This window comes from Paenibacillus radicis (ex Xue et al. 2023), from assembly GCF_024722015.1.
Lineage (GTDB): Bacteria > Bacillota > Bacilli > Paenibacillales > NBRC-103111 > Paenibacillus_S.
Map to the genome: position 1 here is coordinate 1 of NZ_JANQBD010000041.1, position 57671 is coordinate 57671.

The 57671-nt window shown below is 45.5% G+C and carries 57 protein-coding genes (1 of these 57 running past the window's edge); 17 read left to right on the forward strand and 40 right to left on the reverse strand.

Annotated features, from left to right (window positions below):
* Nucleotides 1–526 precede the first annotated feature (526 nt).
* A complete protein-coding gene (locus NV381_RS34700; protein ID WP_258217843.1) occupies nt 527–1270 on the reverse strand; it encodes an IclR family transcriptional regulator in 744 nt (247 codons plus the stop codon).
* A 366-nt stretch (nt 1271–1636) separates the two neighbouring features.
* Here NV381_RS34700 and NV381_RS34705 point away from each other — a divergent pair, with 366 nt between their 5' ends.
* Nucleotides 1637–2662, forward strand: coding sequence for an alpha/beta hydrolase (locus NV381_RS34705; RefSeq protein WP_258217844.1), 1026 nt, complete (start codon nt 1637–1639; stop codon nt 2660–2662).
* Between the two features lie 82 nt (nt 2663–2744).
* Here the strand turns inward: NV381_RS34705 and NV381_RS34710 are convergent, their stop codons facing one another.
* From NV381_RS34710 to NV381_RS34780, 15 genes are all read right to left on the reverse strand, one after another.
* Nucleotides 2745–3752, reverse strand: a complete 1008-nt coding sequence (locus NV381_RS34710) for a tripartite tricarboxylate transporter substrate binding protein (RefSeq protein WP_258217845.1) — start codon at nt 3750–3752, stop codon at nt 2745–2747.
* A 45-nt stretch (nt 3753–3797) separates the two neighbouring features.
* Nucleotides 3798–5303, reverse strand: coding sequence for a tripartite tricarboxylate transporter permease (locus NV381_RS34715; protein WP_258217846.1), 1506 nt, complete (start codon nt 5301–5303; stop codon nt 3798–3800).
* Nucleotides 5304–5313: 10 nt separating this feature from the next.
* On the reverse strand, nt 5314–5769 hold the full coding sequence (locus NV381_RS34720) for a tripartite tricarboxylate transporter TctB family protein (RefSeq protein WP_258217847.1): 456 nt from the start codon (nt 5767–5769) through the stop codon (nt 5314–5316).
* Nucleotides 5770–5791: 22 nt separating this feature from the next.
* Nucleotides 5792–6700, reverse strand: a complete 909-nt coding sequence (locus NV381_RS34725; protein ID WP_258217848.1) for a dihydrodipicolinate synthase family protein — start codon at nt 6698–6700, stop codon at nt 5792–5794.
* A 313-nt stretch (nt 6701–7013) separates the two neighbouring features.
* A complete protein-coding gene (locus NV381_RS34730) occupies nt 7014–8027 on the reverse strand; it encodes a LacI family DNA-binding transcriptional regulator (protein WP_258217849.1) in 1014 nt (337 codons plus the stop codon).
* A gap of 126 nt (nt 8028–8153) precedes the next feature.
* On the reverse strand, nt 8154–8789 hold the full coding sequence (dhaL, locus tag NV381_RS34735) for a dihydroxyacetone kinase subunit DhaL (protein WP_258217850.1): 636 nt from the start codon (nt 8787–8789) through the stop codon (nt 8154–8156).
* Nucleotides 8790–8816: 27 nt separating this feature from the next.
* Nucleotides 8817–9818 (reverse strand): dihydroxyacetone kinase subunit DhaK, encoded by a 1002-nt coding sequence (locus NV381_RS34740; protein ID WP_258217898.1) that lies wholly within the window; start codon nt 9816–9818, stop codon nt 8817–8819.
* A 582-nt stretch (nt 9819–10400) separates the two neighbouring features.
* Nucleotides 10401–10994 (reverse strand): GTP cyclohydrolase I FolE, encoded by a 594-nt coding sequence (gene folE / locus NV381_RS34745; RefSeq protein WP_258217851.1) that lies wholly within the window; start codon nt 10992–10994, stop codon nt 10401–10403.
* 94 nt (nt 10995–11088) lie between these two features.
* Nucleotides 11089–11298, reverse strand: a complete 210-nt coding sequence (locus NV381_RS34750; RefSeq protein ID WP_171651726.1) for a YneF family protein — start codon at nt 11296–11298, stop codon at nt 11089–11091.
* A gap of 88 nt (nt 11299–11386) precedes the next feature.
* The gene (locus NV381_RS34755; RefSeq protein WP_258217852.1) at nt 11387–12418 is read right to left on the reverse strand and encodes an HD-GYP domain-containing protein; all 1032 of its coding nucleotides are present in this window, start codon (nt 12416–12418) and stop codon (nt 11387–11389) included.
* A gap of 28 nt (nt 12419–12446) precedes the next feature.
* Nucleotides 12447–12959: a methylated-DNA--[protein]-cysteine S-methyltransferase gene (locus tag NV381_RS34760; protein ID WP_258217853.1), complete on the reverse strand. Its 513-nt coding sequence runs from the start codon at nt 12957–12959 to the stop codon at nt 12447–12449.
* Complete coding sequence (gene queG, locus NV381_RS34765; protein ID WP_419182329.1) at nt 12937–14049, reverse strand: tRNA epoxyqueuosine(34) reductase QueG; 1113 nt, start codon at nt 14047–14049, stop codon at nt 12937–12939. Before queG ends, NV381_RS34760 begins: the two co-directional genes overlap by 23 nt.
* Before the next feature lie 78 nt (nt 14050–14127).
* The gene (gene lepB / locus NV381_RS34770; protein ID WP_258217855.1) at nt 14128–14724 is read right to left on the reverse strand and encodes a signal peptidase I; all 597 of its coding nucleotides are present in this window, start codon (nt 14722–14724) and stop codon (nt 14128–14130) included.
* 1 nt (nt 14725) lies between these two features.
* Nucleotides 14726–15286: a DUF402 domain-containing protein gene (locus tag NV381_RS34775; RefSeq protein ID WP_258217856.1), complete on the reverse strand. Its 561-nt coding sequence runs from the start codon at nt 15284–15286 to the stop codon at nt 14726–14728.
* 322 nt (nt 15287–15608) lie between these two features.
* Nucleotides 15609–16031: a GNAT family N-acetyltransferase gene (locus NV381_RS34780; RefSeq protein WP_258217857.1), complete on the reverse strand. Its 423-nt coding sequence runs from the start codon at nt 16029–16031 to the stop codon at nt 15609–15611.
* Between the two features lie 342 nt (nt 16032–16373).
* Between NV381_RS34780 and NV381_RS34785 the strand changes: the two genes are divergently transcribed.
* From NV381_RS34785 to NV381_RS34800, 4 genes are all read left to right on the forward strand, one after another.
* Nucleotides 16374–16562, forward strand: a complete 189-nt coding sequence (locus tag NV381_RS34785; protein ID WP_258217858.1) for a hypothetical protein — start codon at nt 16374–16376, stop codon at nt 16560–16562.
* 121 nt (nt 16563–16683) lie between these two features.
* Entirely contained in the window at nt 16684–17301 is a 618-nt protein-coding gene (locus tag NV381_RS34790) for a superoxide dismutase (protein WP_258217859.1), read from the forward strand.
* 241 nt (nt 17302–17542) lie between these two features.
* Nucleotides 17543–18661 (forward strand): HD-GYP domain-containing protein, encoded by a 1119-nt coding sequence (locus NV381_RS34795; protein ID WP_258217860.1) that lies wholly within the window; start codon nt 17543–17545, stop codon nt 18659–18661.
* 23 nt (nt 18662–18684) lie between these two features.
* Nucleotides 18685–19380 carry a Crp/Fnr family transcriptional regulator gene (locus tag NV381_RS34800; RefSeq protein WP_258217861.1) on the forward strand — a complete coding sequence of 232 codons (696 nt, stop codon included), beginning with the start codon at nt 18685–18687 and terminating at the stop codon, nt 19378–19380.
* Here the strand turns inward: NV381_RS34800 and mutY are convergent.
* Nucleotides 19375–20520: an A/G-specific adenine glycosylase gene (gene mutY, locus NV381_RS34805; protein ID WP_258217862.1), complete on the reverse strand. Its 1146-nt coding sequence runs from the start codon at nt 20518–20520 to the stop codon at nt 19375–19377. The two genes, NV381_RS34800 and mutY, sit on opposite strands and share 6 nt — an antisense overlap.
* A gap of 56 nt (nt 20521–20576) precedes the next feature.
* Between mutY and NV381_RS34810 the strand changes: the two genes are divergently transcribed.
* The 3 genes from NV381_RS34810 to NV381_RS34820 all read left to right on the forward strand — a co-directional run bounded on the left by NV381_RS34810 (nt 20577) and on the right by NV381_RS34820 (nt 22495).
* Complete coding sequence (locus tag NV381_RS34810) at nt 20577–21440, forward strand: AraC family transcriptional regulator (protein ID WP_258217863.1); 864 nt, start codon at nt 20577–20579, stop codon at nt 21438–21440.
* A gap of 99 nt (nt 21441–21539) precedes the next feature.
* Entirely contained in the window at nt 21540–22112 is a 573-nt protein-coding gene (locus NV381_RS34815; protein WP_258217864.1) for a hypothetical protein, read from the forward strand.
* Complete coding sequence (locus tag NV381_RS34820; protein ID WP_258217865.1) at nt 22109–22495, forward strand: c-type cytochrome; 387 nt, start codon at nt 22109–22111, stop codon at nt 22493–22495. The genes NV381_RS34815 and NV381_RS34820 overlap by 4 nt, the downstream gene beginning before the upstream one ends.
* A 215-nt stretch (nt 22496–22710) precedes the next feature.
* Here the strand turns inward: NV381_RS34820 and NV381_RS34825 are convergent, their stop codons facing one another.
* The 5 genes from NV381_RS34825 to NV381_RS34845 all read right to left on the reverse strand — a co-directional run bounded on the left by NV381_RS34825 (nt 22711) and on the right by NV381_RS34845 (nt 30804).
* Nucleotides 22711–22956, reverse strand: a complete 246-nt coding sequence (locus NV381_RS34825; RefSeq protein ID WP_258217866.1) for a hypothetical protein — start codon at nt 22954–22956, stop codon at nt 22711–22713.
* 427 nt (nt 22957–23383) lie between these two features.
* Nucleotides 23384–23791 carry a holo-ACP synthase gene (gene acpS, locus NV381_RS34830; protein ID WP_258217867.1) on the reverse strand — a complete coding sequence of 136 codons (408 nt, stop codon included), beginning with the start codon at nt 23789–23791 and terminating at the stop codon, nt 23384–23386.
* 147 nt (nt 23792–23938) lie between these two features.
* The gene (locus tag NV381_RS34835; RefSeq protein WP_258217868.1) at nt 23939–28996 is read right to left on the reverse strand and encodes an S-layer homology domain-containing protein; all 5058 of its coding nucleotides are present in this window, start codon (nt 28994–28996) and stop codon (nt 23939–23941) included.
* Nucleotides 28997–29102: 106 nt separating this feature from the next.
* On the reverse strand, nt 29103–29723 hold the full coding sequence (locus NV381_RS34840) for a GGDEF domain-containing protein (protein WP_258217869.1): 621 nt from the start codon (nt 29721–29723) through the stop codon (nt 29103–29105).
* A 67-nt stretch (nt 29724–29790) separates the two neighbouring features.
* Nucleotides 29791–30804: an HD-GYP domain-containing protein gene (locus NV381_RS34845; RefSeq protein WP_258217870.1), complete on the reverse strand. Its 1014-nt coding sequence runs from the start codon at nt 30802–30804 to the stop codon at nt 29791–29793.
* A gap of 428 nt (nt 30805–31232) precedes the next feature.
* On the opposite strand from NV381_RS34845, the gene NV381_RS34850 reads away from it, so the two are divergent.
* Entirely contained in the window at nt 31233–32366 is a 1134-nt protein-coding gene (locus tag NV381_RS34850) for a response regulator (RefSeq protein ID WP_258217871.1), read from the forward strand.
* Between the two features lie 102 nt (nt 32367–32468).
* Here NV381_RS34850 and nadE read toward each other — a convergent pair whose 3' ends face one another.
* The 5 genes from nadE to NV381_RS34875 form a co-directional block, all read right to left on the reverse strand.
* Entirely contained in the window at nt 32469–33278 is an 810-nt protein-coding gene (nadE, locus tag NV381_RS34855; RefSeq protein WP_258217872.1) for an ammonia-dependent NAD(+) synthetase, read from the reverse strand.
* 163 nt (nt 33279–33441) lie between these two features.
* On the reverse strand, nt 33442–33876 hold the full coding sequence (locus tag NV381_RS34860) for a BrxA/BrxB family bacilliredoxin (protein ID WP_258217873.1): 435 nt from the start codon (nt 33874–33876) through the stop codon (nt 33442–33444).
* A gap of 107 nt (nt 33877–33983) precedes the next feature.
* Nucleotides 33984–34430 (reverse strand): DUF3905 domain-containing protein, encoded by a 447-nt coding sequence (locus tag NV381_RS34865; protein ID WP_258217874.1) that lies wholly within the window; start codon nt 34428–34430, stop codon nt 33984–33986.
* A gap of 49 nt (nt 34431–34479) precedes the next feature.
* A complete protein-coding gene (locus NV381_RS34870; protein WP_258217875.1) occupies nt 34480–34611 on the reverse strand; it encodes a hypothetical protein in 132 nt (43 codons plus the stop codon).
* Nucleotides 34612–34685: 74 nt separating this feature from the next.
* Nucleotides 34686–35663: a polysaccharide deacetylase family protein gene (locus tag NV381_RS34875; RefSeq protein ID WP_258217876.1), complete on the reverse strand. Its 978-nt coding sequence runs from the start codon at nt 35661–35663 to the stop codon at nt 34686–34688.
* 224 nt (nt 35664–35887) lie between these two features.
* On the opposite strand from NV381_RS34875, the gene NV381_RS34880 reads away from it, so the two are divergent.
* Nucleotides 35888–37150 carry an NAD(P)/FAD-dependent oxidoreductase gene (locus NV381_RS34880; protein ID WP_258217877.1) on the forward strand — a complete coding sequence of 421 codons (1263 nt, stop codon included), beginning with the start codon at nt 35888–35890 and terminating at the stop codon, nt 37148–37150.
* A 3-nt stretch (nt 37151–37153) separates the two neighbouring features.
* Here NV381_RS34880 and NV381_RS34885 read toward each other — a convergent pair whose 3' ends face one another.
* The 6 genes from NV381_RS34885 to NV381_RS34910 form a co-directional block, all read right to left on the reverse strand.
* Nucleotides 37154–38191: an ABC transporter ATP-binding protein gene (locus NV381_RS34885; protein WP_258217878.1), complete on the reverse strand. Its 1038-nt coding sequence runs from the start codon at nt 38189–38191 to the stop codon at nt 37154–37156.
* Nucleotides 38188–39942, reverse strand: coding sequence for an ABC transporter permease (locus NV381_RS34890; protein ID WP_258217879.1), 1755 nt, complete (start codon nt 39940–39942; stop codon nt 38188–38190). Before NV381_RS34890 ends, NV381_RS34885 begins: the two co-directional genes overlap by 4 nt.
* Before the next feature lie 19 nt (nt 39943–39961).
* Nucleotides 39962–41002, reverse strand: a complete 1041-nt coding sequence (locus NV381_RS34895; protein WP_258217899.1) for an ABC transporter substrate-binding protein — start codon at nt 41000–41002, stop codon at nt 39962–39964.
* 1073 nt (nt 41003–42075) lie between these two features.
* The gene (locus tag NV381_RS34900; RefSeq protein ID WP_258217880.1) at nt 42076–43152 is read right to left on the reverse strand and encodes a hypothetical protein; all 1077 of its coding nucleotides are present in this window, start codon (nt 43150–43152) and stop codon (nt 42076–42078) included.
* A gap of 417 nt (nt 43153–43569) precedes the next feature.
* Nucleotides 43570–44439, reverse strand: coding sequence for a cation diffusion facilitator family transporter (locus NV381_RS34905; protein WP_258217881.1), 870 nt, complete (start codon nt 44437–44439; stop codon nt 43570–43572).
* A 231-nt stretch (nt 44440–44670) separates the two neighbouring features.
* Nucleotides 44671–45105: a hypothetical protein gene (locus NV381_RS34910; RefSeq protein WP_258217882.1), complete on the reverse strand. Its 435-nt coding sequence runs from the start codon at nt 45103–45105 to the stop codon at nt 44671–44673.
* Between the two features lie 141 nt (nt 45106–45246).
* Between NV381_RS34910 and NV381_RS34915 the strand changes: the two genes are divergently transcribed.
* The 3 genes from NV381_RS34915 to NV381_RS34925 all read left to right on the forward strand — a co-directional run bounded on the left by NV381_RS34915 (nt 45247) and on the right by NV381_RS34925 (nt 47306).
* Nucleotides 45247–45681 (forward strand): DUF4870 domain-containing protein, encoded by a 435-nt coding sequence (locus NV381_RS34915; protein ID WP_308862417.1) that lies wholly within the window; start codon nt 45247–45249, stop codon nt 45679–45681.
* 291 nt (nt 45682–45972) lie between these two features.
* Nucleotides 45973–46941, forward strand: a complete 969-nt coding sequence (locus NV381_RS34920; protein WP_258217883.1) for an aldolase catalytic domain-containing protein — start codon at nt 45973–45975, stop codon at nt 46939–46941.
* A gap of 152 nt (nt 46942–47093) precedes the next feature.
* Nucleotides 47094–47306: a CDGSH iron-sulfur domain-containing protein gene (locus tag NV381_RS34925; protein ID WP_258217884.1), complete on the forward strand. Its 213-nt coding sequence runs from the start codon at nt 47094–47096 to the stop codon at nt 47304–47306.
* A gap of 58 nt (nt 47307–47364) precedes the next feature.
* Here NV381_RS34925 and NV381_RS34930 read toward each other — a convergent pair whose 3' ends face one another.
* Nucleotides 47365–47877, reverse strand: a complete 513-nt coding sequence (locus tag NV381_RS34930; RefSeq protein ID WP_258217885.1) for a GNAT family N-acetyltransferase — start codon at nt 47875–47877, stop codon at nt 47365–47367.
* 125 nt (nt 47878–48002) lie between these two features.
* On the opposite strand from NV381_RS34930, the gene NV381_RS34935 reads away from it, so the two are divergent.
* A complete protein-coding gene (locus NV381_RS34935; RefSeq protein ID WP_258217886.1) occupies nt 48003–48185 on the forward strand; it encodes a hypothetical protein in 183 nt (60 codons plus the stop codon).
* 50 nt (nt 48186–48235) lie between these two features.
* Nucleotides 48236–48496, forward strand: coding sequence for a hypothetical protein (locus tag NV381_RS34940; protein WP_258217887.1), 261 nt, complete (start codon nt 48236–48238; stop codon nt 48494–48496).
* An 18-nt stretch (nt 48497–48514) separates the two neighbouring features.
* Here NV381_RS34940 and NV381_RS34945 read toward each other — a convergent pair whose 3' ends face one another.
* The 3 genes from NV381_RS34945 to NV381_RS34955 form a co-directional block, all read right to left on the reverse strand.
* A complete protein-coding gene (locus tag NV381_RS34945) occupies nt 48515–50737 on the reverse strand; it encodes a heavy metal translocating P-type ATPase (RefSeq protein WP_258217888.1) in 2223 nt (740 codons plus the stop codon).
* A gap of 106 nt (nt 50738–50843) precedes the next feature.
* Nucleotides 50844–51044, reverse strand: a complete 201-nt coding sequence (locus tag NV381_RS34950; RefSeq protein ID WP_258217889.1) for a cation transporter — start codon at nt 51042–51044, stop codon at nt 50844–50846.
* A 25-nt stretch (nt 51045–51069) separates the two neighbouring features.
* Nucleotides 51070–51405 (reverse strand): metal-sensitive transcriptional regulator, encoded by a 336-nt coding sequence (locus tag NV381_RS34955; RefSeq protein WP_258217890.1) that lies wholly within the window; start codon nt 51403–51405, stop codon nt 51070–51072.
* A gap of 315 nt (nt 51406–51720) precedes the next feature.
* On the opposite strand from NV381_RS34955, the gene NV381_RS34960 reads away from it, so the two are divergent.
* Nucleotides 51721–52539: an SPL family radical SAM protein gene (locus tag NV381_RS34960; protein WP_258217891.1), complete on the forward strand. Its 819-nt coding sequence runs from the start codon at nt 51721–51723 to the stop codon at nt 52537–52539.
* Between the two features lie 292 nt (nt 52540–52831).
* On the opposite strand, the gene NV381_RS34965 is transcribed toward NV381_RS34960, so the two are convergent.
* The gene (locus tag NV381_RS34965) at nt 52832–53728 is read right to left on the reverse strand and encodes an AraC family transcriptional regulator (protein ID WP_258217892.1); all 897 of its coding nucleotides are present in this window, start codon (nt 53726–53728) and stop codon (nt 52832–52834) included.
* A 136-nt stretch (nt 53729–53864) separates the two neighbouring features.
* Between NV381_RS34965 and NV381_RS34970 the strand changes: the two genes are divergently transcribed.
* Nucleotides 53865–55247: an alpha-glucosidase/alpha-galactosidase gene (locus NV381_RS34970; protein ID WP_258217893.1), complete on the forward strand. Its 1383-nt coding sequence runs from the start codon at nt 53865–53867 to the stop codon at nt 55245–55247.
* A gap of 258 nt (nt 55248–55505) precedes the next feature.
* On the opposite strand, the gene NV381_RS34975 is transcribed toward NV381_RS34970, so the two are convergent.
* Entirely contained in the window at nt 55506–56909 is a 1404-nt protein-coding gene (locus tag NV381_RS34975; RefSeq protein ID WP_258217894.1) for an NAD-dependent malic enzyme, read from the reverse strand.
* Between the two features lie 56 nt (nt 56910–56965).
* Nucleotides 56966–57671 carry the 3' portion of a redoxin domain-containing protein gene (locus NV381_RS34980; RefSeq protein ID WP_258217895.1) on the reverse strand. The gene runs 335 nt beyond the window's last position, so 706 of the gene's 1041 nt are visible here — the last part of the coding sequence; its start codon lies beyond the right edge, outside the window; the stop codon is at nt 56966–56968.

A 57671-nucleotide genomic window follows, 5' to 3' on the forward strand; every position in this document is an offset into this window, starting at 1 on the left:
TTTTACAACCGTAAGAGAATTCATGGTTCTTTGGGCTATGTTTCACCGGATCAATACGAGGCCATGTATTACAAAAAGGTTGTGTGATATCTCTTATTTGAGTGTCTACTTTCTTGACAGAGATCCAAAACTCAAGTTAATCTAACTGAATATCCTGTATGAAGACTAAATGCGCCGAAATAACAGGACTAATTCCAGATAAAACCCATACAAGGCTCAAAATAACTTAAATAGATGGAGCATTTCCTGTTATTTAATACCTGATAGACAGATACAGATAGAAATACAAATACAGATCAAATACAAATAAGGTCCCAAACTTTATTTTCAGTTTATAGCTTGTTTCTACACCAATTACTTGATAGTAGACGAAATCCGCTAAAAACACTGTCGTATTTTGGTGCAGCAGAGAAAATGATAGAACTAGTCCCAAATACCTGCGCAATTTAAATAGAATTTTGCCTTCGCCTAGGGCAAAAGCAAAAATAAAGCCGGCTTACATCCCTTATCGGGATGAAAACCGGCTTTATTTCAACATCTTACCCATGCGCCGCGCCGCTTCCATCAGCACTGGCGCATGCGCCTTCATCTTCTCCAACGTTAATCGGTTGGAGGGACCGCTCACTGCAAGCGCGGCTACCAGCCGATGCGAGCCGTTCAAGATCGGCACCGCCACGGCAGCGGCGCCAGGCTCACGCTCCTCGACGCTCGTCGCGTAGCCCAGCGTCTTCGCCTCAGCGAGCTGCTGCATAAAGGAGCTGCGCTCCAGCCCCTGCGGCCAAGCAGGGCCTTCCGTCAGCACCTCCTGCACCTCCTCCTCGGCGAAGGCTACAAGGATCTTGCTCGATGCGCCAACGTACAACGGCATCCTCGCCCCAATAGGCGCAACACGTCGGATAGCCTGGTTGCTCTGTACGGCTTGTACACGGACACGCTCCAAGCCGTCTCGCACGTATAAGCTAATCGTCTCATCAAGCTGATCGCGCAGCCCCTCCATGTCCGGCAGTAAAATCTGCGCAGGATCATCACTATGGGTCAAATTAGCCGATAGCTCCCAAATACGGAAGCCCAGCCGATATTTATCCGATGAAAGATCCCTCAGAACGAAGCCTTTACCCTCCAACGAAGCAAGCAGCCTATGCACTGTACTTTTATGAAGCGATACCCTTGCCGAAATTTCAGTTAAGCTTATATCTGAAGAATCGGTAAAACAAAGTAAAATATCTAAAGCGCGTTCTACCGCGCGAACCGTCAGCTTACCATCTTCCATCGACATTTCCTCCAGCAATCAGTTTCACTTGATGAAACTCAGTTACATATAGTATAACTCATGCCAATAACACCGTAAAGGAATATTATTTAAAACTATCCGGCCTCTTTTGATTCTTCAACAATCATTATGTTCAGGTAGAAAATAATGGCCCAGCTGCTCCATTTATCCTTTTCTGAAACACTCTCTGTTACAGTTAGATTACAGCCAGTTTACATTTTTCGCGGAGGATTGACGCACCTGCCGCCCACATCTTACTATAGAAATAAGAACATGGTTTTTATCCTTAACTAAGTCCCTCATTTTATTCATTACCCACTACCTATATATATTTTTAGACATCTAAGATCATGAGGAGGGATCCCGATGGAACCGGAAACACTTACTTCTATCCCGCTCCATACAGCACAAACCCAGATTGAAAACGTTATCATTAAACCCTCCATTGCCCGTCGCAGAATCAAACAGCTGCTTATTGCAATGATCTCATTTATGCTGCTCTGCTTCAGTCTAATCCTGGGATTTCATGCTTACATTGCCTGGACCTTAGCACGGCCGCATATTGACCCGCTTCGTTCCAACCCAGCCTTATCATTTGGAGCAGCGTATGAAAATATTCAGTTCCCAAGCTTGAATGGCAGCTCGAATCTATCCGGCTGGTTCATCCCTTCTGAAACCTTGGCTGAGAAAAGTAAAACGATTGTATTCTCACATGGCTACGGCGGAAATCGCGAAGAAATATGGGTTCCCCTGTACAGTCTGGCCAAGGAATTGCATAAGCAAAACTACAATGTCCTCATGTTCGATTATGGTTATGTTCAGCCGAAGGAGAGCGTAACCGGCGGTATTCGCGAATCTCAAGAACTACTTGGCGCTATCAAATATGCGAAAGAACATGGATCAGGGGAAGTTTATGTTTGGGGTTTCTCTATGGGAGCAGGAACAGCGCTGCAAGCCGCCCTTCAAACTGAAGATATTGACGGTATGATATTAGACAGCACATTCATTCTTGAACCGGATACTCTCTACCATAACATGATTCAGGTGGCGAATTTACCTAAGTTTCCTTCCCAACCACTTGTCCATTTGTTCTTCCCGCTCCTCAATGGGGTCAGCTTGAACCAGATTCCTTATGATAAAGTAAAAGAAGCCAAATACAGCATGCCAATCTTTTTCATTCACAGTAAAAACGATGAACGGGCCCCCTTCGAAATGGCACAGGAGGTATTCCGCAATCAGCCTGACAATTCCGGTTCACAGCTATGGCTGCTGACTAAAGAAAGACATGAACTGATTTTTAAAGGCAATAAAAAAGACTACTTATCCTTAACGATGGGATTTTTGAATGGATTATCTGCCACACCATCCAGCAGCATGGCACAAGCCAATTAAGCAGCCATTCTCTCTAATGTAAACCAAGCAAAAAAAGATCACCCTTCCAAGTGGAGAGTGATCTTTTTGCTGTTTCCAACACTTACTTCAACTTCATCGTAGGGATTAGCTCCGAGAAAAATTTGAATTGATCCTCGGCATACTTCGTATACTCGGCAGGTGCTTTGTAGGATAGTGTAAATCCACGCTCGGCTGCGAATTTTTTGAAGGCTTCCGAATTAACCGCTTCCTTCAAAGCGTCAGCTAATACAGCTTTAACGTCTTCCGGTGTACCCTTTGGTAGCACAAATCCACCCCAGCCCGCTATCTGTACATCAATTCCTTTTTCTTTCAACGTTGGAACGTCCGGAAAGTTTTTATCGCGTTGGTTGTCCATAATTGCAAGCACTTTCACTTTTTTGGACTCAATTGCACTTTTCACTTCCCCCGTGCTAACCGTTACCGCATCCAAGTGGCCACCCATCAAAGCCGTTACCGCAGGAGCCGCTCCGTCAAAAGGGATATCACTAAAAGTTACACCTGCTTTAGTTGCAAATGCTGTTGATGCCACATGCCAAATTGAACCAGCTCCGGAATTTCCTACTTTAATTTTGCCCGGATTCTTTTTGGCGAATTCGATAAACTCTTCCACCGTATTGTAAGGAGCGTTAGCTGTAACCGTTAATGCTGCCGGAATTACGGTTGCTTGTGCCAGCATGTCAAACTTGCTTGGTTCCAGATCAGAAAGCCCCAAAGCTTTATGCATTACGAGCTCAACAGGAGCATAACTGAGTGTATAACCGTCTTTTGGACTTGCTTGTACATAGGATAAGCCTACACCGCCGGTACCGCCTGATTTATTTATAACCACAACGGGTTTCTTTAATTTTTCTTCCATACCTTTAGCAATAATACGAGCTGTGCTGTCCGATGCGCCTCCAGGAGCAAATGGAACTACTAACGTAATTTCCTTCTCAGGAAATGCCGCCTTTTTCGGTTGATCTTTTGCTTGCCCGCCTGCCGCTCCTCCTGTAGCCGCTCCCCCTTGTGCGCCGCATCCTCCCAATAATAATGCCAATGATAAGCTTGCACCCAAAATTGCTTTTTTCATATTGAATTTCCCCCATCGTGAATTAAATTTAATTTAAGATTTATCTTACATTTCGACATCTCCGGCAAACTTGGACTTCCTGTTCTTTATTTCCGCTGTAACACTAAAAATTAACACAATGAAAGCCAGTATCAGCAAGGTTGCAGAAATGGGGCGGGTGAAAAATTGAAGAAGATCTCCCTCAAATAGCTTGTACGATTGGAGCAAGGAGCTTTCCATCAGCTTGCTTAACACAAACGTCAACACGATTGGAGCCATCGGAATATCCAGCTTTTTCATCACATAACCTACAATACCGAATACAAACATAACTCCGACATCCCATAGATCATTATTGACGGTATAGGCACCTAACACCGATATAATAAGAATAACCGGATATAGAAGCTTGGGCGGTACCATTGCGATTTTGGCCCACATGCCCGCCATTGGCAGATTCATAAATAGGAGAAATAAATTGCCTATAAACATACTGGCGATAATAGCCCAAACGAAATTCGGGTTAGTCTGGAACAGTACAGGCCCTGGAGTCAAACCATGCATAATGAATGCACCTAATAAAATGGCAATGGTCGGCGAGCTCGGAATGCCCAAGGTGAACAACGGTATAAGGGCTGAGCCACAATAAGCGTTATTAGCCGTTTCTGGCCCAGCTACCCCCTCGATAGCACCTTTACCGAATCTCGATGGATCCTTGGCAATTTTCTTCTCCAATGAATAGGAAAGCATAGTAGGTATAACCGAATTTGTCCCCGGTATCAATCCTGTTATAAACCCAAGCACTGTTCCTCGACCGATGGAGTTGGCCGTCCCTTTCCACTCACTACGCTCGGGCAGCAGTCCCTTCACTTTGGCCGGTCTCTCCGAGGTCGCCAGGTTCTCCATACCGATCAAAATTTCTGAAAGACCGAACAGTCCCATAGCAACGGTTACTAAATCCAAGCCATTCAATAGAAACGGTTGATCAAAAGTAAACCGGATGGCTCCTGAAACCGGGTCCATCCCGATCAGGGATAATGTTAATCCGAGGAATGCCGCAATCATGCCTCGCACTAGCGATTTCCCCATCAAACCAATGACCATGATCAATCCAAAGGACATAAGAGAGAAAAATTCCGGTGGCCCAAACCGAAGGGCAAATTCCGCAAGCGCAGGGCCAATTAACGCCAAGCCGATAATAGAAACGGTTCCCCCGATAAATGAACCAATTCCCGCCACACCGAGAGCAACACCGGCTCTCCCTTGTTTAGCCAACGGATGTCCATCCAGGCAGGTAATAACAGAAGCCGCCTCGCCCGGAGTATTAATCAGCACCGATGTAATAGTGCCTCCGTACATACCGCCATAATAAATACCTGCAAGCATGATGATTGCGGATACAGGCTCCATCCCAAACGTGATGGGTATCAAGAGTGCGGTAGCCGTTGTAGGACCCAGCCCAGGCAGCACACCTACAAACATCCCTACGGTGACGCCAATTAAGCAATAGAGAAGATTCCAAAGTGTAAGCGCTGTCTCAAATCCCGCTATTAGTTGTGAAAAAGCATCCATCGTTTACACCTCACCATCCCCACACATTTACTGGAAGCGGAATACTGAACGCTGACTTAAATATCACAAACAAGAGGATGGATACTAAAAGAGAAATGCCTAGCGCTGAATACCACTTGTACTCACGAGCAAACAACATAAACAGCAATACAGTGCCTGCAGTAATAAAGCCGACATAATTGACAATAAGCATAAATACTACGACCGAAGCCAGGACGGAGAGAACATTCCCAAGTTCTCTCCCCTTTGGAAACACATCGGCAAAACGTATAACAACCTTTTTAATCGACTGCCATATGTAGATCAAGGAAAACAGCATAAGAATGGCAATCAACCATCTTGGAAACATTCCCGGCCCAGGTCCGAAATTTGTCTGATACTTCAGAGACAATGACTGCCAAAAAAGGACTGCAGCGAAAAGGAATACCGTAACACCTACCCACACTCCCGCATTTTGCTTACCCATTCCGATTCACTTCCTTTGACGATTATGCGAATAACTCGCTTGCCTCTTCATTTAACTCTTGCAACGCTGCTCCGAGGGCTTCTACTTCTTCGGGGGTCAGATCCAATTGCGGCGCCCTCATGAATCCGGCCTCAATTCCTCTTAATTTGAGAGCTTCTTTATAATAGGACATATTGCTTCCATTTTTCAGCAGTTCACAATATTTAATCGCAATACGCTGCATTTTTCTCGCTTTGATGATGTCATTTTCTATAAATGCGTTATAAACAGCTACAAAAGGCTCCGGATATGCACATGAAACACCTGACACCACACCATCACAACCCATGGCTAATCCCGGAAGAAATAATTTATCTGCACCAGGCACAACCGAAAACTTGCCTTCATTTACTGCTAGATACTCGTTAACACGCAAATAATCAGGATAGCTGTATTTAAAGCCAATTACGTTCTTGCAACGATCTGCGACACGCTGTGCCACTTCCGGTTTAATATCATTTCCAGCTAATTGGGGGATTCCATACAAGTACATCGGAAAGTTATCCGGCACACTCGAAGCTACATTGACAAAATAAGTTTCCAGCTCCTTATCATTTGCAAGGAAGAACACAGGGGAAACTACGCCGATACCGTCTGCGCCAATCTCATAAGCATGTTTCGAGAGGGCGATTGTATCTTCCTCATTCATAGCTCCTGTATGTATGTATACGGTTACACGTTTGTTCGCTTTTTTTACAACCGCTTCAGCAACTGCTTTTCTTTCTTCCACAGACATTCTCAGCATTTCGCCCGTTGTTCCAAGCGGATATAAACAGTGGACTCCTTTTGAAATCAGAAACTCGGCGATTTGTTCAACCTTCCCCAAATCCACCTTTCCATTCTCATCGAATGGAGTCACCATAGCTGTAGTCACACCGTATAAATGTTTCATTTTCTTCATCTCCTAGTTTTAGTGAGTCTCTCTTGCGACAGCATTGTGTTGCCTATTCAAATCCATTTTTTTCTTGACTTATTGAAAATCAATGACTCTTTTAGTATAACGTTTCATTAATTAAATAAGATTATTAAATTAATAAACAACCGTAATGGGGTATATCACTACCATTCCATGCCAGATAGGAATAACCTCCATCTAATTTAGTATAACGTTTCACTACATTTGTATTATAATTTGTTTCCCCTTACATTTCAATACTCAAAATACTAAAATAGTTCAGGGGAGGTTAACGCCAGCAGTAACCAATCTACTGTTGAGGTCTTGAACATGATCCTCGAATTAGCAGCTCTGGTCTTATAACAATTTGTTTGGGTTCAAATGATTCTGTCATGATGAGCCTATTTTTAAGAATAGCCGCCGCCTCGACTCCAATTCTTAATAAAGATTGAGTGATTAAGGTTAATGGAGGCTGCACAAGCTCCCATTGCGTGCTATCACCAAATGCAATGACAGAAATTTCCTCAGGTATTTTGAGTCCTTGTTCTTGTATAGCTTTAAGCATACCTACGGTCATTGTATTGTTACAGCAATAGATGGCTGTCGGTCTCTCAGGCAGCAGCAGCAATTCAATAGTTGCCTTATACGCCTCGTCGGCTTTAAATTTTCCAGCTACTATCAAAGACTTGTCTTTGGAGCATTCCAGCTTGTCTATGGCCGCGAGCGCACCTTCCAGTCTCTCTTTTCCGATTGAAATATTTTCTGTACCGTGTATGACGCCAATCCTTCTGTGACCCAAAGAATGCAAATAAGAAACAGCTTCGTATGATCCGTAATAATTATCATCAACAATAATATCACTCGTTATGCCGTCTACCTTCCTATCAACAATAACTACAGGTATCTTGTTGTTAATAACGGATTGGATCATATCGACGTTGCCGCCTGTGGGAACAAGAATCAATGCATCTACTCTCTGCTCCAATATTAGTTGAAGCACCTCACGTTCGGTAGTCACATCTTCATTATGGCTCATAATCAACATGTGATAATTCATGGATCGAACTCTATCCTCGATAACTTTGGCCAAAGACATCATATAAATATTAGAAATATCCGAAACAATAACTCCGATTTTGTTCGTCTTCAAAGCTTTTAAGCTTCTTGCGTTAGCATTTACCTGATAGTTTAGCCGTTCTATCGTATCCTGCACCTTTTTCTTAACTTCAACACTGACGTAGTCTTTATTATTTAAAACTTTCGAGACTGTCCCAATGGATACTCCCGCGCTTTTAGCAACATCTACTATTGTAGTTTTTTTCATAAAAAATCCTCCTGGCAATAACAAACACAATGACTAAGATTATGTTTTATTATAGTATATAGTCTTAGCATAGTTTTAGCCAAGGTTGCATCATAAAATAATAGACATACTTATTAAAGCATGCTTTTAGTCTAGATAATTAACAAAACCCTTTAAAAATAACGCTCCCACAGTAGCCCCCGGATCTTGAAGACCGATAGATCGCTCCATATATCTGCCCGCCCTACCGTGCTTGGATTGCATGGCAATTGTCTTTGTAACACCACCCTCAGCAGCCTCGTAGCCTTTGCAAATGATTTCTTTTAACGAAGCCTGTTCCCGATTGGCTAAGCTCATCGCTTCTGCAGCTGGTACTAATGCATCCAGTATCGTTTTATCGCCCACCTGCGCTTTACCTCTATCGCTTATTCCTTTAATCATAGCCTCGATAAACAGGATTAAATCCTCGCCCGATAATTCCGTCTTACCCGATAGCGCTTTGCCGCCTCTCAATAAAGCTGTTGAGAATAGAGTGCCCATCGTTGAGGCTACCGTTTCTCCCATAACAAGTGCACTTTTAATAAACAACCCGCTAATATCCTCATCTGCAATAGCTGGAATATTGGAGACGATTGCCTTAAACCCCTTGGACATCGTCAATCCGATATCGCCATCTCCCAATGCTCCATCAAGCCTGCATAATTCGTCTTTATTGTCATCCATGATCTTGCTTATTGTTTCTAAAATTTGAATCAAATCCGCTTTCTCAAGAAGCTCTTTCATCCTTATTCTCCTTTCAGCTTACTATTGCTAAATTTGCACGCGAAATGGGGTATTGAATGGAACATCAATCAGTTCTTGAAGCTCATCATCCAGATGCAGAATTGAAACGGAAAGTCCTGCCATCTCTAAAGATGTGGCAAATTCGCCAATATATCGGCTGTAAATCTCGATTCCATATCCTTCAAGCAAGGTATGAACAGCTTTGTAAACAATGTATAATTCCTCCAGTGGAGTCGCACCCAAACCATTGATCAGTACGGATACCTTCTGTCCTTTCTCAATCGGCATGTCCTGAAGAATCGAGGAAACCAGCGTTTGAGCGATTTCGTCGGCAGATTGAATGGTTCCGTGTTGGATGCCCGGCTCACCATGAATCCCCATCCCCACTTCCATCTCGCCTTCACCTATGTGGAACGTCGGATGTCCCACTGCAGGCAATATGCACGGACTTAGCGCCACGCCCATGGTACGAACTCTCGCATTAGCCTTTTCTGCAATTCTTTTAACCTCATCCAAATCAGCACCTGTCTCAGCTTTGGCTGCGGCAAGCTTATACAGATAGAACATCCCGGCGACACCACGCCGCTGCTGTTCATGATTCTTAGGCATAGAGGCAACGTCATCTGTTGCGACTACGCTCTCTACACGGATATTTTCCAAGTCAGCCAGTTCGGAAGCGGTATCAAAATTCATAACATCGCCGCCGTAATTACCGTAGATATACAGAACTCCCTTGCCCCCATGGATAGCACGAGTCGCATCCAGCATCTGGTTGGGGTTGGGCGATGCAAAAATATCACCTACAGCCACTCCGTCTAACATTCCTTTTCCTACGTAGCCCAAGAACAACGGAAGGTGTCCGGATCCGCCCCCGGTAGCAATAGCAACCTTACCTTGCACGGGCGCATCCGCTCTAACAAGAGCGCGATTATCTTTTCTAACGCTTTTTAATTGATCCGAATGAGCGAGCAGCAATCCTTCCAGCATTTCATCAACTACATTCTCGGGATCATTAATAAATTTCCTCATACTACTCATTCCTTTTCCTCCTATACATTTCTTGGTTAGTATAACGTTTCACTATTTTGGTGAAATCCATGACTACTCCACAGTTGTCTTAAAGCCGTACGAATTGTCTCACTTGTTGAACTACTATAAGAATAACCGTTCAACCCAGCTATTCCTCAAGGAATATCAGGTCGACCAGATTATCCTACACGAGTGTACAGAAACTCATACTTCCTATCAACAAACAAATATGGCAGTAGGTTTAGGATAACGTTTTACTACTTGATTATAAATTGCCGCTGTTTTTTTATCAACTTCTATTTCTGTTCAAAGTATAATTTACTGCTGCCACGAACCTTTTCTGTAATCGAGCATTAAAAAAAGGAAGAGGAAACAGGGCTGCAGCCGCCATATCGAAAACATGCTTTCAATGAATGGATCATTCAATAAAAACACGTCTTTCATGGCGGCCCTCTACATACCCCATATCCTTTTCCTCTGAGCACACTTCCCTGTATGCTGGATTGCCGATTAAATCTTACAAAGCCAGCTTCAATCCAGTCTGATCACCAACCTCAGCCTCGGTCATTAACACATCCTTGGCTAGTTGTGCCGGATCAACGATAAAAACTCGGATCTTGATGCAGAGTCCGTACGGAATAAACCGCGAACAGCGGATGTAACCGTCTTGCTGCCAGGCTTTTTAACTCCCCGAGCGCACATGCACAAATGTTCACCCTCTACAACGACCATGCAGCCGTGAGGAGACAGCTCTTGATCCAGGATGTCGGCAAGCTCCGAAGTGATTCGCTCTTGCACTTGCAGCCTGCGTGTGACCGCCTCAACGAGGCGAGCAAACTTGCTAAGTCCTGCAATTTTCCCGCTCGGTATATATCCAATATGAATTTTACCGAAAAAAGGAGCCATATGATGCTCACATTGACTGTAGTAGACGATGTCTTTGACAATAACCAGTTCCTCATGCTTTTCGTCAAACGCTACACCCAAAATATCCTTGTAGTCTGCTTCATAGCCAGCAAAAATTTCTTCGTACATCCGGGTAACTCTGGCCGGTGTATCCAATAAGCCTTCCCGGTCAACATCCTCACCGATCAGCCGCAATATCTCACGCACATGTCCTTCAATTAATGCGCGGTTTGCCTCAACGCTAGTGTTCTTATATTCTTTTGCCGGCATAACTTTACCTCCTAAGAGCCTCGCTCTGGCGAAACTCACTTCGTAAGCATTTTCTTAGTTTTGGCATAAGCTAAAAGCTGTAAACTCGCATCTATTAACGGAATTTTTGTTTTTTCATCATTTGTTGAGCTTTGTTTAACTGCTGCTTGTTCATGTTGTAGCCCATTTTTTTGGCCATCTCCTGAAGCATTGCCGGGTCGCTTTGCATTTTCTCAAGCTGTTTACGCAAATAGTACACTCCTGCAAAAAAACCGCCTACTGCACCAACAATCAAAGTTATAGCCGAAGTAATATATATCCACATGTTTGGATTCCACCCCATTCAATATTTATCATTGTATCATCATAGCAAATCAACGGTCCGCATTCAAACAGGTCTTTATTCCATTTCACTACGTTAAAACGTTATCAATGAATACGGTTGTCGACTTGGCAAGATCGACTTCCTTGACCTCCAGGTCAGTACCTGACTCCGCCTTTACAATTCGAACTACCGGACGACCCGGAAGTCCTCTGTGCTGTCCAACCACCACGCCGGTTTCCTTAGTGGACAACCGAACCGAAGCACCCGTTGGATAAACAGATACGGTTCTCAAGAAGTGAATTACAATCTCCCGATCCAATTGTGTGCCGGCCAGAGCCGTCATATGCTCGCAAGCTTCATGAGGAAGCATGCGCCGGCCAAGCGATAAATCGAACAGCAGGTTATCGTAAGTATTGGCAACCGCTGTGATCTTGGCATACAGGTGGATCTGATCCCCCTGCATCCCCCTTGGAAGCCCGGTGCCATCCACACACTCATGATGCTGAAAAGCTACGTGAGCGATCAGCAAGCTGAGCTCGCGTTTATTTTTCAGTACCTCAAATCCGCGCCAAGTATGATGCAGCTTAATATCATCTGCTTCGTCATCTGTGATTTTCTCAACCTTGCCTATATCGTGCAGCATAGCCCCTATCGCCAGCTCGCGCAATTGGGTAGCGGGGAGTTCCATCTGAATACCAATCATCACCGACATCATGCTTACATTAAGAGCATGGACATACATTTCGTTATCCTTGGTTCTAATGTCGGATAGCTGAACCAATACATCCTTGTTTCTCATAACTTCTTCCAGCAGACTGTCTATGCTGACATTCAGATTCTTGGTGTTAAAGTCCTTGCCAGAGCGAATAGAATCGAAAGTATCGCCCATCCGCTGTATTACAGCGCGCTTCGTCTCTTCAGAAATGATATCGACAATTTCAATATCCTCAAAAAGCGGGTCCTTAATATAAACCATTGTAACCCCGATGCGTTTTAATGTTGTGATCATATAAACCGTTAGCTGAACCCCTTCCGACAACAATATGGCGCCGTTACCGGAAAAAATCGTTCTTCCCAAATGCTGCCCCTGCTCGACATTATCAACGTGTACGTACCTCATCGGGTCCTCTCCTTAGAGCTTCTTTAGTCTAGATCTTGTAGCCTTCATGCTGCAGTAAAAAAGTTTTGACATTCAGTCCCCCGCCATACCCTACCAAGGACCCGTTTGCCCCTATAACACGATGACAGGGCACGATAATCGGGACAGGATTTTGGTTGTTAGCACCGCCAACAGCTCGAACAGCCTTAACGGAATCAACCGCTTGTCCAATATCCTTATAAGAACATACGACACCATAAGGGATACGACTCAACGCCTGCCACACCTTTACCTGAAAAGGAGTCCCTCTTAAATCCAGCTCCAGCTCAAACTGTGTTCGATCCCCAGCAAAATATTGCTGCAGCTGCTCTATTGCTTCCCTAAGCAACGGCATGTCCAACTGCCACTCATACGTTTGGAACCAACGCCCAGACCACTTTTGAAGCTTGGTCTCCACATCGGCAAATCGTCCAAACTCAACATGGCAAAGCCCTTTCTCGGTGGCACCAAGCACAAGCGGGCCAATGGGTGATTCCATTTCAATGTAGCTCATATGTGCCATAGGCCTTCTCCATCTCCTTACGCACGACCGCGTCCTGCTCTACCGCTAACCGCTCATTAAGCGCAGCCATCGCCAGTTCGCCTCCGATTCTTCCTAACGCCCATGAAGCTGCCGCACGAATCTCCGGCCGTTCATCCCGTTCCAAAAGCCTGATCAACGCGGATACTGCACTCTCATCGCGAAAATGTCCCAGAGCCAATATAGCATTGCGCTGAATCGGCTTTCTCCCCCGCCAAGCCGCAGAGCTTGAGCCGAACCGCTCCTTAAACTCACGATTGCTCATCTCAAGAAGGGGAAGGAGCAGAGGCTTGGCCTGCTCAGGATCAGGCTGCAGCTCAGGCTGATGCGTCCAGTTCTTCCCTTTATTCTTTGGACATACGATTTGGCATGTATCACAGCCATATAGCCGATTGCCAATCTTCTCTTTCATTATATCATCTTCGATATGACCTTTGGTTTGCGTAATGAATGAAATACAGTGCTGGGCATTAAGCTGTCCGGGACCTACCAGAGCTCCCGTCGGACAAGCGTCAATACATAATGTACAATCGCCGCAGCTTTCCGTTACTGGCGTATCGGGCTTTAGAGGGAGATTGGTAACCATTTCCCCCAAATAAACCCACGAGCCGTACTCCGGTGTAATGATGGAGCAATTCTTGCCGCTCCAGCCAATGCCCGCTCTCTCAGCAACAGCCCTGTCTACTAAGGCGCCGGTATCTACCATGCTTTCCATGCGAGCATCGGGAAGCCGCTCGCGTATCCAAGCCTCCAGCCGCTGCAATCTGCTTCTAAGCACATGGTGGTAGTCCATCCCCCAGGCCGACCGCGATAGAATGCCGCGGTAAGCCCCCTTCTCCGAACGCGGCGCGTCCTTAAGCTTGGACGGATAGGCTATAGCGATCGAGATGATAGACCTAGGTTCAGGCAAACTAAGCGCAGGGTCCGTCCTTTTGTCCAGATCGGGCTCCTCGAAGCCCGATTCAAAGCCCCGCTCACGGTGGCGAAGCAGTATATGCTTCAGTTCACCGAAAGGGTCAGCACTGGAGATCCCAATCTTATCGATGCCTAAATCTGCGGCGGCCTTCTGCATATCAACCTTCAACTGATCCCAATCTATGCTGCGCCATTCTGCTGCAGTCTCCGGCATTGCAAGTATCACCTCGCCTGTTTATAGCTCTCTAAAGTTTTTCAGCGGCCAGACGATCAAGTCAGCCCGCCCTTCCACCTGCTCCACCGACACAGCGCCGAAACTACGGCTGTCATAGCTAGCCTGGCGATGTCTGTTATCCCCCATAACAAACAAGCACCCCTGCTGAACGGTATAAGGATCGAAGCGCCCGTCCTCAATCAGAGAATCCGTGTAGGCCTCCTGTATTTCATCGCCGTTGATGAACAATTTTCCCTGCCGTATCGTCACTTCATCCCCTGCAATTGCAACGACACGCTTCACCAGATAAGGGTGGTCCGTCTCAATTCCTTCAGGCTCCTTTACAACAATAACATCCCCCCGCTGGGGAGGTCCTGTAAAACGTGCAGCTTTATTAATAAACAGCCATTCCCCTTCCTCCAGGGTAGGCTTCATGGAAGACCCCTTCACGGTAGAAAGATGGAAACCGTATTGATGAATGAGGATAACAATGAAAAGGGCTATCACTATCGATTTCATCCAATCCCATACCTCCGCTAAAAATCCGGTAGAGCTATCATCCATCACTTTTTCCTTGGCCAGCTCGTCATTCGATTTCCTCGGAGCAAAAAAATTCATGCTACGCCTCCGTCCCTCGACCTTTCCACTTTTCCCATTCACGAAAGTAGTAATGGATCCATTCCTCATGAAAGGGCGCACTGTTCTTCTCAATTCGTTTCAACAAGTCCCTTAAACCCTGCTTCACCTTGCTATCAACGATGCCCGGGTAGTGGTAACTTTGCTTGTGCCTCTCGTATTCCTCTTGATCAACGATGTGCACATCCCCGCTTGGCATCCGAATCACGTCCAAATCATAATCGATATAGGTCAGGACATTGCCTGTAACATAAGGCGGAGAAGCAATATTGCAATAATAACGCACACCGGATTCCTCCAGAAGAGCAACAACATTAAACCATTGCTTTGGAATGAAAAAAGAAATCCCCGGGATTCGGCTAACCCATTCTTTTCCATCCGCTTCTACAATTTTAGTCTGACAGTTGATGAAAACCTTCATCGCTTCAAATTTATGCTTTTCATGCAGCAGCGTATCGGGAACAAGTGCATTTTCGAGCCACATTCTATGCAGATGTCCATCATGCTTGAAGCTTTTTATTATATAGGAAGAAAAAGTCGACATAGAGGTCCAAACCCTTCTATTTTAACATGCCCACGTACTGCAATCACTGATTGGCAGTCTTTACCGATAGCAGCAAACGACAGACGCGTCTTCATTAAAAGGCCTGGATAAAGAAGCCCGTTCTTACTAGCATAAACTTATGCAGGACGGCTTTCAAGAGCCAAGACAATTCGATAAAACAAAAATTCCATGGATACTAAAAACAAGGGCCACTCTCTACACAAATTAATATTCACTGAACAACAAAAAAGCACAGCCTCTGCATGTGCGAGTTGGCTATGCTAGTCTAAGCACCTTATTCCGTATAGTCTTGATGCAGCTGTTAGCCGTTTACGATACTCAGGCGATGAGCCGTACGTGAAAAATCGGTAGCTTGATACCCAGCCGACTCATACACCGGTAAAATCATTTCGTTATGTACATCTACTGTAATCATAATCCGGCGTACTTTTCTTTGCACAAAACGTTGTCTCATGGACTCAATTAATGCTTTGCCGATCCCTCGGCGTTGAAATTGCTCGCTTACCGCAATGCGATAATAATAACCTTCGTGGTTGTCGATCGTTCCTACGATAACACCTACGATTTGTTCGTTTTCGATAGCGATAAGTACAAGCTCACTATCCCAGGAAAGTTGTCTTGCAAAAGCTTCCATAGTTTCCTCATAACAGGCCTCAGTCAACACATTGTTGAATAGCTCTGTAACGGAAACATAATCGGACAATTGGAAGGAACGAACAAGCATCTTCTGCATTCTCCCCGCAACTATAATTTTTATGCATTAAAATAAAATACGACAAATATCGCTATATTCCTGCTCAATTGTCTAAAAAAGTGTGAAAAACTTAACAATAATTTAAAATGCTCATGAAAGCGCTCTATATTAAGCGTTTACATTCATTTGTAGAAGGCTTTTTTGCTGTATTTCTTATATTTTTAGTATCAGCCGAGTAATTCCTAGGTATTTATACTTATTTTCATTTAGAAGGAACTGTTTTGCATAAAAATATCCAAGTAGTGATATTTTACTATAGGAGGTTGTCCACAAAGTCCCTTGTAATGCTGACACTTAAGGAGGTATATTCAAATGGCCAATGCAACAATCGACTCCGACATTCGGCGTATTCACGAGCTAAATGATGTAGAGTCCTCTGCCTGGACGAACGAGGAGCTTCACTATCACCAACGCGTAATGAGCGATCTGTCCCCTTGGCTTAATGCACAGGGAACAGCTATGCTGAGCCAGATCATTCAAGAAATTGTAAAAAGAGATTGAGCATTAAAGTTGCTTTGAAACATGATCAATCGGACACTTTATATACATACATGTTGCTTTTATATCAAAAATAAGGGATAATATGTATTGCAATTACATATCCATTAGGAGGGATTTACGAATGGCACATCAATTACCAGCTCTGCCTTATGCAAACAACGCTTTGGAACCTCACATCGACGAAACAACGATGATGATCCACCACGATCGTCACCACAACGCATATGTTACAAACCTGAATGCAGCTTTGGAGGCTTATCCTGAGCTTCAAGCTAAAAGCATCGAAGATTTGATCGCAGATCTTAACAGTATACCGGAAGGTATTCGTGCAGCTGTTCGTAACAATGGTGGCGGTCATGCTAACCACTCCTTGTTCTGGGAAATTATCGGACCTAACGGCGGCGGAGCACCAACAGGCGCTTTAGCTGATGCTATTGCTAGCGAGCTTGGCGGTTTTGACAAATTTAAAGAAGATTTGGCTAAAGCAGGCGCTACTCGTTTCGGAAGCGGCTGGGCTTGGCTTTCTGTAACTCCAGAAGGCAAACTTGTTGTAAGCAGCACTCCAAACCAAGACAGCCCGATTTCGGAAGGCAACACACCGATCCTCGGCTTGGACGTTTGGGAGCATGCCTACTACTTGAAATATCAAAACAAACGCCCTGACTACATTTCAGCGTTCTGGAACGTTGTAAATTGGTCTGAAGTTGGCAAACGTTACGATGCAGCTGTAAGCAAATAAGTTAAGAATTAGTAAAAATCAAAAACCCGGGATCCTTTGATCCCGGGTTTTTTTTGCCCAAAAATTAATTTACTTGCCCAAAATTTAACTAAAATGACGAAAATGGTCTTTTTTTATCCAAAATTGTTTCGAAAATCACAGAAATAAGTCCTATACTATGAAACAATGGGAAGTATGCTCACATGACTTATGACTCATAGCTTGTGACATAATAACTAGAGTATAAAGGCGGTTTGGTTCGATGAGACTAATTCCAATTTCGATGATACGTCCTGGCATGCGGCTCGGCAAGCCAATTATGTCAGAGGAAGGGCAAACATTGCTCGGCTATCAGGTAGAGCTTTCTCAGGGCCTGATTAATAAATTAAAGCAGATGGGCTACCAGCAGCTATATATTGAAGACAACCGGACCGATGATATTTATATCGAGGATGCTATCCGCGAAGAAACAAGAGCTGTTGTAAGAAGCCAATTGATCCGTACTTTCCAAATGCTGCAAAGCTCCAGAGCACTGACGGCAGGCGACAGAAATGCGCTTTCCAAAACTGCGCTGCAATGCATCGGGCAGGTTAATGATGACCTGCGGCTGCATACTCGCCCATCGGATGACACCATTATGCTCATGCTGATGAATCGGAGCAGCTTCTCTATCTTCGAGCACTTTTTCCAGAATGCACTCAATGTGTGCGTCTATGCCTCGAGAATCGGAATGATCGAAGGGTATAACCGGGAAGATTTGGAAGCGCTAAGTTTGGGTGCTATGCTTCACGATATCGGCAACACTCAAGTGCCTCAAAATCTTCTGCTCAAAGCATCCGCACTCACAACTGTGGAGTTCGAAGAAGTAAAAAAACATACCGAGCACGGCTTCAATCTACTGAAGGAAACCCCTGGCGTTCCGCTGCTTTCGGCTCATTGCGCCTTACAGCATCATGAGAAAATCAACGGTACAGGTTACCCTTTCGGACTGTCTGGAACCGGCGTACATCCCTTTGCCCAATGGGTGGGATTATTGGATGCGTATGATGCCATGACGAATCCTCGGCCTTATCGTGCATCATTACCTCCAGATCAAGCTATTGAAGTCCTTTTCACAGGAGCCGGTACGTTGTATGATATGAGTAAGGTGGAATTTTTCCGAAATAAGGTGGCTATTTATCCGGTCGGCCTCAGCGTTCGCTTAAGTACCGGCCAGTTGGGCATTGTGTCCAAAATCAACCCGACGTTCAAACAACGGCCTGTGGTTCGGATTTTGACAAATGAGCATGGCATGGACTTACGGCATCCGGAAGAGATTGATCTCTCGAAACACCTTCACATCATGATTTTTCGCATTGGGGAAGATGCACTGGTTCAATAAGTCCGGAAAAGAGATGAAGCTTTATGCGTAACCTTGTACCTTTATTACAGAATGTCCCGATTTTTCAAGATTTAACGACTGGTGAGTTGGAAGCCATTGCCCCATTGTTCGTAGAACGCACTTTCAAGAAAGGCACGATCTTATTTTTTGAAGCCGACTTGGGGGATGAGTTTTTTCTGATTGAATCAGGTGTCGTCAAAATTTATCGAATCGATTATGCAAAAGAAATTATTCTTGCTTTGTTCCGTGATGGTGATTTTTTCGGTGAGATGTCCCTGATCCAAAAAGGATTAACTCGCTCAGCCACTGCTGAAACTCTTGAGACAAGCACAATCTACACCTTGGTCCGCTCAGAATTTTACCAATTTCTAGAACGAACACCCAAGCTTAGCCTGAGACTACTCGAAGCAACTATGGAACGACTGCGCAAAGCCAATGAGCAAATCTACGACCTAACCTTTCTCGATGTCAGGATGCGTATCATTAAAGTCGTTCACCGATTGGCTGAGGAGCACGGTGTTATCAAGCAGGGCAATTTGATGATCAACATGAAGCTGACCCACCAACAGTTGGCTAACCTGGCCGGAACCGTTAGAGAATCAGTTACCAAGGTACTGCAGGAGCTGCAGGAGGATCAGATCATTACGATTCAGAAAAAGATGATTTACATTAATAATCTGGAAGCAATGAGAAAGCTGTTCCCCCCTCCTACCTCATGACATTTGCTTTTCTTGAAAATAGCGGTTCAACAGCTTTAAGAACACGTTAGGAAAAGCAAACTGCTCCATCATCGACGAATCCACCCATTGATAACGAGAAGGCATAAGCATGCCTGAGCTTGTAGACAGCACGGACGGCTCCAGGCTGCAAACAACGACCTGCATATCCCAATGTATGTGACTAAATGTGTGCTCGGCCTTCATAAACCAGCGTTCCGGGCACACACCTATCGTTTCTTCTGCCAGCTGATCCGTCAACAAGCTTATGGATGCCGGTATGGCTTGCAGAACGGTCTGCTCCTGGGCTTCATAAGTAAAAGGCACCTCTGCATGAGGCAGTTCCCACATTCGTGCAAGAAGTCCTTCCTGCGGCCGCTGCCGGATTAACACTTTACCGGCATTGTCACCGCTGCCTTCAATAATAGCTGCTATCCGGTATTCCGGACGAGGGGGCTTGGCCTTTTTCTTCACAGGCAGTTCTTCTTCCATACCTGCGTCTCTAGCCGAGCAATGCTCCATTACCGGACAGGTCAGGCAGTGAGGCGAACGGGGTGTACAGACCATTGCGCCCAGCTCCATCAGGGCCTGGTTGAAATCACCCGCTGCCCCTTCAGGAATAAGCTCCTTGGCCAGCTTTTCCATAATACTCCGCGTCTTGGGCTTCATAATATCTTCTTCGATGAGAAAGTAGCGCGACAGTACACGCATAACATTGCCGTCTACAGCCGGCTCCGGTTTGTTATAGGCTATACTTAGAACGGCCCCGGCCGTATAAGGGCCAACTCCCTTTAGCGTTGAAATTTCCTCAAGCGTATCTGGAACCTTACCGGCATACCGCTCCTGTACCTCCCGAATTGCCCCTTGCAGATTGCGGGCCCGCGAATAATAGCCTAGTCCCTCCCACAGCTTCAGCACATCTTCCTCAGGCGCGTCAGCCAATGACTCCATAGTCGGAAACCGTTCAATGAACCGGTGAAAATAAGGGATTACCGTATCAACGCGCGTTTGCTGCAGCATCACTTCAGATATCCAAATATAGTAAGGGTTACGGCTGCGGCGCCAAGGCAAGTCCCGGCGATGGCGGCGGTACCAGGTAAGCAGATGGGTTGAAAAGTAATGTTTTTGAATTGAGGTGTCCATTTGTTCTCCTTCATATGATAAAATAATCTGAAATTAACCCTCGAGGAGTGAGTCGAATGTTAACTCCCGGTGAGCTGGCGGCAAGATTGAATAAACTGGTTATTTCCATCCTGCTTGTCGGTCATCAAAAATGCAGCCCACAGTGGCATCAGATTCCTAGAGCGATTCAACATCATTCCATATGGCTAATCATTAAAGGTAAAGGTACATTTACAATAAACGGTACGCTTTACCCTGCTGAGCCTGGGAAGTTCTTTTGCTTCAGCCCGGGAATGGTAGTTGAGCGTCAGACCGATCCTGAGCAACCTCTCGAATACTACTTCCTCCGCTTTCATTATACGGAAACTTATGAAGAGAAGGAACAGTGGATTTATCGCAGCTCTGCGGACTCCCCATTCCCGCTTGATGGAATGTACACCGTAACGAATACCCCTCAGCTGATTTATTTATTCGAGCAGCTCGACCTGCTGTGGAAGCGCAGAGGCCATATGACCGTTATGCGGCGAAAAATATTGCTTCTGGAATTTTTCATGACCTTGATTCAAGATTTCCGGGCGCAAAAAATATCGGGAGACACAACGGCTGCCATCGAGCAGACTCAAGACTATATGATCGGACATTATCAAGAGTCGCTAACACTAGAAGGTCTGGCGCAATCAGCAGGTTTGAGCGTGAGCCATTATTCCAGGCTGTTCAAAAAACACATCGGCTACAGCCCGATTGATTATTTGACACATCTGCGTGTAGACCGTGCCAAGGAGCTGCTTGTGCTGTCCGATTACCGCTTAAAGTCTATTGCAGGCAGCGTCGGGTATGCCGATGAATTCTACTTCAGCCGAATCTTCAAAAAGGTGACCGGTGTCTCGCCGCGTGATTATGCCAAAAAGCATCGCTTCTCGCCTGTCGCGGACCACCATTAGCCTCTGCAAAGTTTGACTTGTCCAGCTCAAAAATGCTACGCTACCAAGTGATAAAACGTGAGCGGCTTAGCAGTTTCGCGCGGATGAGGTGATCGTTATATGAAAACTGGACAAGCGTCTGGACATCAGTTATTACAGCTGAACAATATAAGCTGGGGACTGCCCTACACCGTGTTTCTTTATATATGGGGCACCCAGTGGGTGCTTTCTTCATGCATTGGCTTTTGGGGTCAATGGCAGGACGTTGAGCTGTGGCAGAAGCTTACTGTCTGGTTGGCTTTGGCCGCCAGCCTGTATGCTCTAGTTGCCAGCCTTCGTTCTGGCAAATGGCGACAGCTTGCCGACCAGGGCGGCAAGGCAGCGCTGCCCTTGCTTATGATTATAGGAGCCGTCAGCGTGCTCCAGTATGTACAAGCGGTGGATCCGTTTTTTGCACCGCTGTTAAGATCATTCGTTCTGGCAATCGCCTATGCCCAGCTGGCCATTTGGCTCGGCAAGCCGCTTATCTACATGAGCCTATGGTTATTCCTGCTTACATCCGTGGTAGCGGTTTGGTATCTCGGCTTCGCCTCGATGCTGCTTGGCGGCTTCGGCGGACTGAGCATGATTGCCGTGGCTTGGATAATACGCAGCTGGAACCGAAACTCCAGAACCCGGGAGGTATCTAAATGACAATCAACCAAGCTGGAATACGCGCTGCTGCAGCCCTGCTGCTTATTGCAGCTATTGCCGGGTGCGGCAGTGTTGATAAAAACGCCGAGCAGCCCTTCGGAGGAGCTAAGAATAACATGGCGAGTGGCCAAGCGGAGGCATTCGCAGGAGCCTCTGAGCAGGTGCAGTCGGTGTATAAGCAGAGCTGCCTATCCTGCCATGGCAATAGTCTGGAAGGAAGAGTTGGACCGAAAACCAATCTTCAGAAGGCTGGAGGCCATCTGACCAAGGAACAAATTACCAAACAGATTACTGGCGGCGGCAATGGGATGCCGGGCTTTGGCGGCAAGCTGAAGCCTGAGGAAATAGATGCCTTGGCCAGTTGGCTGGCAGAGAAGAAGTAAAATAAGAAAAACGCCTTGCGGCGTCCTTGGTGTACAATCTACGTTTGTGCGTTGGGAGGGAATCGGGTATGGGATTCCGGCCGCTGTTGAAGTCGTGTTCCTTTGAATGGAAGGCTTGCAGCGGGAGGAACACAAGCTTCAAAGGCGGACGCTATCGCTCCTCCATCCCACACCCGTTCCCTCTTTTGTTCTACTCTGTGCTTTGCGCCGCTTCCTTACTTCCCTAAGCCGGTCTTCGAGCCGTTATTGATAGCCATGAACTCCCCTGCAGGTGTTCCATGTACAGTTAGCTTCTCTATACTTTTAGCGAAGAGATCCCCTGCATCTAAACCATACGCCAGTACTGCATCCATGGAAGTTGAGGGCAATGCGGAAGTAATTGTTCCTTTATCGCCTGAAAAGTCCAAAAAACAGAGTGATAAAGGAACAGCCCGTTCCGTTATCACTCTGTTTTTGTGCATAAATGCTCCATTCGGCCAAAATAACGGAATTTCCGCTTCCGCTATCACCCCAAATTGGAGGCGGCAGACGGAATAACGGAACTCTCCGTTCCGCACAAAATCTTCCAGGGCTAATCGCCGCTATTCATATAAAAATCCCCTTGATCATGGGGTGCATTCAAGATCGAAATTCTTTCATTGAAGATACATTTCAATCTTAAAGGCACTTAAACTTTCTTATATCTTTCTCGAAAGGGCTTCTATTCGAAGCCCTTTCGATGAAGATACATTCGTGTCTAAACGGTAGCTTTTCTTGCAATAACAGACTTCTTCAGCTTCGCTGAAAACTTATAAGTCTGATATTAGAAAAAAACATCCGAGCAACCATGCATTTCAGTGCAGGTTCAGGATGTTTTTTTCTATACAAATTAGCCTTAAGCTTCAAAAATCATGCGCGCTTCCCAATCGCCCTTAATTCCACTACTGCATAGGCCATAGCCATAGACTCCGTATGAGTAATACTAAGATGGATGACCGTGGTTTCCAACTCTAGCTCTAACCGCTGGAGAGCCTCAGCGCTAACACGGCAAATTGGCTTGCCTAGCCGGTCTGGAATGATTTCAATATCCTGCAGCGACACTTGCTTGCCAATACCACAGCCTAACGCTTTACTGACCGCCTCTTTCGCGGCAAATCGGCCTGCTACAAACTCAGCTATTCGTCCCTGACGTTTCTTCGCTAGCTCCTGCTCTTCAGGCGTAAGCACACGGGCGGCAAACCTGTCGCCGGACGTACCCTCCATAATCTTCTTCACTCTTGCAATCTCTAGCAAATCAGTTCCGACCCCGATGATCATAACGATAGCGCAACCTCGTTTCTATACCGTTAAATATAGTTACATCCTAGCGAATTCAGCTGTGGAACGCAACCTTTCCCGCATCAATCTATTGATTGATACGACAAAAAATCAGCCGCCTTCCCTAGCGCGGCTGATTTTCTGGGTTTATTGCACGTCGTCTGAGAGCTTGCTCTTCCAAGTCTCGCTTCCATCTGCATCACGGACCGCTTCATGTGAAGAGGTTGCTTCCTGCACATCTCCAAAGCCCCAGTGGCTTTCCGTAACATCCGGGAACAATGCTTCAATTCCTTTTAATGGACCGCGGTACAGCATGCGGTTGATCATGGTTACTGCTTCGACTCTGCGAATGCTGTCTTGAGGCTTGAACGTTCCGTCCGGATAACCGGAGAGGAACTTGCCGCGGTACAGCTCTTCAATTGCGTCACCAGCCCAGTGGCCTTGAGTATCTGTGAAATGCAATTGGCCGGACCCACTCACGTTCAATTTCAAGAAACGAGTCATAACAGCTGCCAATTCCCCTCTGGATACCTGAGCCTCAGGACGGAAGCTTCCATCTTCAAACCCGCTGAAATAGCCATGCTTGGTTGCAATCTTAACGTAATTTGCGGCCCAATGTCCCTCATTAATATCACTATAAGAGAGAGCATCGCTTACTTTAACATTCTCCGTCAATCTCGCCACGATAGCAGCGAGCTCGGCACGGGTCAATGAATTATCCGGTTGGAATTTGCCGTTCGGATAACCGAGTATATAACGTTGATGCTTCAAATTATCGAAACGGTCTGAAAACACTTGGACTTTCACTGCCGAATCAACCTTCACAGCATTGGCAGCATTGCCATTAGCTATGAATTGTCCCGATATATCATAATTCGCATCTGATGCTGCCAGAAGCCCCCATTTCACATCAACCTTAAAGCTTCCAACTTGTCCAGCAGATAGATTATTGACGTTCCAGGAAATCGTTCTACCGTCAACTGTTCCGCCATTTGCGTTCACCAACTCCGCTCCAGCAGGAAGCGTAATGGAGATTACGCCGGTTTCCAAAGTCGAGCTGGATTGATTTTTGTAATCAACCGTAATGATCGATTGACCGCCTTCTTTTACAATGTTTTTATCAATGGAAAGATTCAAGGTTACATCCGGTGAAACCGGTACGTAAGATGATCCTCCGGACCTGCTGGATGATCTTCGAATCGGGTCAAGCTCCGCATCGTATTCGACTAAGTCAGTCTCAACTTTGATTGTATCGCTTGTTTTCGCCACATAGCCGTCTTTGGTTATGACCAGATAATAATCCGTATGCGGATGTACCATGTAGGCATAAAAGCCTGTTGCATCGGTAAGCTGTTCAGGGCTCTTATTATCATTCGGTGCAAAACCCGAAAGTACCGGCAGCACAACACCTGTGTGTGGAGTTTTACCGTTATCCTTGTTTCTTTGCGTGTCCGCATAATACAGCGTTACTTTGGCCCCTGGTATAACCTCCTTCGTTACTGCATCTGTGATCACTCCATAAGGATCGACCAGCTCTTGGGAAATATTCATTTCACCCGATGCCGTAACTTGTACCGTACTCCGTTTAATGACGATTTGCTGGCCTGGCTCAATTTCATAACGAATTTCCAAGCTGTAGACCATGCCTTTGCTTAATCCGGAAGCATTGAATACGCCTTGACCTTGCAGTTCAAATCCTTTTGGACTACCGTCTCCTTCAGAAATATAGTTTCCTTGAGCATCCTTCAAATAGACCTTCATTTTATTGGTCAGATCCGTATTGAACAGACTTGGTTGACCATTCTGCTTTTTGAATAGAACAATACCTGTTACGGTTTCTTCGGAATCGAAGTTGTCATGCCCATCGCCGTTCACGCTTCCAACTGCCGCTTTCTGCGTATAGGTTACTGGAGTTTCCACACCACCGATATTTACGGTTTGGGTGAATTCGAGCGTGTACTCTCTGTCCCCTTCAGGAACCGGTAAGGAATAAGATCCATCTGCTTGAGTTACAATCGTCTGATCAAAATCGACCCCTGGCTCAATCTTGCCGTCCCCGTTAATATCCAACGTCACTCTAACCGTTGCTCCAGCGACAGCCTGATGCGAATCTCCTTTTGTGATCACACCGCTGATTGTAGGAGGCAGGAAGGTAATTGCAATTTGATCGTGCGCATATACGGCCTTCGGTATATCAAGCACATTCGCTTTAACTGGAATCTGCCGCTCAGCTACACCACTGATCTTATCGGATTTAAAGGTAACTATGGCGATACCTTGACTGTCTGTGAGAACATGATCGGGACCAACAATAGATCCCCCGGCTGTTGCGCTAAATACAACCTCTGAGTTGGCAATAGGGTTACCCTGCACATCCGTTAGAACTGCAGTTAGCTTTGTTGTCGACTTCCCATCACCCAAAATTTTCTCCGGATCTGCTTTCAGCTTAAGAACTGCCGGCTCTGCTGCCTTGAATTTATTATCTGCCAGCCTGGAGCCAGGCTCCGCAGGAAGTACAGTATGATCTGCAGCTGCTGCTGTGAAGCTTACCGTATATTCGCCCGGAGTTGTTCCTTCAGGCAGTGTGTATGCAGCCGTACCCCATTTTTTGAAGCCGTCGCTTGCAGCGGTGGCTGGGTTCAGAAGGGTCAAGGCTACAGGTTTTCCATTAACTGTTGCTGTAACCTCAGCTGCTTTGAGCGAGCTTACGGCTGACAACTGAAGGAGCTGTCCAGGTATAACTTTGACAACGGTCGGATCTCCCTGATTTTTGTTGCCTGCCCATCCGTCAAGCGATTTGTTCACTTCTATTTGTACAGTTGCCGGCAGGCTTGTTTGTCCATTACCATCCGTCACTGTATAAGTGAAGCTGTCTGTTCCTGTAAAGGTTGGATTCGGGGTATAAATCCATTTGTCTCCATCCGGATTGTTCACGGTTGCCTTAACAAGTGTGCCTTTAGCCGGATTCGACTGAATCCCGTATACAAGGCCGGTAACCGTCTCTAAATCGGAACCTTTCAGAATAATTGTAATCGGTTGAGTTCCCTCTTCCGCGCTGATCTCCACAGCAGAGGCAACAGGAACGCCGTTATAGGCGATTTTCACAAGGGCAGATGCTGCTGCAAATACCTTGCCATCATTCCCATTCCAGTCAAATGTGACTGTACTGCCGTTCGGCAGGCTTGCCGATGGTTGAAACTTCAATGTGCTCAGCTGACTTTTGGTGATAGTTACAGTCGAGCCCTGAGCGATATAGACTGCGCTGGAAACAGGTGTATACCACAGCTTGCCCTTAGTATCGAAATTACTAGGCAATGTAAGCTTCACTTGTGCCAAGTCATCATTATCTGCATCCAAGTAGGCTGGGGAGACTGAAAAATCAGCTGCGCTGAAATGAATGACCGCTCCTGCGAGACCTGTTTTAGTTACATCTGCCACGACGGGCGGGTTGTTGATCAGAATGTTAACTGTTTTCGGCTCATGAGCGTACTGGACTCCATCTGAAGCATTCCAGTCAAAAGCGACAGTTCCAGTAATTCCCGGCTCAGGAATGAATTTTAGTTTACCTAGATCTGTAGCAGGGATTGGTTGATAAGCAGCAACCGTTACCGGTATGCCTCCGTTATCAAGCACTACCTTCCCTTTCGCAGGATCCGGTAAAGTCACGAGTATAATAGTATTCAGAGCTTCCGTATCCACATATTTGCCTGTGAAATCGGTTGGTGCAAAGCTAATTGTATCGCCTTTATTTGCAGTTTTTGTAATATTCCCAAGTGTTGGCGCTAAATTGGGAGTAATATTCACATTCGCATCGAAAGTGGCATATTGAGTTCCGTCGAATCCATTCCAGAGGAAAGTTGCTTTACTAGTAAAAGCGCCACTCACCGGGATGAATTTAAGATTAGGCAGCTCGCTGGCTACATTGAGCTCCTGATCAGACGTGATATCCTGAGGCGGGTTAGTGCCGTCATCGAGCACAAGTTTCCCTTTTGCAGGGTCTGGCAAAGATTTGATTTGAACCTTCGTCAGATTGTCTCCGTTAGGGGCATTGTTAAGCTTGGAAAACTTATTCTTAAAATCATTCGCTGTAAATACTACGGGTTCGTACTGAGGGAGCCCCGTCTTCGTAATATCCGATACCTGCGGATCGAATGTAGATACTCTGTATATATGCTGTGCTTTCCCAGGATCAATAGGAATGGCAGTATTATTATTATCCTTCGTAGCACCACGATCATCGAACAGTAAAATATTAATAAAATATTCTTTATTTGGGTCAAGGCCTGTCCCAAGCGAAATACCTGTCCAAGGCTTTGCTACATCCTTCACAGAGCCATTAAACCGTTGGACAGCCGTATCCAAATTCTGTTCAACTTCTTCTCCGTCAATGATTTCTTTTCGAATCAAGCTGACTTCCATAGCAAAGTTGCCGGACACTTTGGGCATAAATTCTGTATTAATTTTCATAACGCCGTTCACGATCTGAAAGTTGCCCTTGGTTATTTCACCAGTCTCCCGGACACCGCCGTCAATAACAAGCTGGCCCCAGTCAATTTGAACAACCCACCCGCTATTAAAGCTATTAGTAGCCTTATAATAGTGATGGGTAGAGATTCCGGCAAAGTATTCGGTGTGATCCGCTGTTATTGTTGCGGGATCTACACTGAGTACAGTAGTATTCCATGTATCGTTATTGCCGGATAACGCTCCGATATAGGCCGATTGTTTAAATTCCTTTTTATAGTTGGCCGTAGCGTTATTCCAACCATTACCGCTGGTAGGCCATGCCGTGTAAGGAGCGCCTAATTGGATATCCGCAGGGTTCGAGGAAAAATAAACTCGGTCCCATTCCCCGGTGCTGGCGCTGCTGGTGCCGTCATATTCATCCACATCAAGAGCGCGGACGAGGAAATAGGCGCTTTTCTGCGGCTGTTTGTTAACACCTGTTACTTTAAACTCGATAGGATACTTGGCATCCCCATTTTTTATTTTGCTGCCGCCTACATCCAAATCTTCTTCACTGGGAGTTGGCACCCCATCGCCTGTAATATTTCCGTTCCAGTTATCCGTATCTTGGAAGTATGTATCTCCTTGTATGCCTACAGCTGCTCCGCCGGCAGCAAATACAGGAGTTACCAAATTAAATACAATAAATATAGATAATACAAATGACAAAAGACTACTTTTTCTCCACTTCTTCCTCAAAACATTCTCTCCTTTCAAACTTTACACTGTCAGTTAGTGTCGTACTACCTTGAACGAAATTTATGGTAGCAAATGATTCTGAACAATAATTGAACAAATCGGGCTGTTAGTCATCTTCCTCCATTTGAGCTGCTTGAATCCCCGTTTCCTCTTGGTACACATAATACTGATCTCTACCCAGGCCTTTAGCTCTATACATAGCAATATCCGCTGCTTTTAACAGTATCGAGTGGTCGCTGCCTTGAACAGAGCCAATGCTGATGCCGATACTTCCCGTAATAGTCAGCTCATTTCCTTCGAGAAAGTAAGGCTCCTTTATTTTCTGAAAAATCTGCTTCGCTAGTAGTTCCGCTCCATCTTGAAGGCAGTCTATGGAAATGATTAAAAATTCATCCCCGCCTATTCGAAAAACCTGTTGTTTTCCGGTTATAAAGCTATGCAAACGGCCTCCCACTGCTTTAACCAGCAAATCGCCTATGTTGTGTCCCAGCGTGTCATTTATCGCCTTAAATTGGTCCAAGTCAAGAAATAAGACAGCAATGCTTTCTTTTCCATTCTGCTTGTCAAAAAAACGTTTCATCTCATTGCGGTTCGCCAAGCCGCTCATAGCATCCGTATACGCCATTTTTTCAAGCTTATTACATTTCAACGCCAGGAAAGAGGCTATAATTGCAATTACAACCGTAAGAGCGATGAGATAATAATTGTAAGTTCCTTCAAACGGCAATTACTTTTACAGCTCCTTTCCGAAACAGCCTTGATATTACAATAAGACCGGATCGTTATTTTAAAAGTTAGATGAGTATGCGTTCAATATGACATGAGGATTGTTTGCTTAAGTCCAGAAAGCCTGAACTCATGCTTACCAAGGGATGAAGAGGATCATGGGGATTAACCATTACAATGGTTCCTGTTCTTCCGTCTGTTAGTAAAACTTCATTTCCAATAATAGACTGCATAATTTTATCCATGAACAAACGTATGATTTGGGGGTCCAGAACGCCAAAAGCATTATCATGCATTTGTTTTAAGGTTTCATAAAAAGGTGCTGCATTTCTATAGGCCCGCTTAGAGGTCATTGCATGAAAAACATCGGCAACTGCAACGATTCGGCTAAAGAACGAAATTTCATCACCCTTAACTCCCAACGGATATCCGCTGCCATCCTGTCTCTCATGATGCTGATAGGCAACAAGCGCCTCCCTTTGGTTTGTCCCTACTGTATTCTTAATCATTTCATAACCAAAAAAAGCATGCTGTTTCATAAGCTCGAATTCCTCGGTTGTTAATTTATCGGGCTTATTGAGTATCTCAAGTGGTATTTTCAGCTTACCCACATCGTGGAGAGTTGCCGCTATCGTTAGTTGAGACAACACATTTTCTTTCAGCTCAAGCCACCTGCCGATAAGGGTTGCAATAACTCCCACACCAATGTTGTGACGAAACGTATAGTCATCTTTGGATTGTAGGCAGGCGAAGAGGCCGAACAGGTTAGGCTGCTCCGTAGTATGGTAAATCATTGGAAATATCTGCTTTCGAATAGTTAACAAAGGAATTTGTTTCGTGTAACGTATTTCTTGAAAAATTTCCTCAATTATCAAGACACTTTCGTCGACAAGTGCACTATGATCGGTTCTCTCGGTTCCTTCGTTGACATCGTGCTCATCCAATGAAATCCCATGCTGGTTTAAGACCTGCAATTGTTCCAAACCAAGCAGCGTCCTAGCCGGCACTATGAGAATACCGGAATGGTTGAATTTATCCTGCTTCAATTGCTTACCGTAGAACATCTCATTACTCGTGATCATTCGCCTCCCCCTCCTATGCTCTTACCGCAGCTTCATCGAATACAATGATTTATACACATAGGATTCCGATAATACATTAGCGCTCTGAACAATTATTGAACATATTGGAATCCACGGTTATCAACATCCATTAACTGCGTATTCTCATCCCATAGACAACAACAAAAAATCCGAACACCGCAAAACCGGTTTCGGATAATATTTGGAAAAAGTCTGGATTCCGTGAAATATTTAACGTTTTAATTACTGTCAATATACGATAATACCTAAAGGAAACGAATCTGTTTCTTACAAGTTTTATTCATATGATCCTATAGCCCTATTCTCCTATGGTCCTATGATCCTATATTCTTATACTAATGTACTCCTGATACAACAAGGGAGTAATTGCAGGCCGTTCCTACTCTCTTTTATGGAGGTACAAATAGATGAAAGCCATACTCGTTGACGATGAGAAATTAGCGCTTCGCGATCTGGAGAGGCAGCTCAATAAAACCAACCAAATTGAAATCATTGGCTCCTACCAAACGAGCCGAGCAGCTCTCGATGCAGCTTTTGACGAAGAGCCTGATGTTGTATTTCTCGATATTGATATGCCTGAACTAAGCGGGATTGAAGTTGCCGAGCAGCTGCAAAACAGACTGCCATTCATAAATATTGTTTTCGTTACTGCCTACGAGGAATTTGCTGTCAAAGCGTTCGAGCTTAATGCAATCGATTATATTCTTAAACCCGTCATGCAAGATAGACTGTCACGCACACTCGGGCGTCTTATCAATCTCACAGCAGCTCCCGCTGCCAAAACTAACGATTCACAAGGTACGATCCGGTGCTTTCAATATCTTCAGATCGATATCGACCAGCCCAAATCTATTCAATGGCGTACAACGAAAGCCCAGGAGCTGTTCGCATATTTGATTCACCGGCGCTTCCATCCTGTGCGAAAAGATGTACTGATTGAGCTGCTGTGGCCTGATACAGACGCTCAGAAGGGTTATACCCAGCTGTATACAGCTATTTATCAAATTCGCAAAACACTGCGTGACTTGGGGCTTGACGCTCGCATTCTAAGTTCGGATAAGGGCTACCGGATTGAGCTTAATGGTATGAAGCTAGATACCGATGAATGGGAATCCACTCTGCAAGCAGCTGTTCCGATTACACCCGATACACTTGCCTATCATCTGGATTTACTTGACCAATACCGCGGGGATTACTTGATCGACTATGATTACCTATGGGCGGAAGGAGAACGCGAGAGGCTGCGGATCCTTTGGTATCAACATGCCCTTGAAGTCGGTCACCTTTTGATAGACCAAGGAAGGTTAGCTGAGGCCATCATCCTGTATAACCGAATTCAATACTTGTTTCCGCATGTGGAAGAAATATATTTTATTCTGATGAAATTATATGACCAATGTATGGAATGGACTGCTGTAGAAAAGCAATTTATCTCCTTGAACAAAATGATTCACGAGGAGTTTGAAACGGAGCCGCAACCTCATATTTCAACTTGGTATGCAAATTGGAAAGTATCAAAAACCTCCGATTCCACCATTTGATCCTTGAAAATTCCAAAGAGCAAGAGAAACCGATTGTTTTAGAGATAACTAATAAATTGACACAAAAAAACAGACCGTGCGGCCGCACGGTCTGTTTTAGAATTAAATGCCTGGAATCGGCTCACGCTTATGCGCCGTTTTTAAGTATTGCTTCTCCAGCTTCTCTTGTTCCTTAGGATCAATGGTCTTACCTTCCAAATAAGCGCTGTTAGCTCCATAAGTAATACCAAGCTCAGCTTCATCCGTTTGACCTTCCCACAGCCCTGCGGTCGGCGCTTTGTCCAACACGCTCTGTGGTACTCCCAGCTTGGCTGCAAGCTCCCTAACCTGGCGCTTGTTCAAAGTGCTTAGTGGTGTAATGTCGACAGCCCCATCGCCATATTTCGTAAAGAACCCGGTGATTGCTTCTGATCCATGATCAGTTCCTACGACCAGCAAATTCAGCTCAAATGCCAATGCATATTGCAGCACCATCCGGGTTCTTGCCTTCACATTGCCTTTGCCGCCGCGGCTCAAATGGCGGGAATCGCCGATGGATTTCAAGCCGAACTCAGCTTCTAATGCAATCTCATTCACTGCTTCTTCAATATTCGTTTCGATCTTGTATTTCAAGTTAAAAGCTTCCGCTACAGCATAGCTATCTGCGATATCCACCTGTTCGCCATACGGCTGGAATACTCCGACTGTTTTATATTCTTTACCTTTTTCCTCGGTCAATTCATTGGTCGCTTGGATGCACAGCCCTGTTGCCACCGCACTGTCAATTCCTCCGCTTATGGCAATAAGCAGCCCGTTTACACCTGATTTCAGCACATAGTCCTTTAAAAAATCAACTCTTTTGCGAATTTCTTCATCTACATTGATTTCTGGCTTCACGCCAAGCTTAGCGATAATTTCCTGCTGCAGGCTCATCTTAAACGCACCTCTCCCACTCGTTTTCCTTTTAGTATAATCCAGACGAAAAAGATTGCAAAGTTATGTGTGAAAAACGATTGCTCTCCGTATAGAAAAAAACTCCCAGTCTAACCGATAATATCGGCTGAAGACGGGAGTCTTGGTTTCAATAAGCTTAAGCTTATTTACAGTAGTTTTCGAATGCTCCGACCAAATCAGCAGCAATCATGTCCGCAGAACGGTCTTCGATTTGGTGGCGTTGAATGAAATGTACTAGCTGTCCATCTTTGAACAAAGCGATAGACGGAGAAGACGGCGGATATGGAGCCAAGTATTCCCGGGCTTTAGCCGTTGCTTCTTTATCCTGACCGGCAAATACTGTAAACAACTGATCCGGTTTAACTTCATTCTGCAAAGCTTTGGCAACGCCTGGTCTGCACTGGCCTGCAGCGCAACCACAGACGGAATTGACAATAACCAAGGTAGTTCCTTTGGAACCCTCTAAATTTTCAACAACTTCTTCCGGTGTGCGAAGCTCGGTAACTCCAATCCGAGTCAAATCATCGCGCATCGGTTGAACCATATCTTTCATGTATGACTCAAATGACATAGACATTATACTTTCACTCCTTTTACCTACATATGGGTTTACAAAATATCATATGTTCTTATTATACAACGGTAAGAGATGAAAGCAAAGCAGCCTTTTCCTATGAGCGCCTTTTAATCTTTTGCAGCCTTGTTAGTTTTAGCCGCAGCCTTGGCTGGAGCTTCATCGCCTGCGCTGCCATCCGCCTCATTATTGTAGGCCGGGTAAGCTACGTCTTTATCAGGGTGCATAAAAATGCCGCTTTGGGGAGGAATGCCCTCCTCAAAAATATCGCGATTCTCCGCGGTATGGAACCCCACATCCTTAAAAGGATGCACCCACTCATCGCCAGCCATAACGACAGGATCCGTTTCTTTGCTCCACTGCTGCAGCGGCGAATTTTCCGATTGATACATATGATCCCCGATAACTACGCCCTGCGAATTGACAAACGGCTCCCTCGGCCCTCGGCCCTCCAAAAATTGCGGCAGGAAATTAATTTCAAACGGATCCAGTTCACTCTGGTCCTCACTGCTTGCTTTGGTACCAGGCGTGGATTTATCCTTCTCATTGCGGTCCATCCAGCATCACTCCTTCTATTCCATAAGTCCTTGTTTTTTGAACAACCTCTTAAACGGAGGGGCGGTTCGGACCATCCAGCTTTTTATCCGTGACCGTATCTGCCTTTGCCGAGGCAGCTTGTTTATTTTTTTGAGCCTGCTGCTCCTGCTCTTTGGAGTTTGAAGTTTGATTGGTTCCCATGGTTTTTAACTCCCTTCACTTAAAAGTAGTTTTAATAGTCCAACGTTATTATGTGTACCCTAGAAAAAATTCAATCAAGGCTTCAAAAATTGGTATGTAAATGAGTTTTTCCTCAATACATCAAACCTGTATCCTTGGTTTTTTAAATGAGTGATGACGGCAGGCAATGCCGCTACGGTGGTGGTTTTTAAATCCATATCATGCATGAGTACGATAATCTTCGATTTGCCTGCACTGTTACTTATTACAGAGTCTATAATAGATTGTTTGTCCTGCACTGGCGCAGCTGCGTCCGTAGAGCTTACATTCCAGTCAAAGTATGAAATCCCAAGTTTCGACATTTCCCGGGTAATAGTTTTCATCACATTTCGACCTCCTGCACGCCAGCTTAGCTGATTATTCGACCCTCCAGGGTAGCGCAGAACCTCGGGTTTAACACCTACAGTTTCCTCCAAAAAGCGGTCCAACCTATCGACATCTGCTTTGAATGCTTCTGCGGATTTGTAAATTTGATTGTAATTATGTGTAAAAGTATGGTTGCCTAGCGCATGACCTTGATTGACAATATTTTTGAGCTGCCGCTTGCTTTCCTCCGAGGTTTTGCCTATTACAAAAAAAGTCGCCTTAACTTCATACTCGTTTAAAATTTGTAAAATTCGAGGTGTGCTTTGTGAGGGACCGTCATCAAATGTCAGGTAAGCTACCTTCCCCTCAACTGGACTAGTTGTATTGGGGGTGACAATCTGTTCGTAATCCAATTCCCGAGTATCGGGTAGTTGAGGACCCATAATTGCCGTTTCCTCTGGAGCAAGAGCAGTTGTAAGCTGAAGCTGAGTTAGAACTGTTTCAAGATTGGCATTATCCGTATCTGCTGCAGCTGCGGGGTGAACGTTATTATTTGTTTCATAATGCTGAAATCCCACACTCTGTCCTTGTAATCCAGCAGATGAATCGGTGGCTCGCTGCTCTGATTTATCCGGTTTAAACAGTGAAAAACAAAGGATCAAACCCGCACAAACAACAGCAAACGCCCATAGAAGCGGCTTATTCATGGCAGTCCTCCCATTGGCCGGAATAGTACCATTATTATGGCTTCAGAACCTGCTGCAGCATCTGTAGGAATACTGGTTGCGCTGGGAGAAATATGAAGAGCCGCTGCAAATTGCCTACAGCTTATAAAAACGATAAAATGTACAGTACAATCAATCGGCAAAACGCACAGGTAAGCAAGGAACCTCTTTTATTACCTTTTGTTTTCTGTAAAGGAGCTTTATTCATGTACGATATTATTATAATCGGCGGCGGTTCTGCAGGACTTATGGCAAGCATAGCTGCAAGCGAACACGGGGCAAAGGTTTTATTGCTGGACAAAGGAGACAAGCTGGGTCGTAAACTGGGTATTTCCGGCGGAGGGCGTTGCAATGTTACGAACAACAAGGAGCTGGATGAATTAATAAAGCACATTCCCGGAAACGGTCGTTTTTTGTACAGTTCATTCGCTAATTTTAGCAACAAAGATATTATTGCCTTTTTTGAAGGTATGGGAATTAAGCTCAAGGAAGAGGATCGCGGAAGAATGTTTCCGGTAACGGACAAAGCCAAAACGGTTGTAGATGCATTAATTAACAAGGTTCGAAGCCAGGGGGTTCACATTAGAGGAAATAGCCCTGTTCAAGAGGTGCTGTACAGGGATGAGCGGACTGCCGGAGTCCGTTTGAAATCGGGAGAAGTCATCGGCAGCAAGTCGGTAATTGTGGCAACCGGGGGCAAATCCGTGCCCCACACCGGTTCAACAGGCGACGGCTACGCATGGGCCGAAAGAGCCGGGCATACCATATCCGAGCTTTATCCGACCGAAGTCCCCCTTACCTCCAATGAGCCATTTATTAGAAGTAACGAGCTGCAAGGACTCTCTCTAAGAGATATTACGTTGTCCGTCTGGAACCCCAAGGGCAAGAAACTTATCGAACATGAGGGAGATATGATTTTTACCCACTTTGGCATCTCGGGTCCGGCCACCTTGCGCTGCAGTCAATTTGTCGTAAAAGCATTAAAACAATTTAATGTGCCCACCATCGCTGTAACTTTGGACATGCTGCCTGATATGAACCTTCAGGAAGTATTCGATCACACATTGAATCTAGCCAAAACCAATCCTAAAAAAGCCATCAAAAATTTACTGAAAACCGTTCTGCCCGATCGGATGATACCTCTCATCCTACATAAAGCTGGGCTAAAAGAAGATATTACGTACGATAACATCCCCAAACAGCAATGGATGGAGATGTGTAAGCTCATCAAGGCATTTACTATAGCTGCCAATGGCTCTCTTTCCATTGAAGAAGCCTTTGTAACAGGCGGCGGCGTTAACCTTAAGGAAGTAGATCCTACCACAATGGAATCCAAGCTAACCGGCGGCTTGTATTTTTGCGGTGAAATACTGGATATACACGGTTATACCGGCGGCTATAATATATCAGCTGCTTTCTCAACCGGCTATACTGCCGGGAAAAGCGCTGCCCTGTCGCTAGAAGAATAATCCTTAGCCGCTGCTCCTATTTAAGGATACTTTCTCATGTAAGTGAAACCGTAGGGGAGAAACAATCTCCCATTGTTCTTGCTCTACTTGGATATGATAATGAAACTCTTTTCCCTGGAATTGGACATTAACCACTTCACCTTGAATCCCCGGGCGGGTTGTCGGGCTCAATTCAAATTGATCCGGCCTTAACGGATACAGCCCGCTTGCTTTGAAATCGCGGGCCACATCTCGGCCCTGCCATACCCAGGTATCATCCGATCCTTGAGGTACGAAAACATCGTCATTCCATCGGCCACGGATAAGGTTAGCTTTCGAAACGAATTTGGCGACAAATTCGGTTTCCGGCCGCAAGTAGATTTCTTCCGGCGTTCCGACTTGCTCAACATATCCGTTTTTCATTACCACAATACGGTCTGCCATAGCCAGAGCTTCCCCCTGATCATGCGTCACATAGACGATTGCCGACCCCGTTTGCCTGTGGATCGACTGAATTTCCCTTCGCATATCCATTCGCAGCATAGCATCCAGACTGCTCAACGGCTCATCCATCAATAGAAGCGATGGTTCCGCTGCGATGGCTCTTGCAAGAGCCACCCTCTGCTTTTGTCCCCCTGATAATTCATGAGGCATGCGTTTTCCCAGCTCAGACAGTCCTACCATATCCAGCACCTTGGAAATTCGTTCTTTTTCATTGGCACGAATGGCATTAGGTGTTTCATTATGATGACGAATAGGAAAACGAACATGCTCCCAGACATTCATATGAGGCCATAAGGCGAAAGCCTGAAACACCATTCCGATCCTTCTTTTTTCCGGTGGCAGTGCGAAGCCCTGCTTGGCTACAGGCACCTTATTCATATGAATCTCGCCGGATGTAGGCTGCTCAAATCCCGCCAATAGCCTCAGCAAGGTCGTTTTCCCACAGCCGGAAGGGCCCAAAATGGCCACAAATTCTCCGTCCTCTATAGTTAGATTCACTGAAGATAATGCTTCAAAGCTTCCGAACTTTTTGCTCACCTGAATCAATTCAATGCTCATAATTGAACTCCTTTTTTCATTTGGACTTTTTGCACGACATGCAAAACTCCCATTCCTGCAGCAATCAAAACAACAATCAACGAGGATAACGCAGTCGAATACACCGTGTCTCCTGCCTGTTCAAAGTTAAATATGGTAACACCTATCGTTTGAGATCCCGATGACCAGAGAAGAGCTGACACCGTTAGCTCTGTGAGAGCCGTCAAAAAGACAAGGAAAGCACCGCTGAGCAATCCTGGCAGCAGCAGCGGCAGCAGGACAAACGCCCATTTTCTCCACCCGTTAGCTCCAAAAATATGGGCTGCTTCCTCCATAGAAACATCAATCTGCATGAAAGCGGTGATGCTCGCCCGAACCTGCAAAATGAGAAAACGGCACACATAGGCGATAAATAAAATACGTATAGAACCATAAATGCCAGGGTTCCATCCGGGAATAGGCTCCATCCAGGTAAAGATCATCGACAAACCGAATACAATCCCAGGCAAAGCGAAGGGAATCCCAATGATGATTTCAGCCGTTTTGGTAAACCAGGAAGGCCGGCGAACCCGTAAATAGGCAAGCAGCGTACCTAGCACTAAACAAATTACAAGCGTCGTAACGGACAGAGTAAGGCTATTTTGAATCGATTTCCATACCTTTGGATTCTCCAGCAGGATGTAGCTATAGTGAGAAAACGTTAAATTACTTAATTTAAAAGGCAATCCATAAGCTTTCTTAAGAGAAGTTACTACCATCGAGAACAAGGGGACGACCGTAACTAGCGTCAATAAAGACCATAAGAGCGCACTTACCCACTTGCGAAATCGACCTAAATGATAGCGAGGAAGCTCATCGACCTGCACCGTATCCGTTACTTTGATTTTTCTGATTGAAAGCCACTGAAGAAGTGTACCCATTACGGCAACTACACCCAAAATTACGGATAAGGAAGCCCCCCTGGCAAATGCCGTCGGGCCGAATCCGATTATTTCTTCATAAATTAGAGTGCTTAGCACAGAAATATTAGCTGGAATACCCAGAAAAGCCGGGATCCCGAAATTATCCAATCCAGCCAGGAATGCAAGGAGTCCCCCGCTCGCCAAGCCCGGTAATGCCATCGGAAGAGTGATTAATGCAAAGGTTTTAATCCTGCCTGCTCCACTTGCTTTTGAGGCCCACTCTAAATCCCTGGGGATTTTCTTGAGCACATCAACCGTTAGCATATACACAAGCGGGAAATGATGGAGCCCCATAACAAAAATGATGCCACCATAGCTGTACATACTCCAAGATTTGGCAGCTGGATTGAAAATATGCAGAATATACGCCATTAAACCTTGAGAACCCATAAAGGAGGACCATGACAAGGTTAATACATAGGAGGGCAGGATAAAGGGAATCAGCATCGCCATGTGCAGCACTTTTTTGTGTAAAAGATCCGTATAGGCCATCAACCAGGCAGTGATTACACCTAAGAGCACGGACACAAGCGTAGAACCTGCCACAATAATAAAAGTATCCTTGAACGACTTCCACGTTCGGGCTTGCTGGAGAATCTCCATATAATTTCCTAAAGAAAATCCCGCTTTAATCTGGATGCTTAAATAAAGTAATTTACCTATCGGTACAAGGAAGAAAATGATAAGAAATACGATACCTAACAAGCTCCATGCTTTCTTGCCGACAAAAAAAGAAGAGAACAGAAGATCGAATTTGATCTCCCGTCTGCTTCCCTTCGTCTCATTATTAGGTGAGTTAGAATTAATCATTGGGGTTTCGCTCCACTTCTTACTGTCCGAACAACTGGATGAATTCCTTTTTATCCGCCTCGCGAGCTTCAGTCAGCTTGGAAATATCGGATGAAAGCACTTTGAATTCGGAGCTCGATTTTAATCCTTTTGGCGCCGCAATGCCTTCCCTTATCGGGGTATAACCGATGTCAGAAGCCACTTTTTGCCCTTCGTCAGACAGTACGAAATCGACAAAAGACTTGGCCGCCTTATCATTAGCCGACTTTTTCATAATACCAATCGGCTCTGTGATAACCGGCACTCCTTCAGAAGGATACACCAGCTCAACGGGCGAACCTTTGGCTTTCTCACGTGCAACCAGGTAGTCGACCACCATGGCATAGGATTTCTCGCCCTTTGCTACCGCCTGCAGAACCGCTCCATTTCCTTTAACAACCGATATGTTATTAGCCTTCAACCCTTTTAAGTAATCCCATCCGAAGCCATCCGTACGTGAAAATACACCCACATTATAGGCAGCGGCCCCAGAATAAAGTGGGCTCGGCATGATACTGTTATCTTTGCTCTCAGCAGAGCTCAGCACCTTCCAGCTAGTCGGAACGGTTTTAACCTTCTCCGTATTAATTGCCAAGGCTGTCGCTATGATTTTAGTTCCGGCATACAGGCCGTCCGGGTCCACTAACGACTTGGGAATCTTATTTAATTCAGGCGATTTGTAAGCAAGCAGCAGGTCCTGCTTTTTCAAGCCTTCGAAGGTTACCGCATCTGCCACCAACAGGACATCCGCTTGAATTTTGCCTGCTTGATTCTCCGCCTGTACTTTAGCTACAACTTCTTCCGTACCGGAACGGAAAGTTTCAACCTTCACATTAGGATATTTCTTGTTATAGGCAGCCAGTAATTTCGTTACATCCTCTTCCGGCTGAGACGTATAGAACGATAGGGCCCCTGCTACTGTGTCGGCTGCAGGTTTATTCACGTTAGTTTGTTCTGATCCTTGTGTTGGTGCAGGTGCAGGTGTTGGTTGGTCTTTCGTACCGCATCCACCAGCTATCATTAATACTGCCAACCCCATCATCAATCCGCTTTTTTTAAACAAATGGTTTCTCTCCCTTAAAATTGTTTTATCTTTCTACTATTATGAGCAGCATTTGTTAAGAGATTATCAACTGGAGGTTTTCGGTTTGTAAGAATATTAGTTTAATAGCACAATAAGGACCCACCACAAGGTCAATTTCAGACATTTGCCTCTGATGCGAGAACAAATACGCCGTATGCAAAAGGAGTTCCAGTGCTTACTTGACTTGAACGTACGTATCGCGATTTTCAAAAAAAGCAACTGCACAACTGTGATTCTCATCGTAGACGTTCAAGCATATTCAGCAGCATGTGGAGACACAACACAGTCGACGATGTGGGGTTCGACCGACCGCCGCTATGCCGCAACGCGCGCCCGGGAATCGCGCGCGTTGGTTATCGGGAAAATGTCCTGTTAGTTAACCCGTTAATAGAGCATTACTATCCTATAACTGGAAATTCTCATGCTAATTCTTCTCATTTGGCCCATATACCAAAATAGCACCTTGTTTAGATGGAGGATTTCCAGCTAAATTGATTTCTTGAGCTTTTGGACTCAAATTAGCGGGAGGATTTCCAGCTATCGCATATCCTTCTACAGCTACCACCGATATTTTAGGCTGCCATCCGGTATACTTAGCCGTATTCCCTATTGTAGGTTTCCATATGAAACTTTCACAGTTAAAGGGGTGGCATGTCTTCATGTCTTCATGTCTTCGTCCCCTTTAGGGCTGCAAATCAATTGCATGGTAGGAAGAGAGGAAGTGAGGTGCGCTATTTCATTGTTTTAACGGTATTTTTCAAGTGAAACGGAACTAAGATCTCTTATTTGTTTAAAATATCGCATTCCTGTCTATTAAAGTCGAAATAACGCACTGTAGTTCCGCGACTTCATGAAATGGGAGGGTTTTCAAACTAATAGAGTACTGACGTTCCGTTAGTCAGCGGAATTCATGTTATCCCGAAACCTCAACGTAAAAAAACCTAGCGGAAATATCACCGCTAGGTTCTATATTAAAATCTTAGAGTAAACTCATACCCTTGTGCTGATTAGGGAATCAAGTATCAATAAGATTATTTTGTTTTGGTTGCTCCGTTAGCTCCATTAGCTCTGTCACCGGATTTCCCGCCACCAAAGCCGGGGCCTCTGTCACCTTTTTCAGCGCGGTTTTTCTCCATCTCCGCTTTCAACTCATCGACAGTAATACCCTTCTCTGCCGCTAGCTTCTCCAGCTTCGCTTGGCGCTCCTGTTCCAGTTGGGCCTTCAGCGCCTCTACAGTGATGCCTTTCTCTGCAGCCTGTGCTTCCAGACTTTTACCGCCTCCGAAGCCAGCGCCTCTGCCTCCTTTTTCATCGCGATTTTTCTCCATCTCCGCTTTCAACTCATCGACGGTAATGCCTTTCTCTGCTGCCAGCTTCTCCAGCTTCGCCTGACGTTCCTGCTCCATTTGTGCTTTTAGTGCATCAACAGTAATGCCCTTCTCTGCCGCTAGCTTTTCCAGCTTAGCTTGGCGCTCCTGCTCCAGTTGAGCTTTCAGCTCATCGACAGTGATGCCTTTCTCTGCAGCCTGTGCTTCCAGACTTTTACCGCCTCCGAAGCCAGCGCCTCTGCCTCCTTTTTCACCGCGATTTTTCTCCATCTCCGCTTTCAGCTCATCGACAGTAATGCCCTTCTCTGCCGCTAGCTTCTCCAGCTTCGCTTGGCGCTCCTGATCCAGTTGAGCTTTCAGCTCATCGACAGTGATGCCTTTCTCTGCGGCTTGTGCTTCCAGACTTTTACCGCCTCCGAAGCCAGCGCCTCTGCCTCCTTTTTCACCGCGATTTTTCTCCATCTCCGCTTTCAGCTCATCGACAGTAATGCCCTTCTCTGCAGCTAGCTTCTCCAGCTTTGCTTGGCGCTCCTGCTCCAGTTGAGCTTTCAGCTCATCGACAGTAATGCCTTTCTCTGCGGCTTGTGCTTCCAGACTCTTACCGCCTCCGAAGCCAAATCCACCTTTATTGCCACGCTCTTGCTTGTTTGTAAAATATTTAGAAGACCCTTGATTGTCTGTTGTTTGAGCAGTGTCTGCAGCGAATGCATATCCAAAAGAATTTAGTGCTAATACGGCTCCCAATGCTGTTACGACCAATTTCTTGTTCAATTTTTTCATAGTATGATTCCTCCAAAGTTTTTATTTTTTTGTTTGCTGCTTACAAATACATCTTAGCCCACCTACCTGAAAATACACTGAGCGCCAACTTTAAACTTCCTGAATTTTCTTTTATTTGGATTCCACTTAACCTCAAGGGAAAAACAGAGCCTTTTATAACGCAATTTCACCATAAGAAAGGCTTCTACTCGAAGCTGTTTCGGTGATGATACATTCCTGTTTAAGAGGTCGCTTTTCTTGCAATATCAGACTTGTTCAACTCCGTTGAAAACTTATTAAGTCTGATATTATAAGAAAAGCTTCTATCCGGTTCAATCTTATACTTCTAACATTATAAAAAAAGCCACAGCCAGGTAATGTACCTGCTGCAGCTATGCGGACCGCTATGTTTTAATTTCGGAGACCCGTTTGGTTGTCTTAATTGGAATATGGCTCAATATGCACATGAACATTGTCGATCTTATGCTGCTTATGCATCCGTTGTTCAATGTCGTCACTGATAAAGTGGCTCTGCTCAACGCTAAGCTCGGCGCTGACCTCGACCACAACATCCAACAGCACGTTGCTGCCATGAACGCGGGCACGAATATCCCGAATTCGCTTAACACCCGGAGTTTCACTTACGGTCTCTTTAAACACCCGCAGCTTCTGGTCATCGAAACCATCCGTCAACGCATGTGTAGCGTCAGAGAATATATCCCACGCTGTCTTGCAGATGACAATACCTACAATAAAAGCGGCAATCACGTCGAGCAACGGGAAGCCGAGGCTCGCACCAATGATCCCTACTGCTGCACCTATACTGACAAAGGCATCGGAACGGTTATCCTTGGCAGCAGCCATCAGTGCCTGGTTGTTAATGCGGTGTGCCAGCTTGCTGTTGTATTTGTACACAATCCACATACATACAGCTGAAAACAACGCAATCCATGCAGCCAACAAATTTGGTGCCTTTATATCGCCTGCCATAAAGCTTTGAGCCGCCTCGATAATAACTTGAATACCCGCGGCAAACATAATAAAGGAAGCAACCAGCGATGCTACCGTTTCAGCTCTCATGTGACCATAAGGATGGTCATGGTCCGGCGGCTTGCGGGATATGCGCAGACCAATTAGAACAGCAAGGGAAACGATTATATCCGTAGTATTGTTAATACCGTCTGCCGTTAATGCTGCCGAGCCCGTGATATAGCCCATAGTGATCTTGAATGCAGACAAAAAAATATAGGCCGCTATACTTACCCATGCACCCTTCTCGCCCTGCTTCAGATTGTCGTATGTGTCCACGTGTGGCTCTCCTCCAGCTCCATGTCGAACATGCTCGATTTAATTTCGACCTCATCATATCAAACGAACCTTGTGTGGGTCTAGAGAAACAGTTTTCTCCTTGCAACGAAAATTAGGGATGGCACAACTTTGTTTTCCATGGCAAATCTTTTTTTCCTCAGGTAAAAAGAAGCAGCGGCCCGCTTCCACGGATACACGCTGCCATCACTCCCGAGTCCAACCTGCCGTCACTTACAAATGCACCCCTGCATCGAAATGGTTATAATCCTGCTCGGATGGATCGAACTTCTCCTCACCTTTACCGGAGCCGGATTCTTCAGTGCTATCAGCTGCCGAATGATCTACATTTGCATTAGTCGCATAGTCATCCGTCCAATCCTCGTTCACGACATGGGCAGGAATAGAAATGAGATCTTCATTATTATACGCTTGTGTATAGGCATCTATCTCCCTAGCTCCTTGTCCATGCTCTATCAGACGGCCTCCGTGAGCTTGAGCAATCTCAAGTGCGGAAGTTAATTCAGTATGGTTGATTTGGATATGCAGCGTTGGGCTGCTTAGCTCGGAGTGAACGCCTGATTTATATCCAAGCTCCTCCAATGTGCTCTGGGCCAGCTCTGCGGATGCTACGCTATCAAATTCGAAAAAAATGGCTTCAGCATTCATTCGGACAGCTCCCTTTCTTATCGCAAAATAGTCTGACTTAGCGTTTCCATGAGCAGCCCAGCTTATTCCTAATGAAGCATGATTATTTCTATTGGAACTATTGTTATTCCATAGACATACAGTACGTTGGCAGCGCATAGGATGGTTACAAAGCTGAATTATCGTTACATACATTACATACATACCATTCTGATGAAAGAGGTGGATACTTTGTCTTCAATTCCGGAAAACAATTCTCCCGGTCAGTCCAACAGTACTCTGACAGCTGATCCCGCCGATGTGAATGCTAACAAATGGATTGGAGTATTGGCTTACATCCTGTTTTTCCTGCCGCTGCTTGCCGCTAAGGAATCCAGGTTCGCCATGTACCATGCCAATCAGGGACTCGTTCTGCTCATTCTTGGAATTGCCTGCAACATTGTGCTCGGGCTTATCCCGGTAATTGGCTGGATTCTGCTGCCGCTTGCCAATTTGGCAACATTAGTTCTTGCCATACTCGGTATCATCCAAGCCGCTAACGGCCAACTGAAGCCGCTTCCCCTAATCGGAGGCATAACTATCATCAAAACTCCTTGAGCGGAGCTACATCGTAATAGCAGCAGCAAACAGCCGGCTCTCCTTGAGCGGCTGTTTTTTTATTATCCTAATGGAAACACTAATAGCGACAGCATTTGACAAAAACCATTTATTTTCGTTGACAAAACTAGGGGTGGTATGTGATTATAAGTTAAGCGAAAATGATTTACTGCTTAAAAGCGCAGAAGCGTAGAAGCACAAAAGCCGAAAAGCTTTAAAGTGCCTTATATAAATCGGTAATGACCGATAATTTGCGGACTTGTGCCGTATAGCTGGAAGGAGCTAATTCAAATGACAAAAGATTACACCCACAAAATCGTAGATTGTACCATTCGTGACGGAGGACTCGTTAATAACTGGGATTTTAGCGTAAAGATGGTTCAGGATATGTACGCAGGCTTGAGCGAAGCTGGCGTTGAATATATGGAAATCGGTTATAAAAACTCCGCTAAATTGCTGAAGGGCGCAGAAGCGGGTCCTTGGCGCTTTTTGAACGAAGATTTCTTGAAGGAAGTTATTAAAACGAAGACCGATACTAAGCTGTCAGCATTAGTTGATATCGGCCGCGTTGACGAGAATGATATTTTGCCGCGCGAGCAAAGCCACCTGGATTTGATTCGTGTAGCTACATACATTAAAGATGTAGATAAAGCGTTAGAGCTTGTAGAGAAATTCAATGGCTACGGGTACGAGACAAGCATTAACATTATGGCGCTGTCTCACGTTATGGAGAACGAGCTTACCGAAGCACTTGAAGAAATCGGCAAAAGCCCTGTAGACGTTGTATATGTAGTCGATTCTTACGGCAGCATGGATCACAAAGATGTAGATTACATGGTATCTAAGTTCCAACGTTTGCTTCCTGAGAAAAAGCTGGGTGTACATATGCATAACAATATGCAGCTGGCATTCTCCAATACGATTTTGGGCGCAGGCAAAGGAGTTCAATTCCTGGATTCCTCCGTATATGGCATGGGCCGCGCTGCAGGCAACTGCCCTACTGAGCTGCTTGTCAGCTACCTGAAAAATACTAGATACGAATTGCGTCCGGTGCTTGATCTGGTCGAAAGACATCTAGTGCCTATCCGTCAAAAAGTTGAATGGGGCTACGTCATTCCTTACATGATCGCAGGCGTGCTTAACGAGCATCCACGTTCAGGTATGGCGCTGCGTGCCAGCGATGACAGAGATAAGTTTGTTGAATTTTATGACAAACTGACTTCTCCGGAAGCTATGCCAACAAACCACCATTCCGATTAATCATACAATCAGGGAACGAACCCCGATATAGCACCAACAAGGAATGTAATGCGATGCCAGGCATCTGCGTTACACTTTTTGCTGTTTTGGCGCCTTGGCCGACTACAAAAACAAGATAAAGTCCATACTCCTTACTGAAGGAGGTGATTCTTATGTCAGAAGTTCATGTAACGACCGATGTGAAAATAACGGTAGCAGATAACGGTCCTCTCATTGTTAACGGAGGGATTGATCTGCTCGACGGCGAGGGTAAGGAGCTTGCTACCAAAGAAGCTACATACCTGTGCCGCTGTGGTCTCTCCAGTAACAAGCCGTTTTGTACCGGCGCCCATAAGGGCAAGTTCGAAAGCGTAGTCAGAGCTTAAACTATATTATTAAAAAAGCAGGAACCAAAAAGTAGATCCTTTACAGGTTCTACTTTTTTTACTCAATCGTCTTTTGGCATCTCACTTGAGCTAATTCTTTGCCTCTATTAATCAACCTCTCTGCCCCGTCAAATACAAAACCTAAACGCTCGTAAAAGCTTATGGCATTAATATTTTCCTTAAGCACCCACAGGGAGGCTTTTACATACCCAAATTCCTTTAGTCTATCTATACCCCAGTTTATAAACACCTTGCCCAAACCCTTCCCCCTATACGCATCCAACAAATAAATGGCCTCAATTTCACCGTATTTTTCGTCCAAATCATCGTCATGGCATTTTCCGACGATCATGCAGCCAGCAGCCTGATTATCGACAACCAGAAGCGCTATTTTTTCAATACCTTCACTTAACGATTTTTGATAATACTCCTCTCGCTTTGCAACTGTAAATCGTTCTAGAAAATGATCTGGAATGATGCCAATATATGCATTGCGATATGATTCCGAATGAACATGAGCCAATACCTTCCAATCTGCATATTCAGCCCATCGAATTTCAATTTCACTCATGCAACGTTCTCCTTTGAGGCAGCTGGACACTTGGTCACGGGACAACTACCTAAGAAATTAGATATACTATAAAGTATACATTATACGCGTTTATGAAAAACCGGAAAATGAAAAGAGGGGCACAGATGAAAATTAAAGTCCAATTGTCTATTGGTGATCAAATGGTAAAAGAAGAGAATCTTTCGATCGCGGAAACTAAGCTGGGGGAGCTTACGGATGAAGAGATTGAACAAGCTATCGAAATAAACATCCGTACATGGGCGGACAAGATGATCCGCATTCATTGGGAAGTAGCGGAGGAAGACTAAGCAGACTAACATCCCTCCAGGTCACCACTGTGCTCGGAGGAATTGCAGCCGTGCTGGCCTCACCCGATCACAAGAACAAGACATATGAGCTTACCGCTTCTCGAGCGTGGAGCTTTGAGGAACTAGCGAGTACTCTGTCTGAGCTCTCTGGTAAGCCCATCTCTCACCGACAGGACCCACAGGTCCAGAACTGGATCTATGGGTTCCTGAGCAAGCTTGATACTTCTTCCACTTCTCTGGATTTGGAACAATTAATTGGCGGACCTGTTGCTACACTAAAGGAAAGCATACAGCCCTTTATAGCACCTTAAATAGTTAAATTTATATGCTTAAAGTTTAATACGCTGAAGTCTTAGTGCATTTAATACTACGGATACGGAGCTAAGAGCCATAGCAGCCCCTGCGAGCCACGGAGCCAGAAAGCCTAATGCAGCAATCGGAATACCTATCACATTATAGGCCAGAGCCCAAAACAGATTCTGTTTAATGTTTGCCATTGTCTTTTTACTCATAAATATAGCATCCGGAATGCTGTTCAGATCGCCGCGCATTAAGGTTACATCTGCTGCCTCCATGGCTACGTCTGTGCCGGTTCCCACCGCCATGCCGATATCCGCCGTTGCCAATGCGGGAGCATCATTAATTCCATCCCCTACCATGGCAACTTTTTTTCCGGTTGCCTGAAGCTTTTTAACCTCGGCAGCTTTGCCTTCCGGCAATACCTCGGCCATAACATGATCAATACCCGCTTGAGCAGCGATCGCTTTGGCTGTACGTTCATTATCCCCGGTGATCATGATAACCTCGATTCCGAGGTTTTTCAGACGCTCCACCGCTTCTTTGGATGTATCCTTGATCGTATCGGCTACTGCAACCATTCCTGCATATGCACCATCGATGGCTACTAGCATGGACGTTTTTCCCGCTTCTTCCAAACGGTTCATTGTTTCAAAAGCAGCTTCTGCATTCACTTCATATTTGGCCATTAGCTTTCTTGTACCGACCAACAGCTCCTTACCTTCAACTACTGCACGTATACCAAAGCCTGGAATAGCCTCAAACTGTTCCGTTTCCGGAAGCTCGATTCCTCTTTCCTTAATCCCATTCACAATAGCCTCGGCTAACGGGTGCTCTGAATTTTTCTCAGCTGCACCTACGAATCGTAAGAAGTTATCCTCGCTCACCTCTTCAGTTGCCATAATGTCTGTAAGTTCAGGTTTGCCATTGGTTACCGTACCGGTTTTGTCTAAAATAATAGCATTTATACGATGGGTGGTCTCCAGATGCTCCCCGCCTTTAAACAGAATGCCTAATTCCGCCGCCCGCCCCGAACCGGCCATAATAGACGTAGGAGTAGCAAGCCCTAACGCACAAGGACAAGCAATGACAAGGACCGCAATCGCCTTTTCTAAGGCACTCGAAAAACTGCCCGGCTCCACAGCGAAATACCAAACAAAGAAAGTCAACAAGGCAATCCCGACCACTATAGGAACAAAAATACCGGAAATGGCATCAGCTACTCTTTGAATTGGTGCTTTGGAGCCTTGGGCTTCCTCTACTACTTTGATGATTTGGGCAAGGGCGGTTTCCTTACCTACTTTTGTGGCTTCAATTCTAAGCATCCCATTTTTATTGATGGTGGCTCCTATTACCGGATCTCCAATTCGCTTATCCACCGGGATGCTTTCGCCAGTTAACATCGATTCGTCGACTGAGGATGAACCTTGAATAACTTCTCCATCCACCGGAATTTTTTCACCGGGCTTAACAATAACCACATCTTTTACCACTACTTCCTCAATGGGTACACTAATCTCGCTGCCATCACGAATAACGGTGGCTGTTTTAGCCTGAAGTCCCATAAGTGTTTTAATAGCCTCAGAGGTTCTGCCTTTAGCTAATATCTCAAAGAGCTTTCCAAGCAAAATCAATGTAATCAGAACAGCGCTTGTTTCATAGTATAAAGCCACTTCATTATGACCATGACTGTTTATTGATTGAATAGTTTGGTACAGGCTATAAAAGTAAGCTGCAGAGGTTCCCAGAGCAACCAGGACATCCATATTCGCACTGCCGTTCCGAAGCGCTTTATAGGCACCTACATAAAACTGTCTTCCTATAATGAATTGAACAGGTGTAGCCAGAGCTAATTGGAACCACGGGTTCATGAACAAATCCGGCAACCATATGAACGAAGTAAAAGAAAAGTGGCTGACCATAGCCCAAAGTAGAGGCAAAGACAGGACCGCTGAAGTAATCAGTTTGATTTTATGGTTTCTAAGTTCCTTTTGCCGATGATCACCAGTCTCCTGTTGTTCCTGTTTTACGGTTCCATAGCCCAAGGCTTCGATCTTTTGCTCCATCTGTTCCAAGTTCGCTTTAGTTGGATCGAATGTAACAGAAGCTTGCTCCAAAGCAAAATTGACGTTCGCTCCGGACACACCTTCCAGCTTGTTCAATCCTTTTTCTATGCGGTTTGCACACGCGGCGCATGTCATTCCGGTAATTTGCAATGTTGTTTGTTGTTCCTGTATTGCTTGCTGCTTTTCCATAGCCTGCTTCCTCCTAATACCGCCTCAATACCTATGGGGGGTATATTTAATTGAAAAAAAATAGCACTCAAGCACAACGAGTCTATCTCCCGCTGTGCTTTCTTTCTTACACTACATCGTATCCTTGTTCCTCAATTGTTTCTTTGATTGTCTCCAATGTGAGCTTATTTTCATCGAATTGAACCTTTACGGTTTTAGTTGCAAGCTCTACTTGCCCCTTAGCTCCAATATTCTTAAGTGCACCTTCAACCGAATTTACACAATGTCCACAAGTCATACCTTCTACTTCTAATGTTACGTTTTGCATATCCATTCCTCCATTAATTATAATATTATTTCATTAACTTATTAACGGTAATCAAAAGTTCATCGATAACTTCATGTTCCCCAGCCTTTATGCGATCAATCACACAGCTTTTCATATGACCTTCCAGCAGCAGCTTACCGACACCATTTAATGCCGCTTGAATTGCAGCAATCTGGTTTAATACATCGTCACAGTAAGTGTCCTTCTCTATTAAACCTTTGACGCCACGAATCTGGCCCTCAATACGGTTAAGTCGTGTAATCAAATTTGCTTTTGTTTTATCGGAATGATGACTTTGTCTATTTGAGCTGCAATTGGGAGCCTCTTCGAGTTCTGCATTAGTTGCTTTAAGAGTATCCATTTTGTTTGCCTCCTATTCTTCATGGATTAATCATACTATACCCCCCATGGGTAAGTCAACAGTTTTATAGCTTGTTCATTTGAACAAAAGAGCAAGCCCCAGTAATGCACAATTTCAATATTCAGTTTAAACTTGTAAGGTGGTTGATATAATTGATGAGGTAGAATGAAACATTCCCATCTCGACCGATTGATATTGATAATGCCCAACCACATACTCGACAAAGTACAGAAGCCCGCCAAGTTTCCTAATAGTAGTAAGCACCGTCCCATGTGAAGTATTGACCTATAAATATACAAAAAGGAGCGAATATCCATGCAGCCCATCGTATCCCGCAAAGCACCAAAGCAACTGCTTAACCCTGCCAGCGGTTATTTAACCGGCTACAGCCACACGCTTAACCCATATACCGGTTGTTCATTTTCCTGCTCCTACTGCTATGTTAGGGAAATGCCTGTGGCCAAATTCCGCCGCGAAGCCTGGGGAACATGGGTCGATGTAAAGGAAGGCGCCTCCGAGCTGCTGCATAAAGAATTAGTCAAAGCGAAGAAGAAGGGCCCTGTTACAATCTTCATGTCGTCCGCCACAGATCCCTACCAGCCTCTAGAATACCGAGAAAGGCTAACACGCTCCCTGCTGGAGACGATGGCACAGGAGTTGCCCGACTTCTTGCTTGTGCAGACCCGCAGCCCGCTCGTAACGCGTGATATGGATGTGCTGCTGCAGATGAAGGACCGGGTTCGCATAAGCGTCACAGTCGAAACCGATCTGGAGTCGGTACGTAAGGCTTTCACCCCGGGCGCCCCTCCAATTGCAGCTAGGCTGCGTGCTCTGGATAAGCTCAGCTCCGCAGGGCTTGACGTACAAGCGGCGGTCTCTCCGCTGCTGCCAAGCTCCGAGCAGTTTGCCGCCAGCCTGGCGTCCGTCGTCAGTCGAGTATGCCTCGATGATTTCTTCATGGGCGATGGAAGTCTCGGCAAGCGTACAGAAAGGCTCGGCATACGCCGAATTTATGAGGATATGGGTATGACCCAGTGGTATAACCGCAACGCTTATCTGCATGTACAAGAACAGATGAAGGAACATTTCGCAGAAGACCGGATTTTTATAAGCCAAGCGGGCTTTTTACCGTAAGCTTTTCAAAGAATCTTCTGCTTTATAAAAAATCATTAGCTTCACCACGACGGGCTGATTGTGCTCCTCGAAATTCCGCCGCGTCTGGAGCCCAATCTTGCACACCCTAAACCTCAACGTGGGCGCTGGATACTCTTATGTGCACTATCCCATTGTCTCAGCATGGGTGCTGGGTACACTTATGTACACTATCCCACTGTCTCAGTTTTAATTCCTGAGCAATGGGGATAGCGGCCATAAGCGAAATTTAAATAATTGCTGTAACTTCATAACCGCTAACCGCATTCTTCCATTACTGCTCAATACGAAGAAAATAGACCGGATCTACTTTCTTCCCTAACCTGTACTCATTCGGTGTAACCCCGACAAAGCTCCGAAACACTTTTATAAAATAGTTCGTATACTCAAAGCCCGTCTCCTTAGCGACAGCTTCGACTGTTTTCTCGGTGTGCCTTAGCAGCCAGGCGGCCTGCTCGACGCGGATTTTACGCAAATATTGATTGGGCTTCAGCCCCGTTTTCTTCAAGAACTGCCGGCAAAAGTGATACTTCGTCAATCCGGCCGCACCCGCCATATCGTCCACCGATATATCTTGCGCATATTGCGATTTCAGCAGTTTAATAGCCGCACGGATCGAAGCCGGCATATCCTCCGTTGCACGTATGATGTCTCGCCCTTCTGCAAGCTGGTGCAGGCTCATCAGAAGCTCATACAGTACAGCGGATACTGCAAACTTATCCAACTGAGGGTTATGGAATACTTCAGCATATAGTTTACTCAATATCATCAATGGCTCCGAGTGATCCTTGAACGAAATGACCGTCCCCAGCTTCTTCTGAATTTCTGTAAAATGATTTACGGCATCCGCACCGTTCACAACTACATAAAGAAACTCCCATTCATCGGAATCCTCCGGCAAATAGTACTCCGTATCACCAGGTACAACCGTAATAAACGCACTATCTTTCACCAATGAATATAAGGCCGTCCCATCGCGTAAAGCGCCTCTTCCCGATAGTGTATATTGAAAAATTACAAAGCCTCCCCCACGCTTCAAACCGTTCCAACGATAGTCTGCTGAAACGACCCTATCCCACCCTATATTAATGAGCCGAATGGGCAATGCAGCAGGACTCAGATATTTAAATCCGAAGCTTGTTTTCTCACAAACCTCATGCGGTAACAGCAATATAGTCTCATCCTTTCGAAAATATGTTATCATTGTACGCCCTGTCTTTTTGTTTTATCATGAAACTGTTCAATTGGGAAGTCAACGGAATGATAATATTTTTATTTATTAAAATGGAGCAGGAGGGCTATTTCTCATGTTAAAAATCGCAATGATCGGGGCAGGAAGTATCGGCTTCACACGCCGTCTCGTAATGGATATTCTATCTGTCCAAGAATTTCAGAATGCGCAATTTCGTTTCATGGATATCAATGAAGAGAGTCTGAATATGGCAGCCGATCTATGCCGGAATATGATTCAGAAGAACGGCTTGCCCGCCACCATCCAAGCTACTACGAACCAGAGGGAAGCGATTGCCGATGCTGATTATGTGTTCTGTACCGCACGTGTAGGCGGCTTGGAAGCATTCCGCCACGATATCGAAATCCCGCTCCGTTATGGAGTCGATCAGTGCGTAGGTGATACACTGGGGCCGGGCGGCGTATTCTTCGCGCTGCGCACGATCCCGGTTTTGCTGGATATTGCCCGCGACATGCGCGAGCTCGCGCCAGATGCGCTGCTGCTCAACTATTCCAACCCCATGGCGATGAATACATGGGCTGTACGTCGCGCTGGCGGTGTTCGTGTAGTCGGTCTATGCCATGGGGTTCAGCACAGCCACACCTTGATCTCGCAAGCTCTTGGCCTTCCTAAGGCTGAAGTCGATTTCACCGCAGCTGGCATTAACCATCAGACCTGGTTCGTTCAGGTTGCCCATCAAGGCAAAGACATGCTTCCTCATATTCTCGAAAGCATGGAGAAGCATCCAGATATTTCACGCAAAGAGCCTTGCCGGATCGATGTGCTGCGTCGTTTCGGGTATTTTTCAACAGAATCGAACGGTCATCTGAGCGAATATTTGCCTTGGTACCGCAAACGTAAGGGTGAAACGGATTCATGGATCTGTCCGGATACGTGGATCGGCGGAGCAACCGGCGGCTACTTGAATCATTGCCTAAGCCGGGGGGATGAGTACAAGGAGAATTATCCGAAATGGATGAGCGGTGAGTTGGAATTCATTAAGCTTGGCGAGCGCTCTGAAGAGCACGGCTCATATATCCTTGAGGCGTTGGAAACCGGCCGGGTTTACCGCGGGCATTTCAACATCGAGAATCAAGGCTTGATCACCAACCTGCCGGACAAATCAACGATTGAAATTCCTTGTTATGTAGATCGTAACGGCATACAGCCGACGTTCATCGGTCAACTGCCGCTAGCCTGCGCCGCTACATGCAAGGTTAGCATCAACGTGCAGGAAATGGCTGTGGAAGCAGCGCTCACCGGCAATCGTGAGCTAGTTAAGCAAGCCGTTCTGCATGATCCGTTGACTGCTGCCGTCTGCACTACCGATGAAGTATGGCGGATGTGCGACGAGATGTTCGATGCTCTTGGCCCTTGGCTGCCGCAGTTCAACGGGGAGAACCGCACGTGGAATGATATTCCTCAGGCGAATAACAGCAAGCTGTCGTTTATTCGTTAATCAATGGAAACTAGCGGTTCGGACAGTTTGCCGGTATTCTTATCCATTAATCCCTATAATACAATTTGGGTGTATCCCTCCAACTAAGCCTCCTGAGTATTCTCAGCGAAATGAGGTGAGGGATTCATTCTCTAGTCAATTAATAAACGCTAAATCCCCTATTCGGGATTTAGCGTTCTGCAATAATAATAGAACTATAGTCGGTATGAGTCCTCATGAAAAAGCGATTCGTTCCAAACGATCCTTCCCGAGCTCAACTTAACGGAAATCCGGCGGAATCCTTCTTGCTACTCCAGTACGGATTGCAGCTTCGATAACAGCATGGCGCACCTTATCAACTACATGCTCATTAAAAATACTCGGAATGATATATAATTCATTCAACTCATCATCGCTAACAACAGAGGCAATAGCCCTTGCTACCGCAAGCTTCATCTCCTCGTTAATACGATTTGCACGGCAATCCAGAGCCCCGCGGAAAATTCCCGGGAAGCACAGCACGTTGTTAATCTGGTTCGGGTAATCACTCCGTCCGGTTGCAAGCACCTTCACATACGGTTCGGCAAGATCAGGATCTATCTCGGGCTGCGGATTGGCTAGTGCAAATACAATGGGGTCTTTTGCCATTGCCTTAACATGCTCAACCTTCAATAAGCCAGCTCTGGACACGCCTATAAATACATCGGCACCTGCAATTACTTGGTCCAAGCCACCTGCCGTTGCCTCTACCTGTGATTGCTCAGCTAGCCACTGCCACATAGGCTGTGAATAAGTCTCCCCGCGAACGATTGCCCCATCGCGGTCCACAGGCACAAGCCGCTTTACTCCAGCGGCAAGCAGCATCTTGCACACGGACACGCCCGCTGCCCCGATCCCGTTCACCACTACACGGATCGAGTCGATCGGTTTCCCAACGACCTTCAGTGCGTTCAAGATCCCTGCCAGCATGACTACAGCTGTTCCGTGCTGATCATCATGGAACACAGGAATATCGAGTTCCGCTTCGAGCCTCGACTCAATCTCAAAGCAGCGCGGCGAGCTGATATCCTCCAGATTAATACCGCCGAATATAGGGCTGATCGCCTTAACTGTACGAATAATCTCCTCTGTATCCTTTGTATCTAAGCAGATTGGGAACGCATCCACTCCTGCCAGCTGTTTAAACAGCATCGCCTTTCCTTCCATCACCGGTGCAGCTGCCTGAGGTCCGATGTCACCCAATCCAAGAACCGCTGTGCCGTCGGAAATTACGGCTACCGTATTTCTTTTGATAGTTAATGAATAAGCTTTCTGCGGGTCTTCATGAATAGCCGTGCATACGCGTGCCACACCAGGTGTATAAACACGTGACAAATCATCCCGGTTCTTGATCGGCATATTCGGCTGCATGGAAATCTTTCCTCCCAAATGAGCCAAGAACGTACGGTCAGATACGTTGATCAAGGTTATTCCTTTAAGCTGTTTAATGGCCGTAACGACCTCAACCTCCAAAGAATCCTGCACATCAACGGTAATATCACGCACTGAAGATTCCTTGCCTACACGTATAACGTCAATCGACGATACATCGCCGCCCGCCCGGCTTATCACAGAAGCAACATCACCGAACGAAACTTGATCATGAGCCAACTCTACACGCAAAATAATACTTGTATTAGCCATTAAAACCACTCCTAAAATTAGTTTTCTGATTGTTTATTTTTTGACAATTCATGAAGTTACCTCACTGCCTTTTTCAGTGAATCTTCGTTCATCGGGCCCTGCACCTTTTTTCGAATGATACCTTGCTCGTCGACCAAATAGGTTGCAGGATAAGCAGCGACTTTGTAGATTTTCCCCACATCACCTAGCGAATCCAACACAATTGGAAATGTTAACCCCCATTGATTAACGTAAGCATTAACTACAGCCTTGCTTGCTTCCGTCTGCGTTGCATTAACCGATAAAATAACAACATCCCGATCCTTATACTCACTGTAAAACCGCTGCATATGCGGCATCTCTACCCTGCAGGGAGGACACCAGGTTGCCCAGAAATTAATTAGCACCTTTTTGCCGCGGTAATCCGACAGCTTGATCTGACCACCTCCTAAAGCTTCTAGTTCAAAGTCAGGGGCTCTCTCACCTACACGGGTTCCAGTTGCAACTCCGGCTTCTGCAAACGCCAAATCGCTTCCTAATCCAGCTTTTTCCCAAGTATTTGAGGCCACCACACTTATAACAGCATGTCCAAGTACAAAGACAAGGAACAGCTGCTGTAGTTTCTTTCGTCCTTCCTTAACCCTCCCTTTCCACAATAGAATCACTATCACGGCACTCAGACTTAGAAGTAAACCATTTGTGGCAATATTTACCTCTTCAAATAATATTTTGAAAAACCGATAAACCATGTACCCCACCAAAAGGGAGACAAGCCACGAATCT

Coding starts and splice junctions, on each gene's coding strand:
- NV381_RS34700 (WP_258217843.1), bottom strand. CDS start 1,270: ATGGAAGATGGTAAGCTGACGGTTCGCGCGGTAGAACGCGCTTTAGAT.
- NV381_RS34705 (WP_258217844.1), top strand. CDS start 1,637: ATGGAACCGGAAACACTTACTTCTATCCCGCTCCATACAGCACAAACC.
- NV381_RS34710 (WP_258217845.1), bottom strand. CDS start 3,752: ATGAAAAAAGCAATTTTGGGTGCAAGCTTATCATTGGCATTATTATTG.
- NV381_RS34715 (WP_258217846.1), bottom strand. CDS start 5,303: ATGGATGCTTTTTCACAACTAATAGCGGGATTTGAGACAGCGCTTACA.
- NV381_RS34720 (WP_258217847.1), bottom strand. CDS start 5,769: ATGGGTAAGCAAAATGCGGGAGTGTGGGTAGGTGTTACGGTATTCCTT.
- NV381_RS34725 (WP_258217848.1), bottom strand. CDS start 6,700: ATGAAACATTTATACGGTGTGACTACAGCTATGGTGACTCCATTCGAT.
- NV381_RS34730 (WP_258217849.1), bottom strand. CDS start 8,027: ATGAAAAAAACTACAATAGTAGATGTTGCTAAAAGCGCGGGAGTATCC.
- dhaL (WP_258217850.1), bottom strand. CDS start 8,789: ATGAAAGAGCTTCTTGAGAAAGCGGATTTGATTCAAATTTTAGAAACA.
- NV381_RS34740 (WP_258217898.1), bottom strand. CDS start 9,818: ATGAGGAAATTTATTAATGATCCCGAGAATGTAGTTGATGAAATGCTG.
- folE (WP_258217851.1), bottom strand. CDS start 10,994: ATGCCGGCAAAAGAATATAAGAACACTAGCGTTGAGGCAAACCGCGCA.
- NV381_RS34750 (WP_171651726.1), bottom strand. CDS start 11,298: ATGTGGATATATATTACTTCGGCTATAACTTTGATTGTTGGTGCAGTA.
- NV381_RS34755 (WP_258217852.1), bottom strand. CDS start 12,418: ATGAGGTACGTACACGTTGATAATGTCGAGCAGGGGCAGCATTTGGGA.
- NV381_RS34760 (WP_258217853.1), bottom strand. CDS start 12,959: ATGGCACATATGAGCTACATTGAAATGGAATCACCCATTGGCCCGCTT.
- queG (WP_419182329.1), bottom strand. CDS start 14,049: ATGCAGAAGGCCGCCGCAGATTTAGGCATCGATAAGATTGGGATCTCC.
- lepB (WP_258217855.1), bottom strand. CDS start 14,724: ATGAATTTTTTTGCTCCGAGGAAATCGAATGACGAGCTGGCCAAGGAA.
- NV381_RS34775 (WP_258217856.1), bottom strand. CDS start 15,286: ATGTCGACTTTTTCTTCCTATATAATAAAAAGCTTCAAGCATGATGGA.
- NV381_RS34780 (WP_258217857.1), bottom strand. CDS start 16,031: ATGCTTGTTCGTTCCTTCCAATTGTCCGATTATGTTTCCGTTACAGAG.
- NV381_RS34785 (WP_258217858.1), top strand. CDS start 16,374: ATGGCCAATGCAACAATCGACTCCGACATTCGGCGTATTCACGAGCTA.
- NV381_RS34790 (WP_258217859.1), top strand. CDS start 16,684: ATGGCACATCAATTACCAGCTCTGCCTTATGCAAACAACGCTTTGGAA.
- NV381_RS34795 (WP_258217860.1), top strand. CDS start 17,543: ATGAGACTAATTCCAATTTCGATGATACGTCCTGGCATGCGGCTCGGC.
- NV381_RS34800 (WP_258217861.1), top strand. CDS start 18,685: ATGCGTAACCTTGTACCTTTATTACAGAATGTCCCGATTTTTCAAGAT.
- mutY (WP_258217862.1), bottom strand. CDS start 20,520: ATGGACACCTCAATTCAAAAACATTACTTTTCAACCCATCTGCTTACC.
- NV381_RS34810 (WP_258217863.1), top strand. CDS start 20,577: ATGTTAACTCCCGGTGAGCTGGCGGCAAGATTGAATAAACTGGTTATT.
- NV381_RS34815 (WP_258217864.1), top strand. CDS start 21,540: ATGAAAACTGGACAAGCGTCTGGACATCAGTTATTACAGCTGAACAAT.
- NV381_RS34820 (WP_258217865.1), top strand. CDS start 22,109: ATGACAATCAACCAAGCTGGAATACGCGCTGCTGCAGCCCTGCTGCTT.
- NV381_RS34825 (WP_258217866.1), bottom strand. CDS start 22,956: ATGCACAAAAACAGAGTGATAACGGAACGGGCTGTTCCTTTATCACTC.
- acpS (WP_258217867.1), bottom strand. CDS start 23,791: ATGATCATCGGGGTCGGAACTGATTTGCTAGAGATTGCAAGAGTGAAG.
- NV381_RS34845 (WP_258217870.1), bottom strand. CDS start 30,804: ATGATCACGAGTAATGAGATGTTCTACGGTAAGCAATTGAAGCAGGAT.
- NV381_RS34850 (WP_258217871.1), top strand. CDS start 31,233: ATGAAAGCCATACTCGTTGACGATGAGAAATTAGCGCTTCGCGATCTG.
- nadE (WP_258217872.1), bottom strand. CDS start 33,278: ATGAGCCTGCAGCAGGAAATTATCGCTAAGCTTGGCGTGAAGCCAGAA.
- NV381_RS34860 (WP_258217873.1), bottom strand. CDS start 33,876: ATGTCTATGTCATTTGAGTCATACATGAAAGATATGGTTCAACCGATG.
- NV381_RS34865 (WP_258217874.1), bottom strand. CDS start 34,430: ATGGACCGCAATGAGAAGGATAAATCCACGCCTGGTACCAAAGCAAGC.
- NV381_RS34870 (WP_258217875.1), bottom strand. CDS start 34,611: ATGGGAACCAATCAAACTTCAAACTCCAAAGAGCAGGAGCAGCAGGCT.
- NV381_RS34875 (WP_258217876.1), bottom strand. CDS start 35,663: ATGAATAAGCCGCTTCTATGGGCGTTTGCTGTTGTTTGTGCGGGTTTG.
- NV381_RS34880 (WP_258217877.1), top strand. CDS start 35,888: ATGTACGATATTATTATAATCGGCGGCGGTTCTGCAGGACTTATGGCA.
- NV381_RS34885 (WP_258217878.1), bottom strand. CDS start 38,191: ATGAGCATTGAATTGATTCAGGTGAGCAAAAAGTTCGGAAGCTTTGAA.
- NV381_RS34890 (WP_258217879.1), bottom strand. CDS start 39,942: ATGATTAATTCTAACTCACCTAATAATGAGACGAAGGGAAGCAGACGG.
- NV381_RS34895 (WP_258217899.1), bottom strand. CDS start 41,002: ATGATGGGGTTGGCAGTATTAATGATAGCTGGTGGATGCGGTACGAAA.
- NV381_RS34900 (WP_258217880.1), bottom strand. CDS start 43,152: ATGAAAAAATTGAACAAGAAATTGGTCGTAACAGCATTGGGAGCCGTA.
- NV381_RS34910 (WP_258217882.1), bottom strand. CDS start 45,105: ATGAATGCTGAAGCCATTTTTTTCGAATTTGATAGCGTAGCATCCGCA.
- NV381_RS34915 (WP_308862417.1), top strand. CDS start 45,247: ATGGTTACAAAGCTGAATTATCGTTACATACATTACATACATACCATT.
- NV381_RS34920 (WP_258217883.1), top strand. CDS start 45,973: ATGACAAAAGATTACACCCACAAAATCGTAGATTGTACCATTCGTGAC.
- NV381_RS34925 (WP_258217884.1), top strand. CDS start 47,094: ATGTCAGAAGTTCATGTAACGACCGATGTGAAAATAACGGTAGCAGAT.
- NV381_RS34930 (WP_258217885.1), bottom strand. CDS start 47,877: ATGAGTGAAATTGAAATTCGATGGGCTGAATATGCAGATTGGAAGGTA.
- NV381_RS34935 (WP_258217886.1), top strand. CDS start 48,003: ATGAAAATTAAAGTCCAATTGTCTATTGGTGATCAAATGGTAAAAGAA.
- NV381_RS34945 (WP_258217888.1), bottom strand. CDS start 50,737: ATGGAAAAGCAGCAAGCAATACAGGAACAACAAACAACATTGCAAATT.
- NV381_RS34950 (WP_258217889.1), bottom strand. CDS start 51,044: ATGCAAAACGTAACATTAGAAGTAGAAGGTATGACTTGTGGACATTGT.
- NV381_RS34955 (WP_258217890.1), bottom strand. CDS start 51,405: ATGGATACTCTTAAAGCAACTAATGCAGAACTCGAAGAGGCTCCCAAT.
- NV381_RS34960 (WP_258217891.1), top strand. CDS start 51,721: ATGCAGCCCATCGTATCCCGCAAAGCACCAAAGCAACTGCTTAACCCT.
- NV381_RS34970 (WP_258217893.1), top strand. CDS start 53,865: ATGTTAAAAATCGCAATGATCGGGGCAGGAAGTATCGGCTTCACACGC.
- NV381_RS34975 (WP_258217894.1), bottom strand. CDS start 56,909: ATGGCTAATACAAGTATTATTTTGCGTGTAGAGTTGGCTCATGATCAA.